General features: G+C 70.1%; 57 protein-coding genes and 1 tRNA gene (1 of these 58 cut by a window edge). 36 read left to right on the forward strand and 22 right to left on the reverse strand.

What is annotated here, in order from left to right:
* Positions 1–114, forward strand: partial view of an MOSC domain-containing protein gene (locus tag ACYVF7_RS58230; RefSeq protein WP_460357203.1) — the 3' end only. 243 nt of this gene lie to the left of the window's left edge; 114 of the gene's 357 nt are visible here — the last part of the coding sequence; its start codon lies beyond the left edge, outside the window; its stop codon occupies positions 112–114.
* A 134-nt stretch (positions 115–248) separates the two neighbouring features.
* On the opposite strand, the gene ACYVF7_RS58235 is transcribed toward ACYVF7_RS58230, so the two are convergent.
* The gene (locus ACYVF7_RS58235) at positions 249–1,295 is read right to left on the reverse strand and encodes a suppressor of fused domain protein (protein WP_460357205.1); all 1,047 of its coding nucleotides are present in this window, start codon (positions 1,293–1,295) and stop codon (positions 249–251) included.
* A gap of 332 nt (positions 1,296–1,627) precedes the next feature.
* Between ACYVF7_RS58235 and murA the strand changes: the two genes are divergently transcribed.
* The 6 genes from murA (at position 1,628) to ACYVF7_RS58265 (ending at position 9,939) form a co-directional block, all read left to right on the forward strand.
* Positions 1,628–2,917 (forward strand): UDP-N-acetylglucosamine 1-carboxyvinyltransferase, encoded by a 1,290-nt coding sequence (murA, locus tag ACYVF7_RS58240; RefSeq protein ID WP_460357206.1) that lies wholly within the window; start codon positions 1,628–1,630, stop codon positions 2,915–2,917.
* Between the two features lie 465 nt (positions 2,918–3,382).
* Positions 3,383–4,666 (forward strand): transcriptional regulator, encoded by a 1,284-nt coding sequence (locus ACYVF7_RS58245; protein WP_460358612.1) that lies wholly within the window; start codon positions 3,383–3,385, stop codon positions 4,664–4,666.
* A gap of 318 nt (positions 4,667–4,984) precedes the next feature.
* Positions 4,985–6,559 carry a serine/threonine-protein kinase gene (locus ACYVF7_RS58250; protein WP_460357208.1) on the forward strand — a complete coding sequence of 525 codons (1,575 nt, stop codon included), beginning with the start codon at positions 4,985–4,987 and terminating at the stop codon, positions 6,557–6,559.
* A 5-nt stretch (positions 6,560–6,564) separates the two neighbouring features.
* Entirely contained in the window at positions 6,565–7,161 is a 597-nt protein-coding gene (locus ACYVF7_RS58255; RefSeq protein WP_460357210.1) for a hypothetical protein, read from the forward strand.
* 116 nt (positions 7,162–7,277) lie between these two features.
* Complete coding sequence (locus ACYVF7_RS58260) at positions 7,278–8,864, forward strand: FAD-dependent oxidoreductase (protein ID WP_460357213.1); 1,587 nt, start codon at positions 7,278–7,280, stop codon at positions 8,862–8,864.
* A 91-nt stretch (positions 8,865–8,955) separates the two neighbouring features.
* Positions 8,956–9,939, forward strand: coding sequence for an EamA family transporter (locus ACYVF7_RS58265; protein WP_460357215.1), 984 nt, complete (start codon positions 8,956–8,958; stop codon positions 9,937–9,939).
* Here the strand turns inward: ACYVF7_RS58265 and hisC are convergent.
* Positions 9,921–11,000, reverse strand: a complete 1,080-nt coding sequence (gene hisC, locus ACYVF7_RS58270) for a histidinol-phosphate transaminase (protein ID WP_460357217.1) — start codon at positions 10,998–11,000, stop codon at positions 9,921–9,923. The genes ACYVF7_RS58265 and hisC overlap by 19 nt on opposite strands.
* A 148-nt stretch (positions 11,001–11,148) precedes the next feature.
* Between hisC and ACYVF7_RS58275 the strand changes: the two genes are divergently transcribed.
* Positions 11,149–12,117: a mechanosensitive ion channel family protein gene (locus ACYVF7_RS58275; RefSeq protein WP_460357219.1), complete on the forward strand. Its 969-nt coding sequence runs from the start codon at positions 11,149–11,151 to the stop codon at positions 12,115–12,117.
* An 85-nt stretch (positions 12,118–12,202) separates the two neighbouring features.
* On the opposite strand, the gene ACYVF7_RS58280 is transcribed toward ACYVF7_RS58275, so the two are convergent.
* The 5 genes from ACYVF7_RS58280 to ACYVF7_RS58300 form a co-directional block, all read right to left on the reverse strand.
* The gene (locus tag ACYVF7_RS58280) at positions 12,203–12,508 is read right to left on the reverse strand and encodes a DUF6401 family natural product biosynthesis protein (RefSeq protein ID WP_460357221.1); all 306 of its coding nucleotides are present in this window, start codon (positions 12,506–12,508) and stop codon (positions 12,203–12,205) included.
* Positions 12,509–12,543: 35 nt separating this feature from the next.
* A complete protein-coding gene (locus tag ACYVF7_RS58285; RefSeq protein WP_460357223.1) occupies positions 12,544–13,218 on the reverse strand; it encodes an NUDIX hydrolase in 675 nt (224 codons plus the stop codon).
* Between the two features lie 75 nt (positions 13,219–13,293).
* Complete coding sequence (locus tag ACYVF7_RS58290; protein ID WP_460357226.1) at positions 13,294–14,610, reverse strand: flotillin family protein; 1,317 nt, start codon at positions 14,608–14,610, stop codon at positions 13,294–13,296.
* A gap of 33 nt (positions 14,611–14,643) precedes the next feature.
* Positions 14,644–14,844 (reverse strand): hypothetical protein, encoded by a 201-nt coding sequence (locus tag ACYVF7_RS58295; protein ID WP_360901583.1) that lies wholly within the window; start codon positions 14,842–14,844, stop codon positions 14,644–14,646.
* Positions 14,845–14,887: 43 nt separating this feature from the next.
* Positions 14,888–15,586 (reverse strand): hypothetical protein, encoded by a 699-nt coding sequence (locus tag ACYVF7_RS58300; protein ID WP_460357229.1) that lies wholly within the window; start codon positions 15,584–15,586, stop codon positions 14,888–14,890.
* A 177-nt stretch (positions 15,587–15,763) separates the two neighbouring features.
* Here ACYVF7_RS58300 and ACYVF7_RS58305 point away from each other — a divergent pair, with 177 nt between their 5' ends.
* The 4 genes from ACYVF7_RS58305 (at position 15,764) to ACYVF7_RS58320 (ending at position 20,107) form a co-directional block, all read left to right on the forward strand.
* Positions 15,764–16,321: a hypothetical protein gene (locus ACYVF7_RS58305; RefSeq protein WP_460357230.1), complete on the forward strand. Its 558-nt coding sequence runs from the start codon at positions 15,764–15,766 to the stop codon at positions 16,319–16,321.
* Positions 16,322–16,440: 119 nt separating this feature from the next.
* On the forward strand, positions 16,441–18,252 hold the full coding sequence (locus ACYVF7_RS58310) for an AAA family ATPase (RefSeq protein WP_460357233.1): 1,812 nt from the start codon (positions 16,441–16,443) through the stop codon (positions 18,250–18,252).
* A complete protein-coding gene (locus tag ACYVF7_RS58315) occupies positions 18,249–18,920 on the forward strand; it encodes a 4Fe-4S single cluster domain-containing protein (RefSeq protein ID WP_460357235.1) in 672 nt (223 codons plus the stop codon). The genes ACYVF7_RS58310 and ACYVF7_RS58315 overlap by 4 nt, the downstream gene beginning before the upstream one ends.
* Positions 18,908–20,107, forward strand: coding sequence for an FHA domain-containing protein (locus tag ACYVF7_RS58320; protein WP_460357238.1), 1,200 nt, complete (start codon positions 18,908–18,910; stop codon positions 20,105–20,107). Before ACYVF7_RS58315 ends, ACYVF7_RS58320 begins: the two co-directional genes overlap by 13 nt.
* A 141-nt stretch (positions 20,108–20,248) precedes the next feature.
* Here ACYVF7_RS58320 and ACYVF7_RS58325 read toward each other — a convergent pair whose 3' ends face one another.
* A complete protein-coding gene (locus ACYVF7_RS58325) occupies positions 20,249–20,677 on the reverse strand; it encodes a hypothetical protein (protein WP_460357240.1) in 429 nt (142 codons plus the stop codon).
* A gap of 386 nt (positions 20,678–21,063) precedes the next feature.
* Here ACYVF7_RS58325 and ACYVF7_RS58330 point away from each other — a divergent pair, with 386 nt between their 5' ends.
* Together ACYVF7_RS58330 and ACYVF7_RS58335 are read left to right on the forward strand one after the other, a co-directional pair.
* Positions 21,064–21,450, forward strand: coding sequence for an ATP-binding protein (locus ACYVF7_RS58330; protein ID WP_460357242.1), 387 nt, complete (start codon positions 21,064–21,066; stop codon positions 21,448–21,450).
* 37 nt (positions 21,451–21,487) lie between these two features.
* Positions 21,488–21,862: an STAS domain-containing protein gene (locus ACYVF7_RS58335; RefSeq protein WP_460357243.1), complete on the forward strand. Its 375-nt coding sequence runs from the start codon at positions 21,488–21,490 to the stop codon at positions 21,860–21,862.
* 85 nt (positions 21,863–21,947) lie between these two features.
* Here the strand turns inward: ACYVF7_RS58335 and ACYVF7_RS58340 are convergent, their stop codons facing one another.
* Complete coding sequence (locus ACYVF7_RS58340) at positions 21,948–22,505, reverse strand: hypothetical protein (protein WP_460357245.1); 558 nt, start codon at positions 22,503–22,505, stop codon at positions 21,948–21,950.
* A gap of 217 nt (positions 22,506–22,722) precedes the next feature.
* Here ACYVF7_RS58340 and ACYVF7_RS58345 point away from each other — a divergent pair, with 217 nt between their 5' ends.
* Entirely contained in the window at positions 22,723–23,391 is a 669-nt protein-coding gene (locus tag ACYVF7_RS58345) for a class I SAM-dependent DNA methyltransferase (RefSeq protein WP_460357247.1), read from the forward strand.
* A 37-nt stretch (positions 23,392–23,428) separates the two neighbouring features.
* On the opposite strand, the gene ACYVF7_RS58350 is transcribed toward ACYVF7_RS58345, so the two are convergent.
* Positions 23,429–24,691, reverse strand: a complete 1,263-nt coding sequence (locus tag ACYVF7_RS58350) for an acyl-CoA thioesterase/BAAT N-terminal domain-containing protein (protein WP_460357250.1) — start codon at positions 24,689–24,691, stop codon at positions 23,429–23,431.
* 690 nt (positions 24,692–25,381) lie between these two features.
* Here ACYVF7_RS58350 and ACYVF7_RS58355 point away from each other — a divergent pair.
* Complete coding sequence (locus ACYVF7_RS58355) at positions 25,382–25,792, forward strand: GlcG/HbpS family heme-binding protein (RefSeq protein ID WP_460357253.1); 411 nt, start codon at positions 25,382–25,384, stop codon at positions 25,790–25,792.
* A gap of 29 nt (positions 25,793–25,821) precedes the next feature.
* On the opposite strand, the gene ACYVF7_RS58360 is transcribed toward ACYVF7_RS58355, so the two are convergent.
* A complete protein-coding gene (locus ACYVF7_RS58360; protein WP_460357255.1) occupies positions 25,822–26,382 on the reverse strand; it encodes a DinB family protein in 561 nt (186 codons plus the stop codon).
* A gap of 428 nt (positions 26,383–26,810) precedes the next feature.
* On the opposite strand from ACYVF7_RS58360, the gene ACYVF7_RS58365 reads away from it, so the two are divergent.
* From ACYVF7_RS58365 to ACYVF7_RS58375, 3 genes are all read left to right on the forward strand, one after another.
* Complete coding sequence (locus ACYVF7_RS58365) at positions 26,811–27,881, forward strand: hypothetical protein (RefSeq protein WP_460357258.1); 1,071 nt, start codon at positions 26,811–26,813, stop codon at positions 27,879–27,881.
* Positions 27,878–28,648: a GNAT family N-acetyltransferase gene (locus ACYVF7_RS58370; RefSeq protein WP_460357260.1), complete on the forward strand. Its 771-nt coding sequence runs from the start codon at positions 27,878–27,880 to the stop codon at positions 28,646–28,648. The genes ACYVF7_RS58365 and ACYVF7_RS58370 overlap by 4 nt, the downstream gene beginning before the upstream one ends.
* 296 nt (positions 28,649–28,944) lie before the next feature.
* Positions 28,945–29,358: a hypothetical protein gene (locus ACYVF7_RS58375; protein ID WP_460357263.1), complete on the forward strand. Its 414-nt coding sequence runs from the start codon at positions 28,945–28,947 to the stop codon at positions 29,356–29,358.
* Positions 29,359–29,542: 184 nt separating this feature from the next.
* Here the strand turns inward: ACYVF7_RS58375 and ACYVF7_RS58380 are convergent, their stop codons facing one another.
* Positions 29,543–30,154, reverse strand: a complete 612-nt coding sequence (locus ACYVF7_RS58380; RefSeq protein WP_460357266.1) for a PadR family transcriptional regulator — start codon at positions 30,152–30,154, stop codon at positions 29,543–29,545.
* 65 nt (positions 30,155–30,219) lie between these two features.
* On the opposite strand from ACYVF7_RS58380, the gene ACYVF7_RS58385 reads away from it, so the two are divergent.
* The 6 genes from ACYVF7_RS58385 (at position 30,220) to ACYVF7_RS58410 (ending at position 34,108) form a co-directional block, all read left to right on the forward strand.
* Positions 30,220–30,501 carry an FAD-dependent monooxygenase gene (locus ACYVF7_RS58385; protein WP_460357268.1) on the forward strand — a complete coding sequence of 94 codons (282 nt, stop codon included), beginning with the start codon at positions 30,220–30,222 and terminating at the stop codon, positions 30,499–30,501.
* A gap of 19 nt (positions 30,502–30,520) precedes the next feature.
* Positions 30,521–31,447, forward strand: a complete 927-nt coding sequence (locus ACYVF7_RS58390) for an FAD-dependent monooxygenase (protein WP_460357270.1) — start codon at positions 30,521–30,523, stop codon at positions 31,445–31,447.
* A gap of 868 nt (positions 31,448–32,315) precedes the next feature.
* A complete protein-coding gene (locus ACYVF7_RS58395; RefSeq protein WP_360889131.1) occupies positions 32,316–32,705 on the forward strand; it encodes a nuclear transport factor 2 family protein in 390 nt (129 codons plus the stop codon).
* Positions 32,706–32,763: 58 nt separating this feature from the next.
* Positions 32,764–32,988 carry a hypothetical protein gene (locus tag ACYVF7_RS58400; RefSeq protein ID WP_460357273.1) on the forward strand — a complete coding sequence of 75 codons (225 nt, stop codon included), beginning with the start codon at positions 32,764–32,766 and terminating at the stop codon, positions 32,986–32,988.
* Positions 32,989–33,317: 329 nt separating this feature from the next.
* Positions 33,318–33,818 (forward strand): hypothetical protein, encoded by a 501-nt coding sequence (locus ACYVF7_RS58405; protein ID WP_460357276.1) that lies wholly within the window; start codon positions 33,318–33,320, stop codon positions 33,816–33,818.
* A gap of 83 nt (positions 33,819–33,901) precedes the next feature.
* Complete coding sequence (locus tag ACYVF7_RS58410) at positions 33,902–34,108, forward strand: tyrosine-type recombinase/integrase (RefSeq protein WP_460357278.1); 207 nt, start codon at positions 33,902–33,904, stop codon at positions 34,106–34,108.
* A 70-nt stretch (positions 34,109–34,178) separates the two neighbouring features.
* Here the strand turns inward: ACYVF7_RS58410 and ACYVF7_RS58415 are convergent.
* Both ACYVF7_RS58415 and ACYVF7_RS58420 read right to left on the reverse strand, forming a co-directional pair.
* Positions 34,179–34,251, reverse strand: a tRNA-Arg gene (locus ACYVF7_RS58415).
* A gap of 157 nt (positions 34,252–34,408) precedes the next feature.
* Positions 34,409–34,660, reverse strand: a complete 252-nt coding sequence (locus tag ACYVF7_RS58420) for a hypothetical protein (protein WP_460357281.1) — start codon at positions 34,658–34,660, stop codon at positions 34,409–34,411.
* Between the two features lie 429 nt (positions 34,661–35,089).
* Here ACYVF7_RS58420 and ACYVF7_RS58425 point away from each other — a divergent pair, with 429 nt between their 5' ends.
* Positions 35,090–36,298, forward strand: coding sequence for an RNA polymerase sigma factor (locus ACYVF7_RS58425; RefSeq protein WP_460357283.1), 1,209 nt, complete (start codon positions 35,090–35,092; stop codon positions 36,296–36,298).
* 15 nt (positions 36,299–36,313) lie between these two features.
* Here ACYVF7_RS58425 and ACYVF7_RS58430 read toward each other — a convergent pair whose 3' ends face one another.
* Positions 36,314–37,006 carry a hypothetical protein gene (locus ACYVF7_RS58430; RefSeq protein WP_460357284.1) on the reverse strand — a complete coding sequence of 231 codons (693 nt, stop codon included), beginning with the start codon at positions 37,004–37,006 and terminating at the stop codon, positions 36,314–36,316.
* Between the two features lie 599 nt (positions 37,007–37,605).
* Here ACYVF7_RS58430 and ACYVF7_RS58435 point away from each other — a divergent pair.
* Genes ACYVF7_RS58435 through ACYVF7_RS58445 form a run of 3 tightly spaced genes read left to right on the forward strand, consistent with a single transcriptional unit; the run spans position 37,606 to position 41,090 of the window.
* Positions 37,606–38,436 (forward strand): cyanophycinase, encoded by an 831-nt coding sequence (locus tag ACYVF7_RS58435; RefSeq protein ID WP_460357288.1) that lies wholly within the window; start codon positions 37,606–37,608, stop codon positions 38,434–38,436.
* A gap of 3 nt (positions 38,437–38,439) precedes the next feature.
* Positions 38,440–39,264 (forward strand): cyanophycin synthetase family protein, encoded by an 825-nt coding sequence (locus tag ACYVF7_RS58440; protein WP_460357291.1) that lies wholly within the window; start codon positions 38,440–38,442, stop codon positions 39,262–39,264.
* 14 nt (positions 39,265–39,278) lie between these two features.
* Positions 39,279–41,090, forward strand: a complete 1,812-nt coding sequence (locus ACYVF7_RS58445) for a Mur ligase family protein (protein WP_460357294.1) — start codon at positions 39,279–39,281, stop codon at positions 41,088–41,090.
* Positions 41,091–41,482: 392 nt separating this feature from the next.
* On the opposite strand, the gene ACYVF7_RS58450 is transcribed toward ACYVF7_RS58445, so the two are convergent.
* The 3 genes from ACYVF7_RS58450 to ACYVF7_RS58460 all read right to left on the reverse strand — a co-directional run bounded on the left by ACYVF7_RS58450 (position 41,483) and on the right by ACYVF7_RS58460 (position 44,740).
* Positions 41,483–42,166: a response regulator transcription factor gene (locus ACYVF7_RS58450; RefSeq protein ID WP_460357297.1), complete on the reverse strand. Its 684-nt coding sequence runs from the start codon at positions 42,164–42,166 to the stop codon at positions 41,483–41,485.
* A gap of 199 nt (positions 42,167–42,365) precedes the next feature.
* Positions 42,366–43,640: a C40 family peptidase gene (locus ACYVF7_RS58455; RefSeq protein ID WP_460357300.1), complete on the reverse strand. Its 1,275-nt coding sequence runs from the start codon at positions 43,638–43,640 to the stop codon at positions 42,366–42,368.
* A gap of 275 nt (positions 43,641–43,915) precedes the next feature.
* Entirely contained in the window at positions 43,916–44,740 is an 825-nt protein-coding gene (locus ACYVF7_RS58460; protein WP_460357303.1) for a chaplin family protein, read from the reverse strand.
* A 416-nt stretch (positions 44,741–45,156) separates the two neighbouring features.
* Between ACYVF7_RS58460 and add the strand changes: the two genes are divergently transcribed.
* Positions 45,157–46,155, forward strand: a complete 999-nt coding sequence (gene add, locus ACYVF7_RS58465; protein WP_460357306.1) for an adenosine deaminase — start codon at positions 45,157–45,159, stop codon at positions 46,153–46,155.
* Positions 46,156–46,206: 51 nt separating this feature from the next.
* On the opposite strand, the gene ACYVF7_RS58470 is transcribed toward add, so the two are convergent.
* The gene (locus ACYVF7_RS58470) at positions 46,207–46,779 is read right to left on the reverse strand and encodes a dihydrofolate reductase family protein (RefSeq protein ID WP_460357308.1); all 573 of its coding nucleotides are present in this window, start codon (positions 46,777–46,779) and stop codon (positions 46,207–46,209) included.
* A gap of 140 nt (positions 46,780–46,919) precedes the next feature.
* Between ACYVF7_RS58470 and ACYVF7_RS58475 the strand changes: the two genes are divergently transcribed.
* On the forward strand, positions 46,920–47,948 hold the full coding sequence (locus ACYVF7_RS58475; protein WP_460357311.1) for a sigma-70 family RNA polymerase sigma factor: 1,029 nt from the start codon (positions 46,920–46,922) through the stop codon (positions 47,946–47,948).
* A gap of 195 nt (positions 47,949–48,143) precedes the next feature.
* Here ACYVF7_RS58475 and ACYVF7_RS58480 read toward each other — a convergent pair whose 3' ends face one another.
* Together ACYVF7_RS58480 and ACYVF7_RS58485 are read right to left on the reverse strand one after the other, a co-directional pair.
* On the reverse strand, positions 48,144–48,656 hold the full coding sequence (locus tag ACYVF7_RS58480) for a mycothiol transferase (protein ID WP_460357314.1): 513 nt from the start codon (positions 48,654–48,656) through the stop codon (positions 48,144–48,146).
* Positions 48,657–48,666: 10 nt separating this feature from the next.
* Positions 48,667–49,602, reverse strand: coding sequence for a methyltransferase domain-containing protein (locus ACYVF7_RS58485; protein WP_460357317.1), 936 nt, complete (start codon positions 49,600–49,602; stop codon positions 48,667–48,669).
* Between the two features lie 82 nt (positions 49,603–49,684).
* Between ACYVF7_RS58485 and ACYVF7_RS58490 the strand changes: the two genes are divergently transcribed.
* The 4 genes from ACYVF7_RS58490 (at position 49,685) to ACYVF7_RS58505 (ending at position 53,164) form a co-directional block, all read left to right on the forward strand.
* Positions 49,685–50,650, forward strand: coding sequence for an aldo/keto reductase (locus ACYVF7_RS58490; RefSeq protein ID WP_460357320.1), 966 nt, complete (start codon positions 49,685–49,687; stop codon positions 50,648–50,650).
* A 283-nt stretch (positions 50,651–50,933) separates the two neighbouring features.
* On the forward strand, positions 50,934–51,542 hold the full coding sequence (locus ACYVF7_RS58495; protein ID WP_460357323.1) for a sigma-70 family RNA polymerase sigma factor: 609 nt from the start codon (positions 50,934–50,936) through the stop codon (positions 51,540–51,542).
* Entirely contained in the window at positions 51,539–52,261 is a 723-nt protein-coding gene (locus tag ACYVF7_RS58500) for an anti-sigma factor family protein (RefSeq protein WP_460357326.1), read from the forward strand. The genes ACYVF7_RS58495 and ACYVF7_RS58500 overlap by 4 nt, the downstream gene beginning before the upstream one ends.
* 210 nt (positions 52,262–52,471) lie before the next feature.
* Positions 52,472–53,164 (forward strand): anti-sigma factor family protein, encoded by a 693-nt coding sequence (locus ACYVF7_RS58505; protein WP_460357328.1) that lies wholly within the window; start codon positions 52,472–52,474, stop codon positions 53,162–53,164.
* A gap of 90 nt (positions 53,165–53,254) precedes the next feature.
* On the opposite strand, the gene ACYVF7_RS58510 is transcribed toward ACYVF7_RS58505, so the two are convergent.
* Entirely contained in the window at positions 53,255–53,719 is a 465-nt protein-coding gene (locus tag ACYVF7_RS58510; protein WP_460357330.1) for a COG4315 family predicted lipoprotein, read from the reverse strand.
* A gap of 158 nt (positions 53,720–53,877) precedes the next feature.
* On the opposite strand from ACYVF7_RS58510, the gene ACYVF7_RS58515 reads away from it, so the two are divergent.
* Positions 53,878–54,903 (forward strand): CHRD domain-containing protein, encoded by a 1,026-nt coding sequence (locus ACYVF7_RS58515; protein WP_460357333.1) that lies wholly within the window; start codon positions 53,878–53,880, stop codon positions 54,901–54,903.
* Positions 54,904–54,978: the final 75 nt, after the last annotated feature.

A 54,978-nucleotide genomic window follows, 5' to 3' on the forward strand; every position in this document is an offset into this window, starting at 1 on the left:
TACCGCACCCGCACGCTGCCCGACGGCGATCGCGGCGTCGTCTTCGGCCAGAACGCCATCCCCCGCACGCTCGGCACCATCGCCGTCGGCGACCCCGTCACGGTCGCGGACTGACGCAGGGGCCGAGCCCGGGGGCGGGTCCGGGCGATCGAGTCGGCGAGCGCGCCGCCACCCGGCACGCGCGCGAGCCGGCGAGCGCCGCCACCCCGCACGCCCGCGAGTCGGCGGCCCGCACACGGCCGGCCTGGTCAGCCGATGACCTCGCCGGTGGGCTCGCCGTGGGGGTCGCGCATGATCGACGGCTCGATCTCGATGACGAGGCCCGGCAGGGACGGCACGGGGTGCCGGCCGGCCTCGGGGCGGAGGGCGGCGACCAGGTCGTCGATCGCACCGGGCGGGACGCCGATGGTGAACGAGTTCTCGTCCATCGGCTCGGCGGCGAACCGCTCGTGCGGCAGGAAGGCGATCGTGGACCCGTCGTCCTCGCTGACGATGACGCCCTCGCCGCGTGGGAGCCTCGCGGCCACCGCGCGGGCGATGGCCGGTGCCGGGAGCGCGCCGAACGTCAGGACCGTCGTCTCCCCCTCGACAGCCCAGGACGCCACGCTGACGTAGAGGGCGCCGCCCGTCGACCCGTCCCGCTCGACGCCCGCGCGGACCGCCTCGGCGATCGCCGGATCGGCCAGGAGGGAGCCCCGGTCGAGGTCGGTGACGTGGAGCGGCGTCCGGGGCTCGAGGAGCTCGAGCAGCGCACCGCTGTTCCACTGGCGCGCGGCCTCGTACTCCTCGATCGTCAACCCGACGACCTGCAGGAACTGCACCTTCCCGTGCGGCGTGGGGATCTCGCCGAGCTCCGGGTCGACGGTGAAGGTGAGCGCCTGGATCGCCGAGTCCGTACGGCTCGCGGCGATCGGGCCGTTGGCGTTCATCGTGTGGCCCGGCTCGAACCAGCGGCCGGACTGGAAGACGTAGCGCCCGAGGTTCTGCAGGAAGTTCATCGCCCAGACGGGAGGCGTGGTCTCGGCGGGATCGCGGGCCACCCGGAACGTGAACTCGAATCCCCAGCCGGACTCGTCCGGATCGGACGACTCCTTGGCGTACAGCTCGGACATCCCGTAGCTCACGAAGTGCCAGTGCGGAACCGGGTCCGTACGCGGGTAGGCGCTGATGCCGTCGAGCGGGTCCGGGCCGCCCAGGACCCACTTGTGGACGGTGCCGAAATGGAGCGGCTCGGTGTCCCCGTAGACGCGGGAGAGCGCGTCGTCGATCGCGGCCCAGCCGGGTGCCTCGGTCATGATCCGACGATAGTGGCTCGATCCGGCCACGTCAGGAACAGTCGTCGACCTGGGTATCCTCGGGGCACATCTCCATACCCGTACCACGGCGAACGCATCGGCCCGCCGCGTCGCTGGAGATCCGGATTCCCCGCGAACCAATCCGGGACCGGTGGCGTCCAATAGATCGAGACCACGCGGACCGGACGTTTAAGACCGGACGTTTCGGTCATGCCACACGGCACCCAGTGGAATACTGGGGCCCGCCCGCGTCACACGCGCGGCACTCGTGACCCGCCGACCTGACCGAGCGGGCAGTCTAACTTCACCGCAGCCAAAGGAGCACCGGCGATATGAGCTTGGGCCACGAGGTCCGTTACCGCGTGCGGGGTGGCGCCGAGTTGCGCGGCACCGTATTCGTCCAGGGCGCCAAGAACGCCGTACTTCCCATGATCGGCGCCTCGCTGATGGCGGCCGAGGGACACACGGTCCTGCGCAACGTGCCGATCATCGAGGACGTAAGGCGTGCGGTCGAGCTGGCGGAGGCGGTCGGCGCCAAGGCCGAGCTGCACGAGGCCGAGCGCACCCTGGTGATCGACGCGTCGGAGCTGACCAGCCCGGTCCTGCCCGAAGAGATCGCGTCGCGGTTCCGTGGCTCCTTCCTCTTCGTTCCGGCGTTGCTGCACCGGCTCGGCGAGGCGATCATCGAGGGCGTCGGCGGGTGCAACCTCGGCAGCCGCAACCTCGACTTCCACTACAACGGCTTCAAGCGGATGGGCGCCACGGTCACCGAGCAGGTGAGCGACGACGGCCGGGGCAGCATCCACGTCAAGGCGGGTCAGCTGCAGGGCGGCACCCTCTACCTGGACACGCCGTCACACACCGGCACCGAGAACCTCATCATGGCCGCCTCGCTGGCCCAGGGCACCACGCTGATCAAGAACTGCGCGCTGGAGCCCGAGGTCCTGGACGTCATCCAGTTCGTGCAGCGGATGGGCGCCCGCGTCACCGGCGGCGGCACCGGGTTCATCACCGTCGAGGGCGTCGACCGGCTCACCGCGGCCCAGCACACGGTGATGCCCGACCGCATCGACGCCGGCGTCCTGGTCATGGCGGCCGCCATCACCGGCGGGGAGATCAGCCTGGTCGGCGCCTCGCTCGAGCACCTCGGCGTCGCGGCCGACAAGCTGGAGCAGATGGGCGTGGAGTTCTCCCAGGAGGGCGCCGTCCTCCGGGTGCGCCGCGACCGGCCGCTGCGCCCGATCAACGTGATCACCGACGAGTACCCCGGTTTCGCCACCGACCTGCAGTCGCCGATCATGGCGCTGTCCTGCCTCGCCGACGGGCCGAGCTACATCTACGAGCGCATCTTCGACGGCCGGTTCAAGCTCGCCGACGAGCTCGTGCGGATGGGCGCCGACATCGAGGTGAACGGCAACCGGGCCAAGGTCAACGGCGCGACGCCGCTGCGCGGCGCCGAGGTCGTGGCGCACGACCTGCGCACCGGCAGCGCGCTCGTGCTGGCCGGTCTGGTCGCCGAGGGCGAGACCACCATCACCAACGGCTACTACCTGGACCGCGGCCACTCGCACATCGCCGGGCGGCTCAACGCCCTGGGCGCGGACATCGAGCGCCTGGCCTGATCCCACTTTTCTCCAACGGCGCCCCGTCACGTTCGCCCGGCGAACGCGACGGGGCGTTGTCGTAAAGCGGCTGTCGATCAACGGTCGAATGCGAGATGATCACAAGGCTCCCGACCCCCGGTGACCTATCCGGTTAGTAATAACTTCCTCACCGGACGCGTTCTACTAGTAGTTTTCTGACGCACTCTTAACCGATTTCGCGAAGACGCGTCACATCCCGTGGTGCTCCGGCGATCTGCCCAATGAGGCGAAGTTCACGGAGTTGGGGCGGACGACCGGGAGGGGCGTCAGTGGGATGAGTCATGCGTGGGGTGAGGGCCGTCCATGGACGGTCACAAGCGGGGGTACACGGCGGGTGGGGCCGCCACTAGAGGCGCGACGGCGCCGAGAGGGGCGGACATGAGCGGACCTCGAGGCGGATCGGTCACACCCGATCTGACCATCGGCGTCGTCGGACCACACGATCTGGTCGAGCGGGTCATGCTCATGGGCCACGGCCCCACCCCGGTGCCGAGCCGCTTGGTCGCGGCGGCGTACCGGGACGAGCAGGAGGCAGCGGACAAGGTCGTACGGCTCGGGTCGGGGGTGGACGTCTGTCTGTTCGCCAGCCCGGTCCCGTACGAGTTCGCCCGCAAGGCGGGTGTCCTCACGATGCCGGCGACCTTCGTGCCGCTCAACGGCGCGGCATTGCAGGGCGCACTTCTGCGCGCTGCGCTCGACGAGAGCCACGAACCGGCGCGCGTCAGCATCGACGTGCTCAGTCGTGCGGAGGTCGAAGAGGCGTACGGCGAGATCAATCTCAGCACCGAGCACGTGCACTTGCGGGAGGAGGCTGCCGGACCGGGGACGCTGGCTGCCTTTCATGAGCGTTTGTGGCGCCGCGGTGCCACAAGTGTCGCGCTCACTTGCGTGCACGCGACGGCGGAGCGACTGGAGCTGGCCGGGGTGCCGACGCTCCGCATCCGCCCGACCGGCGCGGCGATCCGTTCCGCGCTGCAGACCTCGGCACTGCTCGGCGCCCACCACCGGCTGGAGGAGTCCCAGCTCGTGGTGGTGGTCGTCGACGTACCGACGCTGCGGGAGACCCCCCGCCGTGTCACGCCGCGGTACTGGCGCGAGGAGCTGAAGCTGTCGCTGCAGCGTCTCCTCCTGCAGGAGGCGCACCGGATGAGCGCCGCGGTCTGGCCGCTCGACGACCACAGCTATCTCGTCACCGCCACCCGGGGCTCGATCGCGGCGGCGACGGAGGGCTTCCGCACCCCGCCGTTCATCGAGCGGGTACGGGAGGAGCTGGGCCTGGCCGTCGAGGTCGGCATCGGCATGGGCCGCACCGCCCAGGAAGCGGAGACGCACGCGCGCGCGGCGCTCGCCCGGTCGCAGACGTCCCAGCGGGCGCAGGGCTTCGCCCTCGACCGGGACGGCCGGGCGCTCGTGCCCGCACCGCGGACGCCGCCGCGCGCCCCGGCGCCGGCCAAGCCGAAGGGGCTGGAGATCCTCGCGCGCCTCGCCGACAAGCTGGCCGACCAGCCCGGCGAGGAGGGCGGTTCCCAGCAACCGCTGATCGTGGACGCGGAGAACGCCGGGAAGATGCTCGGCGTCACCCCGCGCACCGCCCGGCGGCTGCTGCGGACGCTGGTGGAGGAAGGCCTCGCCTGGCCTCTCCCGCCGAACCGCACGCCGCAGCCGGGCCGTCCCCGTCAGCTGTACCGGCTGATCGTCGAGAAGCTGGGGCCGAGAGCCACGGGCTGACCCGCCGGCACGGAGTTCGCGGAGCGGGGGCTCAGAGCGCGCTCCGGCCGCGGTGCCCACGGTGATCGACACCGGGGCCGTCCGACATCCGGACGGCCCCGGTCGGCTTCGGTCGACTCTCGGACAGCCAGAGTCGCTGCGCACTGACGGGCCGAAACACACGAATGTTTCGCATTACTCCCGACTGATAGTTATCTCCGCTGGTCATGGCCGAATCCGGCCACTTCATCGCGTTTCCTCAACTCGGCACGTACGGCGAACGTCGCATACATAGTGTCGGGGATTCGACGCTCTCCGTTGTTTCGAGCAAGGAACGCCATGGACGGAAACTGGACGGTTCCCGGATACCGGCACGTGCGGATCCTGGGCCAAGGCGCCTCCGGCACGGTGCTCCTCGCCGTGCACGAGGCGACCGGCACCCCGGCGGCGATCAAGTACCTGTCGGACGTGCTCCGGTCCGACCCCGGCCTGCTCGAACGGTTCCGGGCGGAGGCGCGGCTCATGGCGGAGCTGACCGATCCGCACATCGTCCGCCTCTACGAGTACGTCGAGACCCCGGCCGCCGCCGCCCTCGTCATGGAGCTGGTCGACGGGGTCACACTCAAGGACGTTCTCCGTACCCAGGGGCCGACCGGCCCGGAGGCCGCTCTGGTCGTCCTCAAGGGCTCGCTACAAGGTCTCGCGGCCGCCCACGCCGCCGGCGTCGTCCACCGCGACTACAAGCCCGCCAACGTGCTCGTCCGCGACGACGGGGCGAGCAGGCTCGCGGACTTCGGCATCGCCGTCCACGCGGACGAACGCGCGACCGCCTCCGGCACCCCCGCCTACATGGCCCCCGAACAGTGGACCTCCGGAGCCGTCGGGCCGACCACGGACGTGTACGCCGCCACGGCGGTCTTCTACGAGTGCCTCACCGGCGAACGCCCGTACCCGGCCGAAGGGCTGTGGGCCCTCGCCGCCGCGCACCGCCTGGACCCCATCCCGGTCGACCGGGTCCCGCCCGAACTACGCGGCCTGGTCGCGCGGGGCCTCGCGAAGGACTTCGCCGAGCGGCCGCCCTCGGCCGAGGCGTTCCTCGCCGAACTCGAGGAGGCGGCGCTCGCCGGGTACGGCCCCGGCTGGGAGGAACGCGGCCGGGTCCGTCTCGCGGCCCTCGCCGCCCTGCTCGCCTACCTCTTCCCCCTGGCCCAGCCGATCGCCACCGGCGGCACGACGCTCGCCCTGACGCGTCTCGGCAGGAGCCGCCTCATGGTGGTGGGCGGGGTCGCGGTCGGAGCGCTGCTGGCGGGCGGCGGCGGGGCGTACGTCCTGGCGAGCGTCCACCACGGCCTCGGTCCGGGCGCGTCCGCCACCTCGACGCCGTCGGTGGTCGCCGAGTCCCCGCCGCCGGCGGACACGACGTCCCCGACGGCGACCCCGACGCCACCCGACAGCGCCACGCCGACCGGCTCGGCCCCCTCGTCCGGCACGCCGACGTCGCCCTCGGGCACGACCGGCTCACCCGTCACGGCGACGACTCCCCCGACCACCGACCCGACGACCCCGGTCGCCATCGCCCCGAAGCCGACCGAGTCCGTTCCCACGGCGGTCACCGGCATCAAGGTCGAGAAGGTGAGCGTCGGCTCGTCGACGGCTCGCGCCGCCGCGGGCTACCCCGTGACGGCCACCGTCACCGTGACGATCAGCGGTCCCGGCACGGTCAGCATCACGGTGGCCTTCAGCTCCGGAGAGCAGACCTTCTCCGCGTCGACGAGCGCCCAGGGGCCCGGCAGCCGCACGGTCCAAGCCAGCACGACCATCGGGCGGTGCGTCAGGACAGTGGACGCCACCGCGTCGGCCGACGGCCATTCCGCCAGTGGAACCGGGACATGCCCGACAACGGGGACAGGGTGACAGGGATGGACGAGACACGGCGTGACATCGACCAGACGAGCCCCATCGCCTGGACGCGCCCCGTCGACCCGACACGTCCGGTGGAGGCCGGCGCGATGCCGACGGCGCCGGACGACGGCGTGTCGCTGCGGTTCGGGCCCGGCGTGCCGCCGGAGCTCGCGAGGAAGTGGCGGGGCCGGTCCGCGACGCGCCGCTCGCTCTCGCGACGTGTGGTGGGCGGGCTGCTCACACTGGGCGTCGCCGTGCTCGCCGGCCTGCTCGTGTGGTGGCTGCTGCGCGGCGGCTCCGGCGTCGCCGTGACCGGCGTGAGCGTCAGCGCGCCGACGACGACGCAGTCGTGCGACACGACCGTGCGGGTGGTCGGCACGATCCGCACGAACGGCGGCTACGGCGACATCGCGTACCGGTGGCGGCGCAGCGACGGCCAGGTCTCCGGGACGCTGTCCGAGAGCGTGCGCAAGGGGCAGCGTTCGGTCGAGGTCCCGCTGCGCTGGACGGTGAAGGGCACCGGCACCATGCACGCGGTCGCCACCTTGGAGGTCCTCCGGCCTGGGAAGTCCGTCGCCCACGCCTCCGGCGCGTTCGACTACGCCTGCGACTGACGCCGCCACCGGCCTGAAGACGGCGGCGAGCGGGCCTGAGGGCTTCGCCGCCGTCCTGGGAGCGGGCCTCGTACACCGAGACGAACTTCTCCAGCACTCTTCGCATCTACCGGGATATGACTTTCGGGCGGAGAGAATTCCTGCGTGCCGCCGGGCTCGCTGTTTCCGGAACGCTGACGACGGCCGCCGCGGGAGCGTGCAGATCACCTGGTCAAGGCCCCGCGGCGAGCGGCCCGCTGCGCGCGTCTCACACACCGAAGACCACCGACTGGTCGGCACTCGGCAGATCGCTGACGGGGAAGCTGATCAGGCCGGATGACACCGACTACGCCACGGCGCGCAAGAACTTCAACCCCCGCTTCGACACGATCAGACCGGCGGGGATCGCCTATTGCGAGAGTCCGCACGACGTCGCGGAGTGCCTGAACTTCGTCCGGCGGTACGGCCTGCCGGTGGCGCCGCGGTGCGGAGGGCACAGCTATACCGGGGCGTCGCTCAGCACGGGCCTCGTCATCGATGTGAGCCCGATGTCGTCCATCCGGGTCGACGCTCCCTCGGGCACCGCGACGATCGGCGCCGGGGCGCGACTGGTCGACGTCTACGACCGGCTGGGCACCGCCGGCGTCTCGGTACCGGCGGGATCCTGTCCGACCGTCGGCATCTCCGGCCTGACCCTCGGCGGCGGTGTCGGCGTGGTCTCGCGCGCGCACGGAGTCCTCTCCGACAATCTCCGCGCGATCGAGATGGTGACGGCGGACGGGCGGAAACGCACCTGTGACGCGCGGAACGACCCCGATCTGTTCTGGGCCTGCCGAGGAGGCGGTGGAGCGACCTTCGGCGTGGCGACCTCTTTCACGTTCGCCACGCACCCCACCTCTTCGATCGTCGTGTTCTTTCTGAGCTGGCCGTGGTCGAGCGCCCGATCGGTGATCGACGCCTGGCAGCGCTGGGCGCCGTTCGCGCCGGACGCGCTCTGGTCCAACCTTCACGTTCTCGACGGTCAGGCCCAGGCCGCGCCCACCCTCCAGGTCGGGGGCACCTATCTCGGCGCTCGGGACGACGCCGTGCGGCTGATCGAAGCCCTGCAGGCCAAGATCGGCGCGGCGCCCTCGTCGCAGGTGGTCGAGACGACCACCTATGAACACGCGATGATGATCGAAGCCGGCTGCACGACGAAGAGCACGGCGCAGTGCCACCTGCCGGGCAGCCTTCCCGGCCGTACGCCCGCGGGCCAGGAGAGCCGGGAACCCGAATACGCGGCCTCGCACATCTTCACTCGCCCGATGACGGGGGCGGCCATCGACACGATCCTCGGCTCGGTCCGGCGGCGCGGCGGCCTCGCGGGCGGCGGGCAGGGCGGGATCGCCTTCGACGCGCTGGGCGGCGCCGTGAACCGGGTGGCCCCCGACGCCACCGCGTTCGTCCACCGGGACGGCCTTTTCAACGCGCAGTTCACCACGACCTGGACGACGGCCGCGGCCACCGGCGCGATCCGGGCCCAGCAGGCCTGGCTGCGCGCCTTCCACACGGCGATGAAGCCGTACGCGAGCGGGCAGGCGTACCAGAACTACGCCGACGCGGGGCTCTCCAACTGGAAGCAGGCCTACTTCGGCGCGAACTATCCGAAGCTCCTCAAGGTGAAGAACCAGTACGACCCCGACCGCGTGTTCCACTCTCCCCAGACCGTCGGGGTGTCCGCCTGACCGCGAAGGCGACGGTGGGGGGATCGAAGGGGTGAACGTCCGAAAAACGGCGTAGCGCGGAGTGCTTCGCACCGCTAACGTGTAATGAGCGATGACCACACAGACTCATGACACCCGCTCGCCGTTGGTCTGGGTGACCCTCCCGATCGTCTACGTCGTCTGGGGCTCCACCTACCTCGGCATCCACTTCGTCGTCGAGACGATGCCGCCGATGGTCAGTGCCGCCATCCGGTTCCTGACGGCCTCCATCGTCCTCGCCGCCGTGCTGGTGATCCTGCGTGGGCCGTCCGTGCTGCGCGTTCCCTGGCGCCGGCTCGGCACCGCAGCGCTCGTCGGCGTGCTGCTGCTGACCGGCGGCAACGGCATGGTCGGCGTCGCCGAACAGCACATCTCCACGGGCCTGGCCGCGCTGCTCGTCGCGAGCGTGCCGCTGTGGCTGGTCATCTTCCGGTGGGCCACCGGCGACCGGCCCGCGGCGGCCACGATCGGGGGCGTGCTGGTCGGCTTCGGCGGGCTCGCGCTGCTCACGCTCACCCGCGGCGGCGGTGGGTCGGGCGACGCGACCGGCGTGATCGTGATCCTGCTCGCGTCGCTGTCGTGGTCGATCGGCTCGTTCCTGTCGTCCCGGCTGCCGATGCCGGAGAACCCCTTCACCGCGAGCGTGTACGAGATGGCGGCGGGCGGCCTGGCACTGCTCGTCTTCGGGTTCGGGCGCGGCGAGACGCTGCATCTCGACGCGGTCTCCCGGGCTTCCTGGCTCGGCCTCGCCTATCTGATCGTCTTCGGCTCGCTGGTGGCCTTCACGTCGTACGTGTGGCTGCTGGGCAACGCGCCGATCTCCCTCGTCGGGACGTACGCGTACGTCAACCCGGGGGTGGCGGTGCTGCTCGGCGTGGCGTTCGCCGGCGAGCACGCCACCTGGGCGATCCTCGCCGGCGGGCTGATCATCATCGCCGGCGTGGGCCTCGTCGTGTCCACCGAGCGGCGGCCCCGTACGGACGCGCCCCCGGAGCCGGGTCCGGTCACCGGGGGCGAGCAGGCCGTGGAGCCCGCGGGTCAGGACCGCTCGCGGTAGGCCTCCGCGACGGCGAGGAAGGCGTCGTTCTCCTCCGCGGTGCCGATCGTGACGCGCGCCCCCTCCCCGGCGAAGGGGCGCACACTGACCCCGGCGGCGTCGCAGGCGCCGGAGAACGCCATGGTGTCCTCGCCGAGCCGGAGCCACACGAAGTTGGCCTCGGTCGGCGGGACCGTCCAGCCCTGGGCGAGCAGCGCGTCGCGGACCCGCTCCCGCTCCTTCACGGTCGCCTCGACGCGTTCGAGGAGCTCGTCCTCGGCGCGCAGGGACGCGACGGCGGCCGCCTGGGCCACGGCGTTGACCGAGAACGGCAGGTACGTCTTTCGCACCTGCTCGGCGATGTGCTCCTGCGCGACCATGAACCCGACCCGCAGGCCCGCCAGGCCGTACGCCTTGGAGAAGGTGCGCAGGACGGCGAGGTTCGGCCGGTCGCCGTACAGCGCGAGCCCGTCGGGGATCTCGGAGTCGCGGACGTACTCGTGGTAGGCCTCGTCGAGCACGACGAGGCAGTCCTCCGGCACCCGGTCGAGGAAGGCCTCAAGCTCAGGGCGCTTGACGACCGTGCCGGTCGGGTTGTTCGGGTTGCAGACGAAGATCAGCCGGGTCCGGTCGGTGATCGCGTCGGCCATCGCCCGCAGATCGTGGGTCTCCTCGGCCAGCGGCACGCGCACCGAGGTGACGCCGGACAGGTCGGCGAGGATCGGGTAGGCCTCGAAGGAACGCCAGGCGTACACCACCTCGACGCCGGGCTCGCCGACGGACTCCAGCAGCATCTGCGCGACCCCGACGGAGCCACAGCCGACGGCGACGTGCTCCGGCGGGACGCCGAAGCGCCCGGCGATCGCGTCGATCAGCCCCGTGCAGCCGTTGTCGGGGTAGCGGTTGACGAGCCCGCCCGCCTCGCTGATCACCTCGCGCACCGACGGCAGCGGCCCGTACGGCGACTCGTTCGACGAGAGCTTGACCGACCGTCCCTCGGGCGACCTGGCGACCTTGCCGGGCTTGTACGCGACGTAGTCGTCGAGCACGGAACGGAAGCGTGGACTGCGCTGCTCGGACACCCTTGTCCTCCCGGGATGAAGACGTACGGGATCACTCTACGAAGCCAGGTGGGGCGCTGTCGCCACCGGTGGGCGGCCAGAGTGCGCCGCTCCACAAAAGGGTACGAACAACTACAAAGGGTGTCCGCGCCATCGGGGGGAGATCGCCATGGGCACCGTTGCGCAAATCGATGTCGGCAGGAGCCTGCAGAACGTCCTGGACGCCGTCGCACGAATCGTGCCAAGGCTGATCGTCTTCGTCATCATCCTTGTCATCGGCTGGCTCGTCGCGAAGGTCATCCAGCGGGCGGTCGCGCTGATCCTGCGACGGCTTCACTTCGACCGCGTCGCCGAACGCGGAGTGGTGGGCGAGGCGCTCCGGCGCGGCGAGTACGACGCGTCCGGCCTGCTGGCCAAGCTGGTGTACTACGCGATCCTCCTGGTCGCCCTGGAGCTGGCGTTCAACGTCTTCGGCTCCAACCCGGTCAGCAACGTGCTGCGCTCCATCGTGGCCTGGCTGCCCCGGCTGGCGGTCGCCGTCATCATCGTCATCGTCGCCTCCGCGGTCGCGCACGCGGTGCGCGACCTCGTCGGCGGCGCGCTCGGCGGGCTGTCGTACGGTCGGCTGCTGGCGAACCTCACCGCGATCTTCATCGTCGCGCTGGGCGTCATCGCCGCCCTCAACCAGATGGGCGTCGCCACGACCGTCACCGAACCGGTGCTGATCGCCGTCCTGGCCACGATCGGCGCCGTCATCGCCATCGGCGTGGGCGGCGGCCTGGTCCGGCCCATGCAGCAGCGCTGGGAGCGGTGGCTGACGCGTGCGGAGACCGAGACGGCGTCGGCCCGCACCGGAGCGTACGCGCGCGGGCGCGAGGACGCCGAGCGAGGCGTGGGAACCCCAAGCGAGGCCTCGCCCGGGAGGACCGGAACGGCGGAGACGTCGCGCGGCGCCCCCGAGGCACCGCACGGGCGTTCGGAGACGGGCACGAGCCCCGAGGCACCGCGCGAGCCTTCGGAGACCGGCGCGATGCCCCCTCGCGGCGCCCCAGAGCCGCCGCGAGGGCCTTCGGAGACGGGCGCGGCGCCACCGCGCGGCCCCGAGACACCTCCGGAGCCGCGGGACCGGCCGCGCTGACGGCGACCGGCGACGCTCGGACCGGGTCGGCCGGTGAGGCGCGGACCGGGTCGGCCGGCGACGCGCCGACCGGTCGGCCGGGTGACTACCCGAGTTCGTGGAGTTCGTGGATGATCGAGCAGACGGCGATCACGCGGACCGTCTCCCAGTCGAAGTCGTCGCCCGGCCACCAGCCGCGCTCGATGGCGGCGTCGGTGAAGCCTTCGAGGTAGTCCCGTAGGACGCGGGGGGTGAGCTCTTCGCCTGACGCGGCGATGACGTCGCGGATCGCGGCGGAGTGCTGGTCGACGGCGGCGGCGAGACCCGGCATCCGTCCCATCGCCGCGACGCCTTCTTCGCCGACCTCGTCGATCATCTGGCGTACGAGCTCTGGGGAGAGGTCATCGGGCATGGCCAGAAAGGTACCAAAAACGGACAAATGGCTCATCAGCAGGCCGGGCGCATCATCGGGGGATGCAGCGACTCGGCGCTGCCCCGACGGTAGAGCCGCGCGGGCCGCCCGCCGTCCCGCGTCGTCGTCCGGTCCATCGGCACCAGGAACCCTTCCGCCTTCGTCACCTTCCGGTGGAAGTTCCGCGGATCGAGCGGCGTCCCCCAGACGATCTCGTACACCCGCCGCAGCTCCGCGACGGTGAACTCGGGCGGGCAGAACGCCGCCGCCAGCGGCGAGTACTCCAGCTTGGCCCGCGCGCGCTCCACCCCGTCGAGCAGGATGCGGCGGTGGTCGAACGCCGCCCGGTCGCGCTGGGTCAGGTCATCGACCGGCTCCCACAGCACCTGGGCCCGGCTGGACGCCGGCAGGTCGGGGGCGAGCCCCAGGTAGGCCACGCTGACCACCCGCTGACGCGGGTCGCGGTCCGGATAGCCGTACGTCGCGAGCTGTTCCAGGTGCACTCGCACCCCGGCCAGACCCGCCCGCTCGGCCATCAGCCGTTCGGCGGCGACGGGCAGGTCCTCGTCGAGTTGGACGAAGCCGCCGGGGAGGGACCAGGCCCCCGAGTACGGCGGCCGGTCGCGACGCCACACGAGCGCGCACAGCCGATGCTCCCGGACCGTGAGGACGACGAGATCGACGGTGACGGCAACCCGTGCATCGCTCATATCGGAACGCTATCGGGCCACACGCCGTGTGAGGGCCCGGAACGAACGCTCCGGACCCTCATCGCCTCACGTGACTCAGGCGGTGCTGCCCGGCTCGATGGCCTGCTCCGGGGAGGCGGGCCTACCGTTGTGGGCGCCGAGGTCCTGCTGTCCGTTCTGCCCGTTCATGGAGGAGAGTAGCTGCCGGGCGACGCCGAGGCCGGTGCCGCCCAGAGTGAGCGCCTTGGCGAGCATGTCCTCCACGCCCTCCGCGCCGTTGAGCACGACCATGTTGTCGACGTTGCCGAAGACCTTGGCGCCCGCGGCGACGATCTCGGGCCAGTTCTCGGCGAGCTGCTGGGCGATGACCGCCTCCTGGTTCTCGGCGAGCGCCTCGGCCCTGGCCTTGATCGCCTCGGCCTCGGCCAGACCCTTCTCCCGGGTCGCCGCGGCCTGGGCCTGACCGGCCATCTTCGTGGCCTCCGCGTCCGCGCTGGCCTTGGCCACCGCCGCCTGCCGCTCGGCCTCCGCGAGCGTCACCCGCTCGTACGCCTTCGCGTCGGCGGGCTTGCGGACCTCGGCCTCCAGAGCCTTCTCCCGGCGGTCGGCCTCGAGCTCGGCGTTCTTGGTCTCCTTGAGGATGACCTGCTGCCGGGCCTGAGCCGCGGCCTGGTCGACCTGACCCTGGTACTCGCGCTTCTTGATCTCGGTGTCGCGGATCTGGCCGGCGTTGGCCTGCTCGGCGAGCTGCTCCGCCTCGGTCGCCTCCTGGTTGCGCTGTGCCTCGGCGATGCGCGCGGCCGAGGCGACGGCGGCGGAGTTCGGCTTGCCGAGGTTGTCGATGTAACCGACCTCGTCCTCGATGTCCTGGATCTGCAGCGAGTCGACGACGAGGCCGAGCTTGCCCATCTCGTCGGCGGAGGAGGTGCGGACCTGGTTGGTCAGCCGGTCGCGGTCGCGGAGGAGGTCCTCCACGGTGAGGTTGCCGACGATGGACCGCAGGTGCCCGGCGAACAACTGGTGCGTCTTGTCGTCCATGAGCTTCTGCTGGTCGAGGAATCGCCGGGCGGCGTTGGCGATGGAGCTGAAGTCGTCCCCGACCTTGTAGATCACGACGCCGCGTACGTGCACCTTGATGCCCTGGGAGGTCACGCAGGTGACCTCGAGTGTGGAGACCCGCGTGTCCAGCGACAGCCGCCGGCAGGTCTGGAAGCCGGGAAGGACCAGGGTGCCCTTACCCGTTGTGATCTTGAAACCGAGACTCTCGGCGGTGTCCCGGTTGTGCGCCCTCGCTCCGAGACCGGAGATGATCAGCGCTTCGTTGGGTTCGGCGACCCGCCAGATCGCCTTGAACAGGACAATCAGGATGATGACGGCGACGACCCCGCCGATCGCAAAGGCGACTATCGGCATCGCTCCTCCTTGGGAGCCGCAGCGGTATTGACGTCAAATAGACGCAGAGGAGACGTAGACGGTTCTCGGCGGGTGATAATCCATCACCACCACGAGGGAGCCCACCGGGATCTCCTCCCCCTGAATGGCCGGATAGGCGTAGAACGCCTCGACCCCGCCGCGAATCGGGATCATGACCTCCCCGACCAGGCCTGGACCGATCTTGCCGGTCACCCGGCCCTGCCTGCCGACCACCGCGCCTCCTTCGCCCACGGGCACGTTACCTCGTAGATCCCTTCTACGGCAGGATGCGTTCGGCCTGCTGGTACGCCTGCTGGGCGAGGCGCTCGGCCTCGTCCCGCGTCGCGCCGGGCCCGTACAGCGTGACCGTGGCCAGGTATCCGCGCGAGCGCAGCACGACGAACCACGTCCGGACCGAGGTCGTGCCGGAGGTCGTCGAGACGCCGACGGTCCGGGAGCCCTCGCCGATGCGCGTGCCGCCGCCCTCGACGACCGTGCCGGTCGCCCAGCGCCCGCCGACGGCGACGCGGAAGCTGCGGCATGAGGCGGGCACGTGGAGCTCCACCTGCTGGGTGGCGACGTCCGGGCCGACCGCCATCAGGGTCTCCGACGCGGTCTGGTCCCGGCCCTTGACGAACGCGACCAGCGCGGAGGGCGCGGACCAGACCGCCTTTTCCGAAGAGACGGCCCGCGTGGACGACGCGCACTGCGGTTTGTCGAGTTTTGCCGCCTGCTGCATCTGCAGGGAATTCCGTACGGCGGCCAACGAGCCGTACTGCCCCGATTGCGGGGCACCTGACCGCTCATATCCGGGAATGTCGGTGAGGAGAGCCTGGGTCAGCTGATCGGCGTTGTACGCCTCGGAGGACGGTGGTCCGGTCGGAGTGGTGGCCGCCGGATCAGGCCGCTCGGCGTGGCCGCAGCCTGCGGCGGCGAGGAACAGCAGAGCGAGGGCGAATGCGGTCCGCGATGTCACATCGAATGACGATATCGCACTCACGCCTCCACCTTATCGAAGGCCCGTTATTCACGCCGACGCAACGCACACGGTAAAAAGGGAAGTGCGATGCCGAGGACGCATCTAAATTGTCCGAGTCAGTGGGCTATTCGGGGGAAACGAATGCTCCGCAAATCCTTCATCATCATTTCGGTAATGCTGCTGCCCCTCACCGGGTGCGGCGGCGGCACCAAGAGCAGGCAGGAGGCGCAGCCACCGGCCGCCGCCTCGCCGAACACCACTACGACGGCGCCGGGCGCGAACGAGCAGAGCGCCGCTCCGGCGGCGTGCCCGACCAAGGCGACGAGGAAGTTCGCCAAGACCCGGTTCATCACGAGCGCCGGTCTGGCGGCGGGCACGTTCAAGCGCTACATCTACACGCCGTTCAAGACCGGCGCCTTCCAGGCCGGCGCCCCGAAGCGGAAGAGGTCGATCGCCAAGGCGGGCATCGCCGCGGTGTTCGCCTTCGACCAGCTCCGCCGGGCGAAGGCCAACGCGCAGGCCGACCCGACGCTCTGCAAGGTCCTGATCGGTCCGATCGACAAGCTCAGCTCGTCGATGCACGACCTGGCCGGCAAGCTCAAGGGCGGGACGGCCGACCCCGGGGAGATCGACGGGGTCGGCAGCGGGATCGAGGGGCTCCGCAAGGACGCCGGCGGCGCGGGTGCCGGCTTCCAGGACAAGACCCCGCCGGCGAGCGCGGTCGGCGGCTGAGAGCCCGCGCAAACGCTCTGGCTGACCGTTCGGTGACGATCGCGTGATACCGGGATATCCCGGGCCACGCGGTCGTCACCCACCGGAAGACGGGGCCCGCAGCGGTTAGGCTTCGACAGGTGACAACGCCGCCGGGCCCTTCGGGCGACACACGACTGGCGAGCTGGCCCGCGTTCGTCCGCGAGCTGGACGCCACCCTGTCCGTTCACGCGCAGTACGTCCTCTGGGGCAACCTGCACGACAGTTTCCTCGTCCCCGACGAGGGCCGGCTCTTCCCGCTCCGCGAGCTGCTGTGGGAGGCGCTGCACCGCAGCGGCTACTCCTTCATGGTCGCCTACGACCGCGTCGACGGGCTGCGAGTCCACCCCGCCGACGACAAGGCCGCCGCCGACGCCGCGGCGAGCATGTTCGGCAGCCGCGTCGACGAGCGGAAGGTCCCCTCCCTGGAGGGGCTCCGCACCTACCTGAGCGCGCTGGCCCGGCCCACCAGGCCGATGCGCGCCGCGTTCGTCATCGACTACGCCTCCCGGATCGCCCGCAGCCCCACCGACCTCGAGCCGGCCGAGCGCGACTTCTTCGTCTTCTGCGAGAAGCTCTCCCGTACCGCCCTGCCCGTACGCGGTGACGGCGACCGGCCGAAGCCGCTGTACAACCCGGTCATCTGGCTGGCCGACCGCCCCGGCGACCTGCCACCGTGGCTGACCGCCGACAACGACGCGATCCGCGAGATCGCCATCCCGCGCCCTCATCTCGGCGACCGGCAGCAGACCGCGCGGCTGCTGGCCCGCGCGTTCGAGACGACCGACCCCGAGCTCGACATCACCGACGACTTCGCGCAGGAGGCGGAGGGGCTCACACTCCAGGCGATGATCGAGATCACCCGGCTCGCCAAGGAGCGCGACGTCCCGCTGCACGACCTGCCCGACGCCGTCCGCACGTACAAGCTCGGCGTGCTGGACAACCCCTGGAAGCGCGAGCACCTGCGGCGGCGCATCGTCGAGGGGGAGGAGCGCGTGCCCGCCCGCGTCGTCGGACAGCCGCAGGCGGTCACCAAGACGCTCGACATCCTCAAGCGCGCCGTCCTGGGCCTGTCGGGGGCGCAGGCCGCCCGCGCCTCCAGCCGCCCGCGCGGCGTGCTGTTCTTCGCCGGGCCCACCGGCGTCGGCAAGACCGAGCTGGCCAAGGCGATCACCTCGCTGGTGTTCGGCAACGAGGACGCCTACCTCCGGTTCGACATGAGCGAGTTCTCCGCCGAGCACGCCGGCGACCGGCTCATCGGATCCCCGCCGGGCTACGTCGGCTTCGAGGCGGGCGGCGAGCTGACGAACGCCGTGCGCCAGGACCCGTTCCGCGTCATTCTGTTCGACGAGATCGAGAAGGCGCACCCGCGCATCCTCGACAAGTTCCTGCAGATCCTCGAGGACGGGCGGCTCACCGACGGCCGGGGCAACACCGCGTTCTTCTCCGAGTCGATCCTGGTCTTCACCTCCAACCTCGGCACCCGCGGCATCACCCCCGGCATGCCGTACGAGGACCTCGAGGCGCAGGTCCGTGGTGCCGTCACCGAGCACTTCACGACCGCGCTGAACCGGCCGGAGCTGCTCAACCGGTTCGGCGACAACATCGTCATCTTCGACTTCATCGGTCCGGAGGCGGCCGATCGGATCTTCGATCTGCAGCTCGCCAACATCTGCCGTCGCGTAAGTGACGAACACCACATGAAGCTGCGGCTGGCGGACGAGGTGGTCGCGTCGCTGCGCCTCTGGTGCACGAGCGAGCTCGACAAGGGCGGCCGGGGGATCGGCATGGCCCTGGAGTCGTACTTCATCAATCCCCTGGCCCGCGCGCTGTTCGACCGCGGCCCGGCCACCGACGTGACCGTCGCGGACATCCACCGCGACGGCAGCATCGTCCGGCTGGACCTGCGGTGAACGCCGGTCCTCCTGACCAGGAGCGGACACTCCTGCTGGCCAAGGCGCACTTCCCGGTCACCACGCTGGGGCCCGGCCGCCGGGCGGGCATCTGGACGCAGGGCTGCACGATCCACTGTCCTGGCTGTCTGTCCCGTGACACGTGGGAGGCGGACCCGCGCACGGCCATCCCGGTCGCCACGGTGCTGGGCTGGCTCAGGTCCCTGAGCGGCGTCGACGGGGTCACGATCTCCGGCGGAGAGCCCTTCCAGCAGCCCGAGGCGCTGCGCGCCCTGCTGCTGGGCATCCGGGCCTGGGCACCGCCCGAGGTGGACGTTCTGGTGTACAGCGGTTACGCGGCGTCACGACTCCAGAGGTCCGCCCGGACCCGCGAACTTCTCGAGTTGTGCGATGCGGTCGTGGCGGGACCGTACATTGAACGTCTGAACCAAGTAGATCGGGGGCTTCGGTGGCGCGGATCGGCGAACCAACAGATCATCGCTGTCAGTGACCTTGGCAAGAAACGCTATGGTGACGCGAGGGGCGAAGAAACCCCCCATATACAGGTTTCGGTGGAAGACAACCGTATTTACTACATCGGGATTCCTCGGAGGGGCGACATGGAGCGGCTGACGGAGCGACTCTCGCTCTCTGGGGTACACGCCGGGGAGGTTTCATGGCGCCCCTGACATGCCCGGTCTGTGCCGCTCCGGTACGGCAAGGGGATCTGATCTGTATCAACTGCGGAGCGAACCTGGCCCGGCGCGATGCGCCCCCTGCTCCCCAGCAGCCCGGGGGTTACCAGCAGCAGGACCAGGGCCAGTCGTCCTATCCGCAGCAGCAGTACCCGCCGCAGCAGGACCAGCAGCAGCAGCCCTACGGGGCTCCGCAGCAGCAGGGGTACGGCGGTCCGCAGCAGGACTACCAGCAGCAGCAACAGCAGCAGCCCTACGGCGCGCCGCAGCAGCAGTACCCGCAGGATCAGCAGCAGCAGTCCTACGGTGCCCCGCAGGACCAGTCGTCGTACGGCGCTCCGCCGCAGCAGGAGCAGTCCCCATACGGCGCGCCCCAGCAGCAGCAGGGGTACGGCGCGCCGCAGGATCAGCAGGGGTACGGCGCACCGCAGGATCAGCAGCGCAACTCGTCGTATCCGCCGTCGCAGGGTCAGCAGCCCTACGGCGGCGCGCCGCAGCAGCAGGACCAGTCGCCGTACGGCGCTCCGCCGCAGCAGGAGCAGTCCCCGTACGGCGCGCCCCAGCAGCAGGAGCAGTCCCCGTACGGGGCACCTCCGCAGCACGACCAGCAGCAGGGCTACGGCGCGCCTCAGCAGCAGTACGCGCCGCCCCAGCAGCAGGGGTACGGGGGCGGCGGCTACGGCGGTCCCGGCGCTCCGCACGTGCCGCCGCCGCCGCGTGAGCCCACCATGACCGGTGGGGAGTCGACGGCCGCGTTCACGCCGTTCTGCCCGCACTGCGGGGCCGACATCCCCGACATCGGCAACCCGGTCTGCGTCTCGTGCCTGCGTCCGCTGCACGACCAGGCGGGCGGCCCAGGTCAGCAGCAGCAGCTCACGGTGTTCCTCCAGTTCTCCTCCGGCGAGTTGCAGTGCGGTGCCGGCCAGGAGCTCGTGCTGGGCCGTGACCCGGTGCAGTCGCCGGTGGCGAGCACGTTCTCGCGGTTCGACAACGTCTCGCGCCGGCACGCCACGATCGGCATCGACGGCAACGGCCAGGCGTGGGTCCGCGACGAGCGCTCCACGAACGGCACCTTCGTCAACGACCGGCGGCTCCAACCCGGCGAGCAGGCCCCGATCCGCGACGGCGACGCCGTACGTCTCGCCGCCGACGCTCGCGGTCAGGTGCGGTTCGGCCGCTGAGATGGTCTCCTCCGCGCTGATCCGACCCCGGCGGACCGGGGCCGGATCAGCGCGGATCAGTAGCCGACAGGCTCGCGTCGTCGGCAGCGGCGCGGATGAGTAGCCGACAGGCTCAGGTCATCGGCAGCCGAGCGGTGCGGATCAGTAGCCGACCAGCGCGATCCGGGCGGCCGTCGCGGCGCCGACGGTGACCGGGTAGTCGTTCGGGTTATGGACCCGGAGGCGGAGCCGGACCGTACGGTCGAGGTCGAACTGGCCGCCGTGCGACGCCCGGAGGCCGCCTCCCGGGTCGCCCCGGTACGTGATTCGCCAGGGATCGTCGACGACGGACGTGCCCTGGGCGTTCATCCGGGTCCAGGCCACATCGACCGGGTCGTCCGCTTTCAGCCCCGTGATGACGGCGAGCGCGTCGCAGAGCGCCCAGTACTCCCCTCCGACGATGATCGAGTAGAGGTCGCCTCCGTGCAGCCCGTGGGTGTCGGAGAGTTCGGTACGGAACAGGACGAAGGCGTCGGCGCGGGGATCGACCGGCTGGTCCTCCCCTGCGGCAAGGCTTACGACGATGGCCACCAGTCCTCCCCAGAAGCGTCTGCTACTGGCAAAGTAGGCCAAATCCGATCATTCGCCGAGGGGCGTCAGCCTCCGCGTCGGCGTAACCACGTACGCGCCCCAACGATTCGCCCGGCACGGCCGACTCCGGCCGCCATGGTCGCCGCGGCCGCCCCGGCCGAGCCGGCCGCCCCGGCCGGACCGAAGTTTCCGGAAGTCGGCACCGGCGCGCAGCAAAGCGCGTCAAATGGGTATATGACACTGCGCAGTCCTGAGTCGCGATGGCACGGGTGAGTATGACCTCGAATGACGGGCAAGGTGAGACAGACATGCGAGGGCTCGTTATGGCGGCTACGCACTCCATGACAAGGCCCTGGCAGCGACCACCGAGCGATTCGGCCGGCTCCATGAGCGAGATGAAGTTCACGGCGGAACAGCTGCCAGGCGTGCGTCACTTCACCGAAGTGCACGCCCGCCGCTGCAGGGTGGACGAAGGCCTGATCGGCGACCTGGTCATCGCCGTCAACGAGATCGCGACGAACGCCGTACGCCACGGCTCGCCCCACGCCGAGCTGAACATGTGGACCGAGGACGGCCGCGTCATCGCCGAGATCCACGACAGTGGCACCTGGACACCCGCCGACGCCCCCGGCGGAAGCCCCCCGCCGCTCGACGCGGAAGGCGGCATGGGCATCTGGGTCGCCCGTCAGATCTGTTCCGCAGTCGACATCAGGACGGGAATCAACGGCACAGTCGTACGATTGGAACTCTCTCCGACAGCGCGGTACATCTGACCGGTACCGTGGGTCCTCCACGGCCGAGGGGGGCACCATGGCAGCGCTCGAACTCTCTTCCAGCCGGCATGGCGACCGTACGGTCCTGGGCATCAGCGGCGAACTCGACATCATCAGCAGGGCCGAGCTCATCACGTGCCTCGACAAGGTCATCAAGGAGCACGGCGGCAAGATCATCCTCGACCTGACCGGCCTGGACTTCATGGACACCAGCGCCCTCAGCACCGTGGTCTCCTACTGGAAGCGCCTCACCGCTACCGAAGACGGCTACCTCGCCCTGGCGGGTGCCAAGTACCGCACCGCGCGAGTCCTGTGGATCACCGGACTGGCCCAGCGCCTCCCCATGTACGACGACGTCGCCGCCGCCCTCGCGGACACTGAGAGCCGCAGCGCCGCCGACGACGCGTCGTGACGGCCACCGGCCCGGCGGACACGAAAATCCCTGACGGTCACCGCCTCCAAGGAAGCCGTGAACGCCAGGGATAATCGATGCGAACTCAGGCTGGGAAGACCTCGCCGGCGACGCCTTCGTCGGTATAACCGTACCTGGCGATCGCGTTGTCCCGCTCTTCAGCGGAAGTCGTGTAGAAATGGTCGCGAATTGTCGGGTTCCAGAGCCGGAACAACGGCGTCGTTCCGAAGTGCGGAGTCGCGTACACCCACGCCGTGATCCCCTCGCCCGTGTAGCCGTACCTCGCGATCGCCCGGTCGCGCTCTTCCAGGGACGTCGTGTAGAAGTGGTCACCGGCCGAGGGGCTCCAGAGCCGGAACAACGGTGTGCTTCCGAAGTGCGGAGTCGCGTACACGCGGGCCGCGACGCCCTCGTCCGTGTAGCCGTACCTCGCGATCGCCCGGTAACGCTCTTGCACGGACGTCGTGTAGAAGTGGTCGCCGATCGCCGGGTTCCACATGCGGTAGAGCGGCACCCTGATCGGATCCGACGCGGGCGGGATCGCCATCGCCGGCCCTGCGGTGAGCGACGCGCCCACCAGGAGACCGATGATCAGGCCCAGCCGCCCGAAAAGCGCGGCTATGAGAGTCCGGCCACGTTCCATGATTCTCCTAACTCCAGGAATCTCGAATCCGGACCGGATCTACCCGTCAGCGCAATGCGCAAAGTAATCGCACATTCATCTTTGGCCAAGGCGAACCGTTTTCACTGTCGGCCTTCGCACCGCGAGCACTTCCAGCAATAATCCCCGACATATCGCGTATTTCAATATGGCGAGACCTGGGCTTCCGGGCCACGCCCCATTCGGTTACGGTGATCTCGTGAGAGAGCCTTCTTTCCTGCGGACGACTCAGGCCGCCTATGACACCGTCGCCGCCACCTACGGCGAGGCGTCCCGTTCCGGACTCGACGACCGGCCGTTGGACCGCGCCATGCTCTCCACGTTCGCCGACCTCGTACGAGCCGAGGGCACGGACCGCCCCATCGCCGATCTCGGCGCCGGCCCCGGCCACGTGACCGCGCACCTCGACACGCTCGGCCTGAACGTCTACGGCGTCGACCTGTCGCCGGCCATGGTCGCGCTCGCCCGTCGGACCCATCCCCGCCTGCGGTTCACGGAAGGCACGATGACCGCGCTGGACGTGGCGGACGGAGCCCTCGGCGGCATCGTCGCCTGGTACTCCGTCATCCACATCCCGACGGAACGGCTCCCGGACCTGTTCACGGAGTTCCACCGGGCGCTCGCACCCGGCGGGCACGTACTGCTCGTCTTCCAGATCGGCGACCAGCCGCTGCGCCTGGAGCGTGCGTTCGGCCACGACGTGTCGCTGGTCGCCCACCGATGGCCGATCGGCCGCGTCTCCGCCCTACTGCGGCAGACCGGCTTCACCGAAGTCGCCCGGATGACCCGCGAACCCACCGGCGCGACCGAGAAGGTGCGACGCGGCTACCTCCTCGCCCGCAAGCCGACAGGCCCGGCACGGGCCTGAACGCATGCATGGACACGCGAGCCCGGTGCGACAGGTGTCAGCGGCCCATCGCGGCGAGGAAGGCCAGCACCTTGGGCCAACCTTGCGCCTTCGCGGCGGCGTTGGCGGCGCGGGTGCCACCTTCCTCGAGAACCCTGCCGGCGAGCGCGTTCCAGGAACGAGTGCCCGCCGCGGTGTAGGGGGCGGTACCGACGCCGTGACCTGCTCCCGGGTAGATCAGCGCTTGGTGCGGGAAGCGGTCGCGGGAGAGCTCGGTCACGATCTCCCCGGCCCAGTCGCTCGCCATCGGCCAGAGCCGGTCCTGTGTCCCGGCGATCGCCAGGACCGGACCGTCGACGTGGTCGAGTGGGATCACCTCCTGCGGGATGGGGCGGCCGTGCCACGTCCAGGCGTCCCCTCCGGGCACGTGGGCGCCGAGGCCCAGGTGGACCCTGTCCGACGGTGAGTACACGATGACGCCGTGGATCAGGTCGGGGTAGAGCTGGCCGAGCAGCAGTGCCGCCTCGGTGCCACGGGAGTAACCGCGGGCCACCACGTGGGCCGGGTCGACGCCCGGCTGGGCGGCCAGCAGCCGGGCCGCCCGGGCGAAGTACTCCATCGGGATGTCCTGGAGGACGGCGGGCAGACCCGCGTCGTGGAAGTAGGCCAAGGACAGCGCCGGATAGCCGTGTGAGGCGAGCAGGGCGGCGTCGAAGTTCCCGCTGTTGCCTCCTTCGGAGCCGCCGAACACCAGTACAGCGGGGCGGCGGCCCCGGCCCGGAGGCGGCAGGAACAGGTCGCCGTCGACCTTGTCGGCCGCGACCGTGAAACTCTTGTGGGTGACGCCGGGGGCGACCCATTGCCGGGTCAGTGTCCGAGTCGCCAGCCGGTGGCCGTGTGCGGTCACGGTGACCCGCACGTCATAGGCCGCCTGCAGGTACGGAAACAGCGGATAGAAAAAGCCTTCGTCCGGGTCGCCGGTGGCCCGGACCATCGACCAGAACAGCCCCATCCCGTCGAGGCCCGTGTACGTGCCCGAGCGCGGCCGGGTCCGGTCGAGGTCGACCGTCCCGCGGCCGTCCGCACGGAAGACGGCCCGGCTCCGCCAGCCGGCTCCAAGATGGTCCTGGGCGTCCGCGCTCACCTCGACGGTGTCATGCGGGACGAGGCCGCCGACCGTCAAGTGGACCGGCCGATCGGCTAAGGCGGCCGGAGCATCCACACCGATGACCGCGCGATCGCTGTGCTGCGGACCACACCCCGCCACCGCGCCCCCGGCCACCAGGAGAAGTGCCACCACCGCGCGATTCCCCAAGCGCATGTCGTCTCCCCGTGATCGCGACGATCGCCGCGAGACGCGACGCACCCGTCTTCTATCTGTGAACTTTACCGACCTCCACCGCATCTCACGAGTGTGACCCAATACGGGGGAGCACGAAACAGCGAATTCAGGAGGGTGTTTTGCGAGCGAAAAGGGCCACCTATGGTGCGGCGATCGCAGTAGCGACACTGAGCATCTTCTTGGGAGGGTGCACAGGAAGTTCGACGCACGCGGCTTCATCATCTCCCACCGACACCGCGACTCCGGTCCATAAAAGCGCGAGGGCTCCGGTGGGCAAGCGGGTGGGAGCCGGCGTGAAGTGCACCGATCGAATCAATTATGCGGGTGACTCCAGGTCCAACGCAGAGATCAACAGCATCGGTGAGCGGACCGGCCACTGCCCTCCGGTCGAAGGGAGCAAAACTCCACCGGGTACGCGGAAGAAGGCCGGCGTGAAATGCACCGACCAGATCAACTACTCGGGTGACTCCAGGCCCAACGCGGACATCAACAGCATCGGTGAGCGGACAGGCTACTGCCCTCCGGTCCAGCGGTAACAAGGAACGTCCGGCCGGAGCGTCTCTCGTTCGAGAGGCGCTCTGGGCCGCACTGGTCGCCCTTTGACTTCCGTGGGTTGTCGCCGTTAATTTCGCCTTCATGTCTGATACTCCACGCCTTCCTGGATTGAAGTTGGCCGACGCGGATTGGTTGGTGCAGGCCGCGTTGGCGGTCGGAGCGGAGCGAGGTTTCCCTCCGCTTGCGGTGGCCGTCGTCGACGTTGCCGGAGAGGTGATCACCCTACGGCGGGGCGACGGCGGTATGCCCATGACCAGCCGAATCGCCGTGGCCAAGGCACGCACGGCGCTGTCCGCGCTGAAGCCCTCCGGCCAGATCGACCTCCCCGGGGGAATCGTCGACAGCATCCAGCACCTCTACGGCGGCGACTTCGTCCCGTGGGCGGGCGGTGTTCTGGTCACCGACGGCGAACTGATCCTCGGCGCCGCAGGCGCATCCGGTGCCCGCGCGCTTGAAGACGAAGAGGCCGTGCAAACGGCAGTGCGACGGTGGCAGGAGGACCGTTCCGTAGCCGGCCGGAAGTGACGCGGGGGGCGATCGTCGTTACTCGCGCCTCACTGACCCACACGACCGTCGACGCACTCCCGCAACAGATCCGCGTGGCCGCAGTGACGGGCGTACTCCTCGATCCGGTGCACCAGCAGCTCCCGGACGGCGATGGCGTCCTTCCCCAGACGCACACTTAGATCCGAATGCCCGGCCAGCACGGCATCGGTGGCCGCCTGCTCACGGGCCAGATCGGCGTACGCGGCGTCGACCACCGCCTGTTCGGCGACCGCTCCGTCGAAGTCGGCGTCGCCCGCGTCGTACAGCCTCGGTGGAGGGTCGCCAGGCAGGATCCAGCCGCGCCAGTCCCGCTCCACCTCGGCGAGGTGCCGGAGCAGGCCGAGCAGCGACATGGTCGACGGCGGCACTGACCGACGGGCCAGCTGTTCCGCGCTGAGACCCTCGCATTTCATCAGCAGGGTCAGTCGGTAGTTCGCGAGATAGTCCTGCAGCGTCGCCAGCTCGCCGTCCGGGCTGGCTCCGGCGTTGTCGCGGGGATCCTCATCCGGGTTCACCCACATGTCCGGGTAGACGGTCGCCTGACTCCACCGTTGGGGTTGGTCGCTCACTCTGGCCATGCTGGCCCTCGGGCACCCGGCCCGCCAGCGAATTTCCGCCGAGACGTTAGGGAGAAGCCCCCGTGGGTGAATGATGTCCGGCGTTCGCGGGCCACACGCGCGACGCGTTGCCAACGACGAGACCGTGAAGCCGGGTCCTCTCGACGCCTGCCCGGCGTCCGTACGCCACAGCTGGTAGGTGCCCGCCTTCGATCCGTGAACCTTTTCAGCCCCCGCCGCGTCACAGGAGTGTGACGCGATCACGGGTGCGCGGACAGCGAACTGAGGAGAGTCTTTTGCCGGCGACGAGGGCTACCTTCGGTGCGGTCGCACTAGTGACACTGGGCGTCTTCCTGACCGGTTGTAGAGGAGATGCGGTGAACGCCGCTTCGTCTCCCACCAACACCGCGACTCCGGCCCAGAAAAGCGCGAGGGCTGCGGTGAGTACGCAGGTGAAGGCCGGCGTGAAGTGCACCGACCAGAACGACTATTCGGGTGACTCCAGGTCCAGCGCAGAGATCAACAGCATCGGAGAACGGACAGGCCACTGCCCTCCGGTCCGGGCTTCCGCCGCCTCGTCGGTCACGTTCACACCGAAGCGGGTCACCGGCCCGCCGCCACCGAAATCGGGGATCGACCACAACGTCGTAGCGCTCGGCACCGTGCGGTTGGCGATGACCGCGAACCAGACCGCGTACGTGGTCTCGTCGCTGCGCGCGAACGCGGCCACCGTACGAACGCTGGTGGACAACGAAGTGCGCTGCACGTGGCCGGGCGGCAGCAAGAACCTGGTGATGGGCCAGAACCTCTACGCGGGCACGGGCAAGAACCCGCAGTGGGAGGACATCTGGATCGTCACCAAATTCCTGCTGCACCCCGGCAAGGCCACGACCGCCACCTGCACGACGTACGCGAGAGTCGCCTCGCTATACAAGCAGACATCGTCGGTGCAGGTCGCGGGCGGCTCACTGCGATTCGCCGACACCTCGGTCGCCAACGCGGCGAACGGCAAACCGCTCGATTACGAGATCCCCTACGGCGACCTGCCGGTCGACTCGACCCACCGGACCCTACGCCAGCCCGCGCTGCCGATCACCACCGCGCCGGCCGGGCTCCGCGAACTCAGCGTCTTCGGCGACGTGGACTACCAGGTGTGCCAGCGCACCGGCGCGTGCGACAAGAACGGTTCCTCGACCGCCCGGTTCACATTGATCGTCAACCAGTGGAACGCGACGGGCAAGAAGATCTGCCACACGAACTCCTCGACGAGCGTCACCAAGACGATCCCGTACTGGGTGCACCACGCCGTAGTGCCGTTGTACACCCCGCACTTCGCAGTGTCGAAAGCACCGGGCTGCGCCCCGGTCTTCAACGCCTACGTGCGGGTGGACTGGCTGCGCGGCGAGAAGGGCGCGGTACAGGGCACCGCGGTCGGCCTGCCCGACCGGCGCGGTTCCACCTCGACCCATCGATCGGCGATGAGCCACCTCTACATCGTTCCCGCCAGATGAGTGAGGATCTTCTGGCCGCCTATGACGAGCATCTGCGCGGGACGGGCGTTCCCGCGCAAGGCGCATGGATCGAGCAGGACGGTCCGCTACTGCGGGTCGTCGGAGAGCATCGCGGATTCGTCACCGGTCCGCGCGACCTGTCCGGCCACGACGTCGACGCTCTCATCGCCGCGCAGATCGCCTTCTTCCGCGCCCGCGGCGAGGCCGTGGAATGGAAGACCCGCGGCCACGACCTCCCCGGCGATCTGCCTGACCGGCTGCGAGCCGCGGGATTCGTCGCCGAGCCCACCGAGACGGTCGAGATCGGCCGCATCACCGACCTGCCGGCCACACCTCCCGCCCCCGACGGGGTCGTAATCCGCCGGGTCGGCGGCGAGGCGATCCCCGCCATCGTGGCGATGGAGTCACAGGTGTGGGGGCGCGACTGCGGCTTCATCGGTGACCATTTGGCCGGGAGACTGGCCGCCGCTTCCGAACGGCTGGCGATCTTCACGGCGGAGGCCGCCGGCCAGGTCGTCGCGGCCGCCTGGGTGGTCCTGCGCGAGGACGGGATCTTCGCGTCCCTGTGGGGCGGGTCGACACTGAAAGCGTGGCGAGGCCGCGGTATCTACCGGACGCTCGTGGCCGTCCGGGCGCGCTTGGCCGCCGAGCACGGCTGCCAGTACCTGCAGGTCGACGCCTCTGACGACAGCCGCCCCATCTTGGAGCGCCTTGGCTTCAACCCCGTCACCACCACGACCCCCTACATCTGGTCGCCGTCGGCCTGACCATTACGTCCTCATCAATGGCGGCATCGCACCTGCGACCCGCCCTTCATTTACCCGGCCACGACACCGTCGCTGAATCTCGTCGGCGGATTCGACCGGCTTGGCGTCATCCTGCTGCTTGACGCCTTAGCGGTATCGGAGGTCTCATTCTTCGCCAAGCAGATTGCAGCGGCGCAGGAAGATCGCTGTCAGCAACTGCGTTGGCGAAAAACCCCCACTCGTAGATCCGGCAGCATCGGCAATGGCCACCCTTTTCCGGTAAGGTTGCGTCATTCTCATACCATTTTGGAGACCGCATGCGCATGCACCTCGCCACCGCCCTCGGCGCCGCCGTACTGTCTGCGGGAACGCTACTGAGCGTGCCCGCCGCCGAAGCCGCCACCGAAACCCGTTTCGATGTGGAATTCGGGAACACTCGGACTGAGGGAATCATTACCTGGTACGGCCGATCGGTGCGTCTGCGGGGAGCGCAGACGTCGGTAGCCGACCGAACCGTTGGGCAATTCCGGAACACCGGCGGGGACACCCTCAACAGCCGAGGGCGCACGTTGTCGCACGCGGTCAGCCGAGCCGAAGACGAGGCCCATGCCGACACGAGGTTGTTCCGCTTCGTCGTTCCCGCAAATGTCAAGGGAGGAGCAGCATTTGTGCGGATCTGCCTCCTCGACGGCTCCCTCAATGCCCTGAAGTGCAAACGCTACAGCCGCTGATCTCCCCGCGGGAACCGACACCAGGGTTCCGCCGTACAGGCAGCAGAAAGCCCCTGTTCGAACACCGGACAGAGGCTTTTCCCTTTGCGCAGCCGGAGGGATTCGAACCCCCGAGCTTCTGACCCGTAGCCTGCGGTGGCGCGCGTCCAAATGCGCCACGACCGTGGCCTTGAGGTTCCGGTAGTTACTCCTCGTACTGCTCGGTCTGTCCCGACGCGATGGCCGCCAGTTCCTCCATCGACCAGGTCAGCCGCCCGCTGCGCAGGTCCGCGATGACCGACCGGATCCAGTCGAGCTGGGCCTGCGCCGTCCTCAGCACGTATTCCGACTCCAGCGTCACCACGCGCGGCAGGAACTCCGCCGCGCCCGCGTTCGCCTCCAGGCCCTGGAACGCCGCCGAGAGCTGGGCCTCCCGGCGCTCCAGGAGCTGCAGGGCCTCGGCCGGTTCGAGCATCAGGACGTGGGACAGCGCCACCGGGAAGTCGGGGAACTCCTGCCTGGGAACCGTCAGCATCTCCTCCAGCCACTCGCGCGTCGCGCGCCGCCCGGCCTCGGTGATCTCGTAGACGGTTCGCTCCGGGTACTGGCTGTCGCGCTCGGTCTCCCGTACGGCCACCAGACCGGCGCCCTGCAGGCGGTCGATCGTCCGGTAGAGGGTGGCCCGCTGGCCGACGTTGACGACCTGGTCCTTTCCCCACTGCTTGATCAGGCGCTGGATGCCGTACGGGTGCAGGGGGCGGGTGTGCAGGATCCCCAGGATCGTCAGGGCGAGCGGGGATCCCTTGGGTGTGGTCATGGTTCTGATACTAGCCGCGAGATTACTAGTTGACTTGATACTAGTTGCGATGCGACTATCGCGGCATGACGAACACAGCCATGACGAAGACAGCACTGATCATCGGCGGCGGGATCGCCGGTCCCATCGCCGCGATGGCCCTCCAGAAGGCGGGCATCGACGCGACCGTTCTCGAGGCCTACCCGCGCAGCGCCGAAGGCGTCGGCGGCGGCATGAGCCTTGCTCCCAACGGCCTGGACGCGCTGGACGTCCTAGGCCTCGGCGACCTGGTCCGACCGGCCGGACAGCCCATGACCGGGATCGTCATGCAGGACTGGGCAGGGCCGGCGGCTGGCCGAGTTCGGTAACCCGCCGGGTGTGCCCCCGATGCGGTTCTTCTGGCGCTCCGACCTCTACCAGGCCATCAATCAGGAGGCCGCCCGCCGTGGCATCCGCACCGAATTCGGCAAGCGGCTGGTTTCGGTGACCGAGGCTCCCGACTCGATCACCGCGCACTTCGCCGACGGGACGACGGCCACCGGGGACGTCCTCATCGGAGCCGACGGCATCCACTCCACGGTCCGCACATTGATCGACGCCGACGCGCCCGGCCCCACGTACGCCGGTCTGATCAGCTTCGGTGCGCGGGTGGAGCACCCCGGTGTGGCCTCGACCCGGGGCAAGATGCCGATGAGCTTCGGCAAGCAGGCCTTCTTCGGCTACCAGGTGTTCGACGACGACACCGCGGTCTGGTTCGTCAACCTTCCGCACGAGGAGCCGATGACCGCCGCCGAGACCCAGCAGACCCCTGCCTCAGCGTGGCTGCCCGTCCTGGAGGCGGCGTTCGCCGGAGACCGTACGCCCGCCCGGCAGCTCATCGCCGGGACCCGGCCCGATGATCTGGTCGTCGTCGGGCCGATGGAGAACATGCCGCCCAAGGTCCCGGTCTGGAGCCGCGGCCGGATGGTGCTGGTCGGCGACTCCGCCCACGCTCCGTCCTCCAGCTCGGGCCAGGGCGCGTCCCTGGCGATCGAGAGCGCCGTGCAGCTGGCCCGGTGCCTGCGCGACCTACCGCACGACGCGGCATTCGCCACCTACGAGGAACTGCGCCGCCCCCGGGTCGAAAAGATCATCAAAGCCACCACCCACAAAAACAGCGCCAAGGCCGCCGGACCGGTGGGCCGAGTGCTCAACGCCTGGGCACTCCGGATCTTCGCTCGACTGATCAAGCCCGAGAAGATGGCGTGGATGTTCGACCACGCCATCGACTGGGACGCCCCGGTCGGATCACGCGAACTCAGCCACCTTGGCTGACCCGTGTGGCTCCCGCCGTGGCTCCCGGGAGCCACACGCACGCGTGCATGTGACCCGCGATGATGATCGCATGACGAGTTCCTGGGCCATTCGGCACTTCTCGCAAGCGAACCCGGCCGGGCCGGAACAAGGTGACGTGCCTGCCCTGCTACGGCGGGTCGCGGACTCGATAGAAGAGCTTGGACTGGTCGAGGTCCACGACCTCGTCCTTCACCAGGAGATCACGGACGATGGCCCCTGGTTCAGCGCGACCGTCTACTTCCACCAGACCGAATCCGAAGCCGACAGGCCAGGGGGCCTACTCGTGGGCTTCAGCGGTCGAGATCGGATATGCGCCTACGTCGGCCGGCAACCGCCAAACCGCCGCAGAAGCGTGCCCACGCCATAGCAACGCCCGCCGGGTCATCCCCTCTGGTCCTGACCCGGGTGGCTCCCACGGCCAAAAGCAAAGGCCCATTCCTTGACCGGAATGGGCCTTTGACGTGGTGCGCAGCCGGAGGGATTCGAACCCCCAACCTTCTGATCCGTAGGAAGATCGGGAACGTCCACGGCCGTCCAGATCCATCCCCTGACCTGCGTCCGGGCCGCCCCACCGTCCGTCACCGTCCAGGGCTGTCCAGAGCCGTTGTTAGCGGACGCGTTAGCAACCTGTGGCACTCCGCCCTTCGTCCCGAACTATGCGCACTCCTCAGCCGATACGACGTTCACTGGCGTCAGGCGTGTGCTGGTAATGCTGGAGCGGTCCGGTGTGCGGTCGTTGCTGTATCTGTCTGTGTACAGCGTGCGCGCCGTCGGAGTCGCGCAGCACCGTCGTGGGTAAGGTCCTCATCGTCCCTTGGGCCTCGCACGAGGGCAGGTACGCAGCGCAATGGATCACGACGCCGAGACCCGGGCCGGGATAGAACAGCACTGGGCGGCCTCTGAGCGCGGAGACGTCGACACCGAGCACGCGATCTACGCAACGGACGCCATCCTCGACTACCCGCAGTCAGGGGAACGCTTCCGTGGCCGATCGAGGATCCAGGCACAGCGCGGCGGGCACCCGGCCGAGCGCCACTTCACCGTCCTGCGGATCTCCGGCACCTGCGACCTGTGGGTGAGCGAATGCATCATCACCTACGACGGCGCGCCCACCTACACGGTGAGCATCATGGAGTTCGCCAACGGCCTAGTGACGCACGAGACCCAGTACTTCGCCGCGCCCTTCCCGGCACCCGCGGCTCGGTCGACCCTTGCCGAACCGATCCCCGACCACTAGAAACCCAGACGGTTTTCGAGCATCTAGCCATCGGTTGGCAAGTCGGACGGAAGAACGAATGGCGTACCTCGTCTCGGAGGATCACACCACTTTCATCCCCTCGGCGCGCCTGGTGCAGGCCGCTAAGCCAAGCACGGAGCTGGTCAGCCGCGACATCCGCAAGGTGCTCGGCACCCAACCATCCATGGCGATCGTCTTGAGCGCCCATCGCCGGACTACCCTCTCGATGCGAACTACCGGCACGATCAAGGTCGTCCCTGGTCCGCGCTGCTCAGACGTATAGTGCCGTCGGAGCACGCCTGGTGCTGTACGGCGGTGTTGCTGTACTTCCGTGCTGTACAGCAGGAGACACCGCACCGAGCGCCGGCGGATTTACAGAGGGTCGGTGATCGGAGACGTGCGCCTCCGCTGACCTGGGCCTGCGCGCCTCACCTGACCATCGACGCATCGGGTCATCCTGCATATATCCCGTTAGCTGCGCGGTCCTCCTCGCTTGCTAGTGCATCGTTATGGCATGCGGACCTCAGCGGTACATGCGGGTCCTGGAACGTCCGGACCGGTCCTGCTCGGTGAGGACAGACTACGGCCGCTCGGAGGATGCATGATCAGAGGGTGAACACGCTCCAGTTCATCGACTCGATGACAAACCGGCTGGCCTGGCCACTCTCCGCAATCATCCTCGGCCTCATTTTTCGCCGGTCATTAACGCAACTTCTAGGCCGCGTGCGGAGACTCAAATGGAAGGAAGGAGAGGCCGAACTTGCCGAGCTAGCGGCTGCCACCGATGACGTCGAGCTAGCCGTCCAAGAAGCCGCAGCGCCCTTGCCCGAAGATGAAGAAGAGAGAGAGGCCGCTCAGCGGTCGCGAATAGAGCGGTTGATGAGCGACGCTGCATCCCTGGGGTTCCACCTTGCTCAACGACGCCCCTACGGTCCTGCGCCCCAGTTTCGGATCAACTGGGACGGCGACCATCCGGTGCTAGCAATCGAGCTCAAGCCCTACGACACTGCATCACCCAAAGAGTGGCCGGACCCTTGGGAACTCGTCGCAGCCGACGACCTCGGGAAGGCGCTACGGCTAAACCTTCCGTATCGACGAGACCGCAATCCCTAGAAGCCGAGCCGGCGTTAGCGAGCTCCTCGCTCCCGCAGCGGGAGCGCCGGTCCGGAGCGCTCGCGCGCGCGAACGGCGAGACGGTGAAGGCACTCCCGCCGGCCCGGCTGCACGATCTCCGGCACATCCACGCGACGATGCTCCTCCTCGCCGGGGTGGCCGTTCACGTGGTCGCCGCCCGCCTGGGTCATGCCGACCCGTCCATCACGCTCCGGGTCTACGCACACGTGATCAACGAACAGTTCGTGGAGGCGGCGGACATCTTCGCCAAGCAGATTACGGCGGCGTAGGAAGGTCGCTGTTAGCAAAGGCGTTAGCAAAAAGCCCCCTTGCTTGATCGCAAGGGGGCTTTGACCTGGGCGCAGCCGGAGGGATTCGAACCCCCAACCTTCTGATCCGTAGTCAGATGCTCTATCCGTTGAGCTACGGCTGCTGGCGTCCAAGAGTGTACGGGACTTGACCTCGGCGCGCGAATCGAATCCCCTCCGCCCGCCGAGGGTCGGGCAGGCCAGGGCGTTCGCGTCGGAGACGGCTGGCGCTCGATCCGGCGGTGTACACGCACGTCAGGGGTATCCCAGGCCGCGCGGTCCTCACTGACCGCAGCTGCCGCGGACCGGCTGCTGCGTTCCGGTGTTCACGTCGACGTCGGGGATGTAGCCGCCGTCGATCTTGTCCCAGACGCTCGCGCGGCTGCGGACGAAGGAGCGGCTGCCGGACGTTCGGCCGGGCAGCAGCGCGTTCGACGATCTGGTCGAGCCGGACGGGCTGAAGTGGGTCGCGTCGTACGCGGACGGCATCGCCCGGCGACGACGCGGATCGATCCGGTGGACGCGTCGAACCACCGACGACGCTCCTACGCGACGCGCACCGGGTGGGGCTGAAGGGGCACCCGTGGACGGTGCGGCCCGAGAACGACTTCCTGCCCACGGGTATCACCAGGGCAACCCGAGAACTTCAAGCGAACAGAGGGCGACGCGTCGCGGTTCCTGGACGCGTCACGGTTCCTGACGGACCTGTACCGGCTGGGCGTGGACGGGGTCTTCTCCGACGACTCGGCGCCGGCGGTGTCGACCCGGCATCGCGTGTTCGGCCGCTGATCGTCGCCTGGACGGTGATCGTCACAGGACGCCCCGTATCGGCCCCGGTACGGGGCGTTCGTGCCCAGTTTCTCCTAGCGGCTTTTGCGGTAATTCGGGTGATCTTGTGACCTATCCTTGACACTGGTGTAAATCAGGAGCGCTGCCGTTCGGTCCGATACGTGGAGCACGTGCATGGCAAGGTGGTCACGGTTCGCCCCCACCGCCGACAAGCGTCTCGTCAAGGCGTTGCAGGAGGGGGACGAGGAGACCCTGGCGACGCTGTACGACGTTTACGCCGAGCGGTTGTACGACTACTGTTCGGCGCTCCTCGACGATGACAAGGCCGCCGCGGACGTCGTGCACGACACCTTCATCGACGCGGCGCGCCGGGCTCCCCGCCTGCGCGAGCGCGAGCGGCTCCGCGCCTGGCTGTACGCCTCGGCGCGGCGGCGCTCCCTCCTCCGCAAGCGACCGGCCGCGATGGCGGACGACCAGGCCTTCGCCAAGCTCGATTTCTTCCACCGTGAAGTGCTCTTCCTCGTTCACCGCCACGACCTGACCGGCGAGGACCTGGCCGCGGCGCTCGGCGTCACGACGCGCCGGGCGCAGGAGCGACTGAGCCGCGCCACCCGGCAGTTCTCCGACGGGGAGGAGGTCGTGGACGCCGTGCCGGTGCCCGAGCCTCCTTCCGCGCTGCGGCATCGGGTGCTCCACGCGGGCACCGATCCGGAACTCGCCGGATATCGGACGGAGATCGCCGCGCGCGGCGGTGCCCTGACGCCCGAGGGGATGCCCAAGCAGCCCGACGCGCCGTCCCGGCTGGCGCGGCGGTGGGCGTTCGCGAGCGGCGGGTCGGTGGCGGCGGTGGCGACCGCGATCGTCGTGATGATGTTCATCGGCCCGGGCGTGCCGGTTCCGGACCTGCAGTGGCCCGGCCAGAGCAAGCCGCGGCCGAAGACGCCGAGCTCCCGGACGCATCGGTCCAAGATTCCCGTCGTCGCCACGCCGCGGACGTCACAGCCGAAGGGACCGGACCTGCCGGGACCGGAGCTGGTCCCGTCGCCCGGTCCGTCGAAGTCGCCGCCGAAGAAGTCGCCGAAGCCGCCCAAGGGCACGCTCGTGGTGAGCCCGGTGTCGATCCACCTGTATGCCATGAGCAAGATCGCCAACATCCAGCTCACCGCGAAGAGCGGCAAGGTCGTCTGGAACGCCTCCAACTCCGACCCGCAGATCGTCCTCTCCAATGTGACCGGCGAGATCGCGGCCGGTGAGCACGCCACCGTCCAGGTCATCCTGGACCGGAAGGGCATCACGCCCCCCGGTCAGACCGTGGTGACGGTGACCGACGGAGCGGGCCACTCCACGCCGGTCACCGTCTCCTGGGACCTGTCCCTGTTCTGAGCCGCGACGCGCCGGTCAGCCTCGGCCGCCGGGAAGAGCGACGAGTTTCGCGCCGTGCCCTCCTCCGCCGCCGCCTTCCGCGATCGCCCGGAGCACCGGCTGGGCGAGCTCCTCCTCGGCCGCGCGCCGCTGCACGAAGCCGTGGTAGAGGATGCCCTTGGCGTTGACCCGCACCGCCTGGAAGTCCTGCGGATCGAGGGAGCAGAACCCGGTCCGTACGACGTCCTGGTAGAGCGTCTGGGAGACGATCAGCGCGACGTCGCGGTGCTGCTGGTCGGCGAGCACACGGCGCAGCGGCTTGGCGTTGAGCAGGCGGCTGACGACGATGGGGGCGTCGCCGGCGCCGAACGGACCGGGCGTGAGGGTGCCGTGGTGCAGTGCGACGCGCAGTCGCAGCCGCCGGCCCCCGCTCCGCGCGCGGTTGAACTCGCCGAGGACGGTCTCGAGCTGGCGCGTGAAGTCGCCGACGACGAGGGAGACGTCGACGTCCTCAGGCAGCACCGCGAGCTCGCCGTCGCCGCTGACCTGCTCGTACCACAGGCTGCGGTCGAGGCCGACGTTCTGCGCGGCCAGGCTGAGGATGCTGCGGAGATCGGTCTGTGCCCGCAGCTGTCCCCGCGCGTCGCGCGTACTATATTTCTCGACGTCGACCGCCAGAAGAAGTCGGTAGATAAGGCGAACGTCGGCATAAACGTCCGTGTGCGGCATGGCCACCTCCAAAGCAAACTGGGCTTTGCGCCCCCATTCGCTCCACGTCGGAGAGAGTGTGCCTCTCAGAGGATGACCAGCGCGCCTCTTTTTCTTACCTGCCCGATGCCCTTCCGGTGAGCGGTGAATCCAGCGACTCTTAGACGCACGACGACCGGAAGGGGATCCTCGAGGTAAGAAAAAGCTTACCGAAGGGGCAGGCGACCTGTCGGATCACGACGGCGGCCGAATCAGTCCTTCCTGGTCAGGAGGCCGACGTCGCCAACGAAGCCCACCCGCCGATCTCGACCGGAGAGGCTCGTGGCAGTCAGAGCGATGAAGAGCGCTACACATTAGACCCAGTTTTACGGCGTTTAGGGCAATTCGCCGCGACCTTGCCGTCCGGTTCGGTGACCTTCATCGGCCTTACGTCCCTTACACGGGTCTTACACTCCGGCACATCGCCCTTACGCTCCAGGGCCGCTCCTCTCCTGGCGGCTCGCGGTGCCATTCCGCGTCGATGACGTCCGAGAGGGTCCCGGGGACCCCGTCCGGCGCCGCGCAGGACACGCCGAGCTCTGGTTCGACTACTTGAAGTGACATTAGGGTAACTAGCTGTCGTGACCGACATAAGGGAGGAGCGCCCCCGCGACGGCCGGCTCCTGGTCATCGGCGGCGCGGAGAACCGCACCTGCGGGACCGGGCCTCTCGAGGAGTTCGTCGCCCTCTCCGGCGCACGGGACTCGCGCATCGTGGTCGTGACCACGGCCACCGAGATGCCCGAGGAGGTGGCCGCCGAGTACACCCGGGTGTTCCGCCGGCTCGGCGTCTCCTCCGTCACCGAACTCCGGCTCCCGCACCGCGCCACCGCCGACAGCCAGACGGCGCTCGACGTGCTCCGGAAGGCCACCGGCGTCCTGTTCAGCGGCGGTGACCAGTCGCGCATCCGCGGCCTCGTGGGGTCGAAGGTCAACGCCCTGCTCCGGCGACGGCTCGGCAGCGACGGGCTCGTCATCGCGGGCACAAGCGCGGGCGCCACCGCGATGGGCCGCTGGATGATCCTCGGCGGTGACGGTCACGAGGTCTCCGCCTCGGCGGTACGGCTCGGCCCCGGCCTCGGCCTGCTCGACGACGTGCTCATCGACATGCACTTCGCCGAACGCGGCCGGCTGCCGCGGCTGCTCAGCGGCATCGCGCTCGACACCCGGCGGCTGGGCGTCGGCATCGACGAGGACACCGCGATCGTCGTCCGCAAGGGCCGGTTCGAAGTGATCGGCAGTGGCGTCGTGACCGTCGTGGACGCTGACCAGGCGACGGTCGGGTACGCGGACTGCGACGACGATCCGATCGTCCTCTTCCACGTACGCCTCCACCTCCTTCCGGCCGGCTGCTGGTTCGACATGGAACAGCGCAAACCGTGGTTCGGCCCCCTACCCGCAGAAGAGGAGTGAACCGTGCACCTCGAGCATCTGCGCTGGCTGAACGGTCCCAACGTGTACCTCACGCGACCGGTGGTGATCGCCCGTCTCGATTTAGGAGAACTGACCGAACGGGAGACCACCGACGTCCCCGGCTTCGCCGGGCGGCTCGAGTCGGTCCTGCCGGGCCTGGCCGACCACCACTGTTCCGCGGGCCGGCCGGGCGGGCTGCTGGCCGCGATGGCACGGGGAACGTACTTCGGGCACGTCACCGAGCACGTGACGCTCGAGCTGTCCGCGATGATCGGCCGCGACGTCTGCTTCGGCCGTACGGTCTGGGCCGGAGCCCCGGGATGCTACGACGTCATCCTCGAACGCCCCTGGGACGAGCCCGCCGAGGGCTCGCCCGTCGGCGGGCTCATCGAGCTCGCCATCCGGACGGTGACCGGCCTGGTGCACGAGGGCGAGGTGGGCGGCGCGTTCGACGCCGAGCTCGCCGCCCTCGCCGCCGCGTACGAGCGGACCCGCCTCGGCGTCAGCACCGCGGCGCTCGCCGCCACGGCCCGGCGTCGGGGCATCCCCGTACGCCGGGTCGGCGACCTCAACCTGCTCCATCTCGGGTACGGGCGGCACCGGCGTACGGTGTGGGCGGCGATGACCGACCGGACCTCCGCGATCGGCGTGGAGGCCGCCGGGGACAAGATGCTCACCAAACGGCTGCTGGAAGCGGCCGGACTGCCCGTGCCGGAGGGCCTCGTCGTGACGACCGCCGAAGAGGCGGTCGCGGCCTTCCACGAGATCGGCGCCCCGGTCGTCGTCAAGCCGCCGGCCACCACGGGGCCGGCGTCGCCATCGAGCTGACCGACCCCAGCGAGGTGGCCGCCGCGTTCCTCGCGGCCTCCGCCGACGAGGGCGCCGCGCTCGTCGAGGCGTACGTGCCCGGACGGGACCACCGGGTACTCGTCGTCGGAGATCGCGTGGTCGCCGCCGCCGAGCTCAGCCCGGCCCGGGTGACGGGCGACGGCACGTCCACGATCGCCGAACTGGTCGCCGCGGCCAACGCCGACCCGGCGCGCGGCGAGGGCCACGACCGTCCGCTCACCCGCCTCACACTCGGCCCCACGGAGCTGGGCCACCTGGCCCGGCAGGGCCTGCGACCGGACTCCGTGCCGGACGCCGGCCAGGGAGTGACGCTACGCCGCAACGCCAACCTGTCGACCGGGGGGACCAGCAGGGACGTCACCGACTCCGTCCACCCCGACGTCGTACGGCTCTGCCGCCGCGTCGCGGCGACGGTCGGCCTCGACATCTGCGGCATCGACCTGCGCCTGCCGGACATCACCGCACCGCTGCCCGCCGACGCCGGCGCGTCCGGCGTCATCGAGGTGAACGCCTCACCCGGCCTGCGCATGCACCTCGCGCCGTACGAGGGGCGGCCCCGCGACGTCGCCGCCGAGATCATCGACCGGCTCTATCCGCCTGGCACGTCCGGGCGCGTGCCGATCGTGTCCGTCACCGGCACCAACGGCAAGACAACGACCGTACGCATGATCGCCCACATCCTGGCGCAGGACGGCCGGCGCGTCGGCATGACCACCACGGAGGGCGTGTACGTCGGCGGGGAGCTTGTTCATAAAGCCGACGCGTCGGGTCCCCGCTCCGCCGCGATGGTGCTCGGGGACCGCACCGTCGACGCGGCGGTGCTGGAGACCGCGCGCGGCGGCATCGTCCGGCGCGGGCTGGGCTACGACCGCGCCGACGTCGCCGTCCTCACCAACATCACCGACGACCACCTCGGCGTCGACGACATCACCACGGTCGACGACCTGGTCGAGATCAAGGCCCTGGTCGCCGAGGAGATCCGCCGAGGCGGGCACCTCGTGCTGAACGCCGACGACCCGCGGACCGCCGCGCTCGCCGAGCGTCCGCGCGTCCAGGACCGCGAACCGGCCGTCCGCTACTTCGGAATCTCGGCGACCACACCGTGCCTCGCCCGCCACCTCGGCGACGGCGGCGTCGCCTACTTCGTCGAAGACGGGATGCTGGCGGAGGGCCAGGGGACGCGCCGGTACGCGCTGCTGCCGGTCGCCGACGTGGCCGGGGCGTTCGGAGGAAGGGCAGGGCACGTGATCAGCGACGCGCTGGCGGCCGCGGCCGCCGCACGCGCGCTGGGCGTACCGGCCGATCTGGTGGCACGAGGACTACGGTCGTTCGACCCGCACGAGCTGAACCCCGGACGCGGCTGCGCCTTCCTGATCGACGATCGCCCGATCGTGGTCGACTACGCGCACAATCCGGCGGCCGTCGCCGCCGCGGGCGAACTCCTGCGGCAGGTCTGGGGACGGGACGGCGTGGCCGCCGTGACCCTGCCCGGAGACCGCTGCGACGAACTCGTCATCGACACCGCCCGCGCGGTCGCCCGGTCGTTCGGCCGCGTCGTCGTGTACGAGGACGAGGATCTGCGCGGCCGCCGGCCCGGCGAAATGTCCCGGCTGATCGTACGAGGACTGGTCGACGCCCGCCCGGACGTCCGCTGCCACCCGGCAGGGGATCTCAAGGACGCCGTCGGCATCGCCCTCGGCGTCGCCACGCCCGGCGAGCCGATCCTGCTGCTGTACGAGAAGCTCCAGCCGGTGATGGACCTGCTGCACACACTCGGCGCGGTCCGCGTGCCCGGCACGGGTTGACGGCCGGCGGACGGCCAGGCCGGACGCGGGTGGACCGTCGGCGTACGGCCGGACCGGGCACAGGTTGACCGCCGCCAGACGGCCAGGCCGGATGCGAGTCAACCGCCGACAGACGGCCGCGCCGGGCACGGGTCAACCGCCGACAGACGGCCGGACCGGACACAGGCTGACCGCTGGCGGACGGCCAGGCCGGACGCGGATCGACCGTCGGCGGACAGCCGCGCCGGGCACGGGTCAACCGCCGACAGACGGCCGCGCCAGGCCGGGGTCAACCGCCGACAGACGGCCCGGCCGGACGCGAGTCAATTGCCGACAGGCAGCCGGACCGCGCACAAGCCGGCCGCCGACAGACGATCGACGACCGCGCGCTGCGGCCAGCCGCCCGTCGGCGGTCAGAGCCACGCGTGTTCGCTGGCGATCCGGATCGCGTCGATCCGGTTGCGGGCCGCCGTCCGGGAGATGGCACTCGACAGGTGGTTCCGGACCGTCTTGACCGACAGCGACAGCACATCGGCTATCTCCGCGGTCGTGGCACCGTTCGCCGCGATCCGCAGGACCTCCAGTTCGCGGGGTGTCAGTGGGTTCTCCCCGACGGCGCGGGCGGTTTGGGCCAGCTCGGGATCGATCACCCGTCGGCCCGTCGCGACGTGGCGGACGCAGCGCGTCACCAGTTCCGCCGGCGCCCGCCTGCTGATCAAGCCGAGCGGGTCGGCGGCCAGCGCCCGGCGTACACCGCCGGGATCGGTTTGGTCGGCCAGCATCACGACGGCGCATCCGGACGCCATGCCGTGGAACCGGGTCGTCGCGTCCGTACCAGGCAGATCCACGTCGATGACGGCCACTGTGGGCCGTAGTTCCGTCACGGCCGCCGCGAGAGCGTCCATGTCCCTCGGGTCGGCGACGACTTGGATGTCAGGCTCGTCGTCGAGGCAGGCGGACAGCCCTAACCGGAGGATGTGCACGTGTTCGGCGACGAGCGTCCGGATGACCTGCGGGTGCGGGTCCTTCCGCTGCGCGCCCCACCACGCATGCCGAGAACCCGGCCGGCGCTCCGGACCGCGATCGTGTCTGTTCATGTATTCGCCCCTGATGGCAGCCGTGACCGCACTTTGCCCACTACATCGCAAATAAACCTTGTCTGGCGGGATGTCGCTGATAGGGCAACGTCACAACGCCCTGCCGCCTCCGGTAGGACCCTGTGGCGGCTCGTCGGACACGTTCGCCGGAGTGCCGGCCACGTCGGTCGCCGGCTTGTCCGTACGGTGGATGGCCGCCTCACCCCTGCCCCAGGGTCCCGGGCCCGCCCATCGGCCAGGCGGAAGCGGGGGCCATACCAGTCGCCTCTCCGGCGGCCGGTTCGGGCAAGCCCCCGGAGGACGGCGCCGGGGCAGCCGCCGGCCCCGCGGGAGCGGGCACCATAGGCGCGGACCCTGCAGGAGCCGACGCCGCAAGAGCCGACCCCGCAGGGGCGGACCACGCAGGCATCGACCCTGCAGGCGCGGACCCCACAGGGGTAGACGCTGCAGGGGCGGACACTGCAGGAGCCGACGCCGCCAGCGCGGACGCCGCAGAGGCCGGCTTCGCAGGGGCGGGCTTCGCAGAGGCCGACCCGGCACGAGTGGACCTCGTGGGCGCGGGTGCCACAGGCGCCGACCCCGCCGGCGCGAACGCCGCAGGCGCCGACCCCCCAGGAGCGGACCCCGCAGGCGACGCCGCAGGGGCCGACGCCGCAGGGGCGGACGCCGCAGGGGCGGACGCCGGTGCGGTGGGTGCGGCGCTCGGGTGTGGCGCTGGGACGGGTGTCGGCTCCGAAACCGACCGGGCGGGACGGCGCGGGATGGACACCGACCCGGGTGCGGCCCTGGTCGGGACGGACGCCGATCCGCTGATCCGTCTCCGTGGCCGAGCGGCGAGCGACCGGACCCAGCGAGGCCAGGCGCGATAGGTGGGAGCGCCCGGCCGGGCGGCGCCGGCGAACGCCCGGCGTCGCCACCCCGTCAGGGAACCGCGCTGGACGACGGTCCCGGTGTGCGGGGCGTGGACGAAGCGGCCGTGGCCGACGTAGATGCCGACGTGGCGGGCGCCGGAGAAGAAGACGAGGTCGCCCGGGCGCAGACGGTTGATGGGCACCTTGCGCCTGATCGTGTGGTACTGGATGTCGGCCCGGTGCGGCAGGGGCACCCCGCCTCTCCGCCACGCGGCCATGGCCAGGCCCGAGCAGTCGTACGATCGCGGCCCGGCCCCGCCCCATCGGTAGGGCTTGCCCATCTGCCGGTAGGCGAAGTGCACGGCCCGTCGGGCGGCGGCCCGCTGGGCGGCGACCCGTGTCAGGTAGCGCTCATAGGCGTGCAGGATCCGCAGTTGCCGTTGGGACGGTCGGGCGGCGGCCATCACCGCGGATCCGCGGTCCGTACGGGCCGACGCCTCGCCGGGCGCGCAGAAGGCGAGCAGCACGCTCACCCCGATGACCGGATATCGCAGTAACCCGGGACGCGCCGAGCCTACGTACGGCTTTACGACCGAAGCATATTCGTGACCAGGAGACCTCATCCACCATCCTCCAAATGGCAAGCGAGCTACTCAGCAGCAGCACATACCCCGGAAGATGTGAGACGTACCATCACCATTTTCGGCGCATTGCTCGCCATTCCGGATATCGAGTGGCCCACAGAAAGGAAAGGTCAGTCCCGGTATTCGAATATGCCAGATGCAAGTAAACACGGGCGCCGATCCGCTCGGCGATTCGAGCGATCGAGGACAGAATACCCGCCCGGAAAAATGAAAACCGCCCGGCCGGAGGACCGGCCGGGCGGAAATACTTCAGGTCAGGAGGCGTTCCGGCTGAAGGACGCGTCCCCGTCGCAGGCCGAGGCCGCGATGCCGTGGATGGCCCCCGAGTTGCCGCAGACCACGATGGGCGCGGTGACCGGGATCATGGCCTGGTTGTTGCTGAGGATCTGGTCGCGGGCCATGTCGGTGCTCTGCGCCGAGTGCTGGGCGCAGGTGTCCTGGCAGGCGGCCGACGCTCCGGCCGGCTGCTGGCACGCCTGCGAGCAGACCGGCGCCGCCGGCTTCTCGGGGGCCGCGGGAGCGCAGGCCTGCGGGCAGGCCGGCGCGGCCGGGGCCTCGGCCGCGGGAGCGCACGCGGCGTTGCAGGTAGAGGGTGCCTGCGCGCACGAGGCGTTGCAGGCGGAAGGTGCCTGCGCGCAGGAGGCGTTGCAGGCGGAGGACGCCTGCCCGGACGCGGTGCCGCTCGTGATGGACGAGTGGCCCTTGCAGGTGGCGGTGCCGACGCCCCCGGCGGAGATCGCGTTGCCGCAGATGATGATCGGCGCGGTCACCGGCGCGGTGACCTGGTTGTCGCTACCGATGGACGACCCTCCGAGCGACGTGGCCGTGATGCTGCTGCTGCGGTGGTGGTAGCTGTAGCGCAGGCGCTGCGTGCTCCCGGTCGAGGCGTTCGAGTGCGGGCTGAGCACGTTGATCGCGCTGCCCGCCAGCAGGTTGGGAATGGACACCGGGATCTGCGTGCCGCCGGCGATGCTGTGGTCGCCGCTCGTCGTGTCGGCGTTGGCGATGCCGGTGCCGGCCGCCGCGAACGCGGCTCCGATGAGGACGGCGCGGGCGGCGCGAACAGTCCATTTACGCATGGTTCCCCCAAGGGTGTTTGTTTTCTTCGGTGCTGATGCGGGGTGATTTCTCCGTCATCCTGCTGCGAATGACTTTTCGCCGAGCAGCGTGCGCGGCGGGATCGCACGATCACGTCTTTGTTCTGACCGGTCGAAAGGCTAACACCGCAGTTCCGGGCCGCCAGTGCACGGCGGACGGCCACGTAAAAGGGTCACCCGCTCGGCCAAGCGCTTTTCCATGACGAGACCGGGAGGGGTTCAGTCGCAGGCCGGAAACGCCAACGGACGGCAATGACCAAGACCCCTATCGCGCACGAATCCTTGGTGTCGCCGTGACCCACGGGGCCGGGCGCCCACCCGCCGCACCGTTCCGGTGGCGGTCGAATGCCGCGATATATGAGGTGACGTGCCGCGACGTTCGTTTCTAGGATCGCGGCATGCGCGACCTGACCGGCCTGCCAAAGGCCCACCTGCACGTCCACCTGGAGAGCACCGTCCGGTGGGCGACGCTCCGGGAGATCGGGGCGGCCAATGGCGTCCCGGTCCCGGCGCGACGCGGCGACGGCCCGGTCGCGTTCGACGACTTCCGCGAGTTCGCCGAGCTCGGCACGATGGTCCGCGACTGCCTGCGCCGTCCGGAGGACTTCCGGCGGATCGCGGTGGAGTTCTGCGCGGACGAGGCGGCGCAGGGGACCCGCTACGCCGAGGTCACGTTCACGGCGGCCGCGCACGGTGAGCGTCTCGGCCGGCCCGAGATGCCGCTGGAGGCCGTCCTCGACGGGCTCGCCGAGGGACAGGCCGCGTACGACATCGAGTGCCGGGTGATCCTGGACCACTCGCGGCGGCGTTCGGTGGACCGCGCCCGGCACACCGTCGAGCTGGCGGCCCGCCACGCCGCGGACGGGGTCGTCGGCATCGGCATGGCCGGCGACGAGTCCCACCCCCTCGCGCCCTTCGCCGAGGTCGTCAGGGAGGCTCGGGACGCCGGGCTGCGCCTGGTGCACCACGCCGGCGAGATGTGCGGACCGGCGAGCATCCGCGAGGCGATGACCGTCGGCCAGGCCGACCGGCTCGGCCACGGCATCCGTGTCCTGGACGACCCGGACCTCGTCGCCGAGGTACGGGACCGGGGACTGGCGCTCGAGGTCTGCCCGTCCTCGAACGTCGCACTCGGTCTGGTGCCCTCGTTCGCCGCCCACCCACTGCCCCGGATGCGCGACGCCGGACTGACGGTCACCGTCAACACCGACATCCCGGTCGTCATCGGCACGACCCTCACGGACGAGTACGCCCGCATCCGTGACGCCTTCGGGTACGACGACGGCGCGCTGGCCGCGTTGTCGCGTGCGGGCGTCGACGCCTCGTTCGCTCCGGAGGCGACCAAGGCCCGGCTGCACCGGGAGATCGACGCCTGGCTGTCCGCACCCGCCTCCTGAACGACGCGCGGGGCCGCGCCCGGAGGGCCTTCCTCCGGGCGCGGCGGATACCTAGGCGGGCCGGTAGGTGAGCAGGACGAGTCCGTCACCGACGGCGCGGGTGCCGACGAGGCGCATGGGCTTCTTGTCGCTGGTCTCGCCGAAGAGGCGCACGCCGCTCCCGACGACGAACGGGTGGGTGATCAGCCGCAGCTCGTCGACGAGGTCGTGCTCCATCAGCGTGGGCACGAGCCGGCCGCTGGCGTAGACGACGATCTCCCCGTCCACCTTTTTCCTGAGCTTCGAGACCTCGTTCACGACGTCGCCCCTCAGGACCGTCGAGTTGATCCAAGCGGGATCCTCGAGGGTCGAGGACACGACGTACTTCGGCAGGCTTCTCAGCCTGTCCGCCCACGCGCCACTCCGCGATTCCCACCCACGCTCGACGAAGAACTCGTAGGTCCGACGCCCCATCAGCAGCGCCTCGGCGCCCAGCGCCTCCTCGAATTCGACCTTGGCCCACGCTTCGGCGTCCTCCGCCGTGGCCGGGTCGAACCAGCCGCCGAACCTGAACCCCTCATCGCCGGTCGGGTCCTGGATGACTCCGTCGAGCGAGATGTTCTCGCTGATCACAATCTTTCCCATGCCGGTTCTCCTTCGCTGGCGTTGCGGGCTACCACCGATCCAGACGTCGTGACGCCGGGAAAGGGGGCGCTCGGCGACCGCCCCTTTCGCCCCTCGGCCGGCGTCCGTACAAAGGTGGAAGCACGAGAGAGGTGGCGAGAGTGGAGTTCGTGAGAGCCGACCTGATCAGCAGGGCGCGGGCCGGTGACGGCGAGGCGTTCCGGGCGCTGACCGAGCCGCACCGCCGCGAGCTGCAGGTGCACTGCTACCGGATGCTCGGATCGTTCCAGGACGCAGAGGACGCTCTCCAGGACGTCTTGTTGTCCGCCTGGCGGGGGCTCGGAGGGTTCGACGGTCGGGCCTCGATCCGCACCTGGCTCTACCGGATCGCCACCAACAGGTGCCTCAGCGCCCTTCGAGCGGCCAGCCGGCGCCCGGCCAAGGAGTGGGACATCCCCGGGGTCGAACCGCCCGAGCCGACGCGGCTCGGCGAAGTCGCCTGGCTCGAGCCGTACCCCGACGCGCTTTTCGAAGGCGCGATCAATCTGCCTCTCGGCCCGGAGGCCCGCTACGAGCAGACCGAATCCATCTCGCTGGCCTTCGTGACCGCGCTTCAGGTCCTCCCGCCCCGCCAGATCGCCGTCCTCATCCTGCGTGACGTCCTCGGATTCCACGCGAACGAGGTGGCCGACATGCTGGACACGATCGTCGAGTCGGTCAAGAGTGCCCTCAAGCGGGCGCGAGCCGGCCTGGAGCGCCGACGGTCGACGGCCGCCGACCGCGAACCGCCTCCCGCCTCCGACTCGCCCGCCGAGGATGCGATCGTGGCGAAGTTCGTCAGCGCGTACGAGTCCGCCGACGTCGACGCGCTCGTGGCCCTCCTGACCGACGACGCCTTCGTGTCCATGCCACCGCTGCCCCTCGAGTACGAGGGCCGAGACGTCGTGGCCCGCTTCTGCGCCCTCCTCTTTCGCGCGGGCCGGAGGTTCGACCTCGTGCCGACGCGAGCCAACGGTCAGCCGGCGTTCGGCGCCTACCTACGCGCCCCGACCGGCATCAGCCACGGGACCGGCCTGTTCGTCCTCACCCTCGCCGGCGACCGGATCTGCGCCATGACCCGCTTCGAGAACAGCGTGCTCCCATCGTTCGGGCTACCCCGATCACTCCCTCGCCTCCGGAAGCAGGGATAGGACTTCCCGCCACCGCAGGCCACCGGCTCCGGCGCTCCCGGTTGAGGCCGCCACTAGCGACTCCGCAGGACGACGCCGCCGGTCAGCTGCTCCGCAAGACGACGCCGTAGACCAGGGCCCCTGGCCGGCTGCTCCGCAAACCGCGGGCCAAGGCCGCTGGTCGGCTACTCCGCGAGCCGCGGAGGAGGGCGATGGTCAGCGGCTCCGCAGCAGGGCGCCGCGGACGAAGGCCGCCTGCCCGGCGTGCTGCAGATCGTCGGCGATGACGCTGACCAGCCGTACGCCCAGGGTGACCGGCGGGTCCCAGGAGCGGTCGACGATCCGGGTCAGGTCGTCGTCGGTCAGGGAGCCGACGTACGCGACGGTCTGCTGGTACACGGCGTCGTGGTAGCCCGTCAGCAGCTCCCCCGACTCGACGCGGACCGCCGCCACCTGGTCGGGCGCGTGGCCGTATCCCGTGTCCGACACGTCGAAGGGCAGGCCGAACCGCTCGGCCCAGCCCCGGGACGTCCACACCTGGGCCGTGCCGACGGCGCCCGCCAGGTGGTCGTCCTGGACGCGGGTGAGGTGCCACGTCAGCCAGGCGATGGAGTTCGCGTCGGGGTCGACGCGGAAGGCCAGTTCTTCGGGGCTGAGACCGTCGACGGCCCGATGCACGGCGTCCCGGATCCGGCCGAACGCGTCGGTGAGCAGGTTCGCAGTCGTCACCGGGACGACCCTACCCGGGATGATCCGAAGTCACCGGCCCGGGACTCGGGCCGTCCGGGCGGCGGCCCCAGGCGGAGATCATCGGCGCGGTGGCGAGATCGACATGACCGGCGGCGATGGCGGCGAGATGCTCATCGATCTCCGCCGCGGTGGCGTGGCCGTGGGCGATGAGCGGGTCGCGGAGCTGCCTGACGGTCGCGGCCTCGAGCACTCCGCACGCGGGCGAGGTCATCGGGAAGTACGCGTCGGCCCGTACATCCTCCAGACCCGCCGTACGGAGCAGCCGGGGCAGCGTACGCCCGTAGCCGAGGTCGGCACCGCGTGCGGCCAGCAGTTCGCGGAAACCTCTCCGGATCCGGTTGGCCAGTCGCTGAGGGGCGTCGTGCTCGTCGGGGCAGGCGAGCGGTTGCAGCGCGGGGTCGGCATCCTCGATGAGGAGCACGCCGCCGGGCCGCAGGCTGCGGACCATCGAGCGCAGTGCCCTGTCGCGGTCGGGGAGGTGGACGAGGACCAGCCGGGCATGGACCAGGTCGAAGGTCTCCGCGGGCGGCTCGTCGCGGGCGACATCGTGCGAGCGAATCTCCACGGCAGGGCCCCGGCCAACCCACCCCGACCGACCCTCCGGCCCTTCCCGACCAACCGACCCCGACCGACCTCCCGGCCTTTCCCGACCAACCCACCCCGGCCGACCTCCCGGCGCGTCCAGCAGCCACGAGACGTCGATGTCGGTCGCCAGGACCCGGCCGCGCTCGCCGACGCGGCGGGCCAGCTCGCGGGGCACCGACGGCGCGCCCGCCCCCACCTCCCAGCAGCTCCAGCCCGGGGCGACGCCGATGTCGTCGAAGTGGCGGAACGTCCACGGGTCGAACAGCTCCGTCAGCGCGTCGAACCGGACCCCGGCCTCGGCTCGGCGGTTGTCCCACAGGTACCCGTCCTCCTGGTCCATGGGTCGATGATGCCGCTCGATCTCCGCTCCCGAAACCCGGCCACCACGGCCCGCGACGAACTGCTCGAATAGGCTCCCAGTCATGTCCGATATGGCTTTCCGCCCGCTGGGCGACTCCGGTCTCATGGTCTCCGTCGTCGGTCTCGGCTGTAACAATCTCGGTCGGCTCAGAACCCGTACGCAGACCGTCGAAGGCAGCCAGGAGGTCATCGACGCCGCACTCGACGCCGGGATCACCCTGTTCGACGTGGCGGACGTCTACGGCGGTGAACCCGGGCTGTCCGAGGAGATCCTCGGCCGCTGCCTCGCGGGCCGCCGTGACGACGTGATCGTCGCGACGAAGTTCGGCATGGACATGCGCGGGGCCAACGGCCCCGACTTCGGCGCACGCGGCTCCCGTCGCTACATCCGCAAGGCGGTCGAGGCGTCGCTGCGGCGGCTCGGCACCGACCACATCGACCTTTACCAGTACCACGCGCCGGACGGCGTGACCCCGATCGAGGAGACGCTCGCCGCCCTCGACGAGCTCGTCCGCGAGGGCAAGGTCCGCTACATCGGCTCCTCGAACTTCGCCGGCTGGCAGGTCGTGGAGGCCGAGTACACCGCCCGTGCCGGGGGCGGAGCCCGGTTCATCAGTGCGCAGAACTACTACAACCTGCTGCACCGCGACCCCGAGGCCGAGCTTCTCCCGGCCTGCGAGGCGTACGGCGTCGGGATGCTGCCCTACTTCCCCCTCGCGAACGGCCTGCTGACCGGGAAGTACCGGCGGGACGAGCAGCCACCGGCCGGTACACGGATCGGCGACAGCAAGCGTTCGGTCCACGCCGACGCCGATTGGGACACCATCGAGGCGATCCGCGGCTTCGCCGACCAGCGCGGCCTGTCGATGCTCCAGGTCGCCATCGGCGGCCTCGCCGCCCAGCCCGCCGTGGCCTCGGTGATCGCCGGCGCCACCTCTCCCGACCAGGTCCGTACCAACGTCGAAGCCGGAAACTGGATACCGGAGCCGAGTGACCTCGAGACCCTCGACGAGATCACCCGCCCCTGATCCCTAGGTTCAGACCGACCGAATCGGTTTGAACCCTGCCGAGGGTCACGCGCGTACTTCCTGCCGACAGTGGACCCGGAAGGCAGGAATCGCCATGACTCGACGGCCCACGGCCGTACAGGCAGGAGTGGTACGGCCATGGGCCGGCCGGGCAGGGGTCGAACCGTCGGGGGCGGGGCGGCCGGGATCGTCCCGGCCGCCCCTGGTCCGGGCACCGGGGCCGTGGCACAGGCGCGGGCCATGCGCCGCCGAGCCGTACGGGCCGTGACGGGGAGATCCGACGATGCGGCAGCAGATTCCGCCCTCCCCGCGCCCGGTCCCCGATGACACCACCCGCCCAGGCGGGCTGCGGGCCTGGACCCGGCGGGCCCGGCGGGTCACCGAACCGGCCGACGACCTCGTCATCGCCGAGCTCTACCGCGAGTACCACCGCCCGCTGCTGTCCTTCGTGCTCCGGCAGGTCGGCGGCGACCGCTCCTGGGCCGAGGACGTGGTCCAGGAGACGATGATCCGCGCCTGGAACTCGATCGACCGGCTCGACGTGGACGGCGACTCGCTCATGCCGTGGCTGGCGACGGTCGCCCGCCGGATCGTCATCGACGACCGGCGCCGCAGAGCGGCACGGCCGAGTGAGACGGGGGAGGGACCGTTGGAGACGCTCCAGGTCGGTGACGGAATGGAGGAGCTGCTGCGATCGGTGGTCGTCAGCGAGGCGCTCAAGGCCCTGTCACCGGCCCACCGGGAGATCCTCACCGAGACCATCCTGCGCGACCGCAGCGTGAACGAGGCGGCCGAGGTCCTCGGCATCCCGGTCGGCACGGTCAAGTCACGCACGTACTACGCCTTGCGGGCGCTCAAGCTGGCGTTGGAGGAGCGGGGGCTGCGGGCATGAACGCCGACATTCGGCACACCGACGTCGCCGCCTACGCTCTCGGCCTGCTCGAGGAGCCCGACCGGCGCGCCTTCGACACCCATCTGGCGTACTGCGCCCAGTGCACGGAGGAGCTGCGCGACCTCGGCGGCCTGGCCACGCTGCTGCGCGAGGCCGAGCCGGCCGACGACGACCGCCGTACGGAAGACGGCGGTGAACCGGACGGCCGCGTGGTCGAGATGTTGCGTCATCGCCGGACGGCCGCGCGGCGCCGCCACCGGCGAATCGCCGCACTCGGCGCCGCCGCCGCGATCGCGCTGGTCGCGGGCGGTATCACCGTCGGCGCCGCCACCAAGGGCCAGGGGCGGACCGGAGTTCACGCTGAGGATCACCAGAACATGGCGGCCGACCTGCTCGCGTCGGGCGAGGCCCATTCGGCCGCCGACGCCGGGACCGGGGTACGGGGAACGGTCGCCACGGAGACCAGGGGCTGGGGCACCAACGTCGCGTTGGACCTGGCCGGTGTCCGCGGCCCGCTGACCTGCCGGCTGGTGGCGGTGACGCGCGCCGGGCACCGCCATGTGGTGACGGAATGGGCCGTACCGCCACGAGGCTACGGCGTCCCCGGCGCCCCGGAACACCTGCAGGTCCACGGCGGCACCGCCGTCGCCCGCGCCGACCTCGCCCGCTTCGACGTGATCGCGAACGACGGGCGGACGCTGCTCGCCCTTCGCCTGTGACGTGTGCCGTACGCCCTTCGCCTGTGACGGGTGCCGTGTGCCCTTCGTCGGTTACACGTGCTGTGCGCCCTGTGTACGGGTGCCGGGCGCCCTTCGTCGGCGGCCGGCGCTGGGTGTCCGGCCCATCCACGGATACGGTGAGGGACAGGGTCGATGACGTGCTCCGGGCGTCGAGGCGGCGCCGCGCCACGCGGACGGGGAGGTGTCCAGATGAGCGTCGAGCACACCGACGTCGGCGCGTACGTGCTCGGTCTCCTCGAGGAGGACGATCGCCGCGCGTTCGAGGAGCATCTCGCCGGGTGCTCGTCCTGTGGCGCGGAGGTCGAGAGCCTCGGCGGCATGCGAACCCTGCTCACGGAGATCGCCCCGACAGACAGTGCGCCCGGTGTGCCACCGGAGGGCGTCGCCGACCTGCTGAGCCGTCGGCGCCAGGCCGCGCGCCGCCGCCGGCGCGGCACTCTCCTCATCGGAGTGGCCGCGGGAGCGGCCATCGTCGCGGGCGGTGTCACGATCGGCGCGGCCCTCACGAACTCGCCGGCGCCGACGCACGATCACGGCAGTCCGGCGGCGGACCTGCTGGCCAGTGGCGAACGCCACTCCGCGACCGACCCGGTCACCCACGCGAGCGGGACGGTGGCGACAGACGGCCGACCGTGGGGTACGCGGGTGGCGCTGGACCTGGCCGGCATCCGGGGGCCGCTGACCTGCCGGCTGGTCGCCGTGACGCGCTCCGGACAGCGGAGTGCGGTGACGGAATGGGCCGTCCCGCCGAAGGGATATGGCGTTCCGGGCTCCCCGACGCATCTTCAGGTGCACGGCGGAACCGCTGCTCAGCGTTCACAGATCGTCCGCTTCGAGGTATCGATCGAAAATGGCGGAACGCTCCTGCGGATACCGGTCTGACCGCTCAGATAGTAGAGAACGCGAAAAAGCCGGGCCGATATACCCGGCTTATCGCGACGATCGATACGAGCTGCGCCCCGCCTCCAGTCACTATTGCGCGGTCTTGACCAGCTTTCCGTTGGCGCCCACGGCGAACCAGACGCCGTCCACGCCCTGCCCGTCGACGTCTCCGGCGTTCATGTCCCCGGCGTAGTAATAGAGCGGCCAGGCGCCGTACGTGGCCTGAGTCGTGCCCTCCGCGCGGCGGGTCTGGCCGAGAAGCGTGCTGTTCGCGCCGCTCGCGGCGGTCACCGCGCTCTGGCTCGTCAGCGCCGGCCAGGTGGCGACGCAGTCGGCGCTGCAGCTGCTGCCGCCGTTCTTGTCCCTGGCGAACGCGTACAGGGTCCGCCCTTTCCGGTCGGTCAGAATCGGGCCGAGACTGGACTGGCTCACCTTGACGCTCACCGCCGAATCGCCCGAGGCTGCGGAGTGGTGCCGGGCTTCGGTTCCACCGCCGCCGCACGCGGCGAGACCGAGGACGAGTGCGGTACCGAGGACGGCGAATCGTGCGCGCATGAGAACTGCTCCCTGACGTAGCCGAGATCTGCGTGTCGGCATGCGGTACGGGGCGCGAAGCCGGGAGGGTTCAATGCGAAAAAAATAATTCTTCGTTGAACCGGGCGGTCGACGACCGACGTACTCCCGGGCGAATCAGCGAACGGAGAGTGGAAAAAATGCGTATTCGTACCGTCACCGTCCCGGCCATGGCACTCGCCCTCGGCGCGCTCGGCACCACCGCGGCCCAGGCCGAGTCCGGAAACCCCGCCGCGTACGGCTCGCCGTCCGCCCAGACGCCCGGGCCGTCCATGCCCGGAATGCCGGGCATGAACATGCCGAGCGCGGCGGCGAGCAGCGCCCCGGACTCCCAACCCGATCTGAACGCCGCGATCGCGCGGGCCCGTCAGAAGCCGGTGTTCCTGGCCGCCCGGCTGTCCGGGCGCAACGAGGTCCCGGTGGCCGGAAAGCCGGCCGTCGGCGACCCGGACGGCAGCGCGACCGGCGTCGTACGGGTCCAGGGCGACCGGATCACCTTCGCCTTCAGCTGGAAGAACATCGGCGCCCCGACGCTCGGCCACATCCATCAGGGCGTCGCCGGAAAGAACGGCGACGTCAAGGTGCCCTTGTTCACGAGCCCGATGCCGGACACCGCCGACGCCGCGGCCGGTGCCGTCACCGTCACCGACCCGGCGGTCGCGGACGGCCTCCGCACCAACCCGTCGGGCTTCTACCTGAACCTGCACAGCAAGGAGTTCCCGGGCGGCGCCGTACGCGGGCAGCTCATTCCCCTGAACCGTTCGGCCGACCTGCTGTCCCTGCTCAAGGGCGGCGGAGCACGCGCCTTCCTCGCGGGCGACCAGGAGGTCCCGGTCGCGGGCGGCCCGAAGGTCGGCGACCCCGACGGGCGCGCCGTCGCGTTCATCCGGCCGCAGGGGAACCGGGTCGGCTACTCCTTCGCCTGGCTCGGCGTCACGCCGACCCTCGGCCACATCCACAAGGGCGCGTTCGGCGTCAACGGCCCGGTCGTCGTCCCGCTGTTCACCACTCCCGTTCCGAGCAACGTGTTCGCGATCTCCGGCACCGCCACCGGGATCGACCCGGCCGTGGTCGGCGAGATCCGCTCCAACCCGTCCGCCTTCTACGCCAACCTGCACAGCGCCGAGTTCCCCGGCGGCGCCGTACGCGGCCAGCTCTTCTCCTGACGAACCCCCGAGCGCCCGGAGGAAGCCCCTCCGGGCGCTCGCGCATGTTCGCAGGACCTGGCGCTGTATAGCAGC

The sequence above is a fragment of the Actinoallomurus acanthiterrae genome (genome assembly GCF_054775715.1).

Excerpts from the sequence above, each read along its gene's own strand:
- ACYVF7_RS58280 (WP_460357221.1), bottom strand. The coding sequence starts at position 12,508 with ATGCCCGATGACCTCTCCCCAGAGCTCGTACGCCAGATGATCGACGAG.
- ACYVF7_RS58260 (WP_460357213.1), top strand. The coding sequence starts at position 7,278 with ATGACTTTCGGGCGGAGAGAATTCCTGCGTGCCGCCGGGCTCGCTGTT.
- ACYVF7_RS58505 (WP_460357328.1), top strand. The coding sequence starts at position 52,472 with ATGAGCGTCGAGCACACCGACGTCGGCGCGTACGTGCTCGGTCTCCTC.
- ACYVF7_RS58335 (WP_460357243.1), top strand. The coding sequence starts at position 21,488 with ATGGCAGCGCTCGAACTCTCTTCCAGCCGGCATGGCGACCGTACGGTC.
- ACYVF7_RS58485 (WP_460357317.1), bottom strand. The coding sequence starts at position 49,602 with ATGGACCAGGAGGACGGGTACCTGTGGGACAACCGCCGAGCCGAGGCC.
- ACYVF7_RS58380 (WP_460357266.1), bottom strand. The coding sequence starts at position 30,154 with ATGACCACACCCAAGGGATCCCCGCTCGCCCTGACGATCCTGGGGATC.
- ACYVF7_RS58430 (WP_460357284.1), bottom strand. The coding sequence starts at position 37,006 with ATGCCGCACACGGACGTTTATGCCGACGTTCGCCTTATCTACCGACTT.
- ACYVF7_RS58510 (WP_460357330.1), bottom strand. The coding sequence starts at position 53,719 with ATGCGCGCACGATTCGCCGTCCTCGGTACCGCACTCGTCCTCGGTCTC.
- ACYVF7_RS58330 (WP_460357242.1), top strand. The coding sequence starts at position 21,064 with ATGAGCGAGATGAAGTTCACGGCGGAACAGCTGCCAGGCGTGCGTCAC.
- ACYVF7_RS58265 (WP_460357215.1), top strand. The coding sequence starts at position 8,956 with ATGACCACACAGACTCATGACACCCGCTCGCCGTTGGTCTGGGTGACC.
- ACYVF7_RS58350 (WP_460357250.1), bottom strand. The coding sequence starts at position 24,691 with ATGCGCTTGGGGAATCGCGCGGTGGTGGCACTTCTCCTGGTGGCCGGG.
- ACYVF7_RS58375 (WP_460357263.1), top strand. The coding sequence starts at position 28,945 with ATGCGCATGCACCTCGCCACCGCCCTCGGCGCCGCCGTACTGTCTGCG.
- ACYVF7_RS58275 (WP_460357219.1), top strand. The coding sequence starts at position 11,149 with ATGGGCACCGTTGCGCAAATCGATGTCGGCAGGAGCCTGCAGAACGTC.
- ACYVF7_RS58290 (WP_460357226.1), bottom strand. The coding sequence starts at position 14,610 with ATGCCGATAGTCGCCTTTGCGATCGGCGGGGTCGTCGCCGTCATCATC.
- ACYVF7_RS58500 (WP_460357326.1), top strand. The coding sequence starts at position 51,539 with ATGAACGCCGACATTCGGCACACCGACGTCGCCGCCTACGCTCTCGGC.
- ACYVF7_RS58490 (WP_460357320.1), top strand. The coding sequence starts at position 49,685 with ATGTCCGATATGGCTTTCCGCCCGCTGGGCGACTCCGGTCTCATGGTC.
- ACYVF7_RS58450 (WP_460357297.1), bottom strand. The coding sequence starts at position 42,166 with ATGAACAGACACGATCGCGGTCCGGAGCGCCGGCCGGGTTCTCGGCAT.
- ACYVF7_RS58285 (WP_460357223.1), bottom strand. The coding sequence starts at position 13,218 with ATGAGCGATGCACGGGTTGCCGTCACCGTCGATCTCGTCGTCCTCACG.
- ACYVF7_RS58400 (WP_460357273.1), top strand. The coding sequence starts at position 32,764 with ATGGCGTACCTCGTCTCGGAGGATCACACCACTTTCATCCCCTCGGCG.
- ACYVF7_RS58425 (WP_460357283.1), top strand. The coding sequence starts at position 35,090 with ATGGCAAGGTGGTCACGGTTCGCCCCCACCGCCGACAAGCGTCTCGTC.
- murA (WP_460357206.1), top strand. The coding sequence starts at position 1,628 with ATGAGCTTGGGCCACGAGGTCCGTTACCGCGTGCGGGGTGGCGCCGAG.
- ACYVF7_RS58390 (WP_460357270.1), top strand. The coding sequence starts at position 30,521 with ATGCGGTTCTTCTGGCGCTCCGACCTCTACCAGGCCATCAATCAGGAG.
- ACYVF7_RS58370 (WP_460357260.1), top strand. The coding sequence starts at position 27,878 with ATGAGTGAGGATCTTCTGGCCGCCTATGACGAGCATCTGCGCGGGACG.
- ACYVF7_RS58460 (WP_460357303.1), bottom strand. The coding sequence starts at position 44,740 with ATGCGTAAATGGACTGTTCGCGCCGCCCGCGCCGTCCTCATCGGAGCC.
- ACYVF7_RS58470 (WP_460357308.1), bottom strand. The coding sequence starts at position 46,779 with ATGGGAAAGATTGTGATCAGCGAGAACATCTCGCTCGACGGAGTCATC.
- ACYVF7_RS58235 (WP_460357205.1), bottom strand. The coding sequence starts at position 1,295 with ATGACCGAGGCACCCGGCTGGGCCGCGATCGACGACGCGCTCTCCCGC.
- ACYVF7_RS58320 (WP_460357238.1), top strand. The coding sequence starts at position 18,908 with ATGGCGCCCCTGACATGCCCGGTCTGTGCCGCTCCGGTACGGCAAGGG.
- ACYVF7_RS58395 (WP_360889131.1), top strand. The coding sequence starts at position 32,316 with ATGGATCACGACGCCGAGACCCGGGCCGGGATAGAACAGCACTGGGCG.
- ACYVF7_RS58305 (WP_460357230.1), top strand. The coding sequence starts at position 15,764 with ATGCTGCTGCCCCTCACCGGGTGCGGCGGCGGCACCAAGAGCAGGCAG.
- ACYVF7_RS58255 (WP_460357210.1), top strand. The coding sequence starts at position 6,565 with ATGGACGAGACACGGCGTGACATCGACCAGACGAGCCCCATCGCCTGG.
- ACYVF7_RS58495 (WP_460357323.1), top strand. The coding sequence starts at position 50,934 with ATGCGGCAGCAGATTCCGCCCTCCCCGCGCCCGGTCCCCGATGACACC.
- ACYVF7_RS58250 (WP_460357208.1), top strand. The coding sequence starts at position 4,985 with ATGGACGGAAACTGGACGGTTCCCGGATACCGGCACGTGCGGATCCTG.
- ACYVF7_RS58385 (WP_460357268.1), top strand. The coding sequence starts at position 30,220 with ATGACGAACACAGCCATGACGAAGACAGCACTGATCATCGGCGGCGGG.
- add (WP_460357306.1), top strand. The coding sequence starts at position 45,157 with ATGCGCGACCTGACCGGCCTGCCAAAGGCCCACCTGCACGTCCACCTG.
- ACYVF7_RS58515 (WP_460357333.1), top strand. The coding sequence starts at position 53,878 with ATGCGTATTCGTACCGTCACCGTCCCGGCCATGGCACTCGCCCTCGGC.
- ACYVF7_RS58455 (WP_460357300.1), bottom strand. The coding sequence starts at position 43,640 with ATGAGGTCTCCTGGTCACGAATATGCTTCGGTCGTAAAGCCGTACGTA.
- ACYVF7_RS58340 (WP_460357245.1), bottom strand. The coding sequence starts at position 22,505 with ATGGAACGTGGCCGGACTCTCATAGCCGCGCTTTTCGGGCGGCTGGGC.